The following is a 56,608-nucleotide window of genomic DNA, read 5'->3' as shown; positions in this document are numbered from 1 at the left end:
CAATGCCGATCAGGCCGAGGAAACTGCCAAGCGCAAGACCTGTGGGCAGTTCGCGGAGCGCGACACGCCACCAGTCCTTGAGTTTCACTTCCTGCAAAGCGAGCGCACGGATGATCAGCGACGTTGCCTGCGAACCGGAATTGCCGCCCGACGACATGATGAGCGGAATGAACAGCGTCAGAACGAGCGCTTTTTCCAGTTCCATTTCGAAATGCTGCATGGCGCTTGCCGTCAGCATCTCGCCCAGAAACAGAACGCCCAGCCAGCCAGCGCGTTTTTTCAGCATTTCACCAAAGCCGATGCGCATATAGGGCTTGTCCAGCGCCTCCATACCACCGAAACGATAGGCGTCTTCGCTGGCGTCTTCGGTAATAGCGTCAAGCACGTCGTCCACCGTCACAATGCCGATGATATGGCGGCTTTCATCCACGACAGGCACGGCCAGAAGGTCGTGCTTGCGGAACAGACGCGCGACATCTTCGCGGCTGGTGAGCGGCGAAATGGTGATCGGCTCTTCATCGCGGACAATCGACAGAATTGGCTCTTCCGGCTGACGGATAATCAGGCGGCGAAGGCTGACCACGCCTTCCAGAGCGCGTGTCTTCGGATCGACCACATAGATCGCATAGACGGTTTCGCGTGTGCGTTCGACCTTGCGAATGTGATCGAGTGTCTCGGCCACATTCCAGTTCGATGGAACGGCGATGAATTCGGTCGTCATGAGGGAACCTGCCGTATTCGGCGGGTAGCCCATGAGTTTTTTCAGATTGGCCTTGGTTTCCGGGGCCAGAATAGGGAACAGACGCGCACGGTCGCTCTCGTCGAGTTCCTGAAACACGTCCGTCGAGCGGTCGGCTGACATGCCGTCCAGAAGGAGGCTCGCAAGCCCCGGCGCAAGCGCCGCTACGATTTCGGCAGTACGATGCAGCTCCGGCTGGTCGAGCAGGCGGATGGCATCTTCATGGGTGAGCTGTCCGAAGACGGAGATTGCGTCATCATCTTCGAGCTCGTTCAATAGCTCAACGGCATCGCCCGTATGCATATCGGCGATACGCGCAGCAATTGCAGCCGCCGGGAGGTCGGCGACATCGAGCACTTCCGGAGAGAAGTTGGTGTCGGTCATTAAGCTTGCCTTTCCGTCGATCCGCCGTCAAAGGCAGATCGTGCAAGCTGACCTCAAGCGATCAGTACACGGCTACCTTGACGGCTGACACAATCGACTGTGACTGTCGCTGGGCATAAGAGAATAAAACTCCGGTTGAAGATTGCTGCCGCAAAGAGATTTCGGACAGCCAGCGTGATGTGCGCTTGGTCGCCCCTAAAGTCAAGCCCCACGCGGCAATCTGAAGAGGTTTTTGCGGGCAAGGTGTCCAACGCAGTCGTCTGGCATCTGAGCCGTAAAAGCCGGTCGAACACCCTTGCTCACCCGGCATTCACATCCTAAGTCTGGATGATCGAATTCATTTGATCCGGAGTTACATGATGTCCGACAAGCCCACCTATAATCACGCGCTCACAGACTGGAACGGACCGCTGGGCCTGCCGGATTTCACCGCATTCGAGGACGACGATTTCGCGCCCGCTTTCGATGTTGCGCTCGCCGCCGATCTCGCCGAAGTGGAAGCCATCGCCAACGCGACCGGCGAAGCGACCATCGAAAACACGTTGAAAGCCTTGCAGCTGACAGGAAAGGCGCTGGACCATGTGTCAGCCATTTTCTGGATGCGGGCAGGCGCCCATAGCAACGACGCGATTCAAGCGCTGGAGCGGGAAATCGCGCCGAAAATGTCGCGTCATTATTCGCGCATCATGATGGACCCTGCCCTCTTCGCCCGTATCGACGCGCTTTATGACAATCGCGATCTGCTCGATCTCGACACGGAAACCAAACGCGTGCTGGAAAAGACCTGGAAGGGTTTTGTCCGGTCCGGCGCGAAACTCGATGAAGCAGGCAAGGCTGAACTCGCTGGCATCAACGAAAAGCTTGCCGGCCTCGGCGCACGCTTCGGCCAGAACGTGCTGAAAGACGAGTCGAGCTGGGCGCTGTTCATTACCGATGAAGCTGATCTGGCCGGGCTGCCGGATTTTCTGAAAAACGCCATGCAGAGCGCCGCGAGCGAACGCGGCAAGCCAGATGCTCATGCGGTTACGCTGTCGCGTTCCATCGTCGAACCCTTCCTCACCTTTTCGGAAAATCGCGCCTTGCGCGAGCAGGCCTTCAACGCCTGGGCCAAGCGCGGCGAGAATGGCAATGAGTCTGATAATGGCGAAATCGTGCGCGAGATGGTCGAGCTGCGCGAGCGCAAGGCCCATCTGCTCGGCTATGCCAATTTTGCAGCCTACAAGCTGGACGACACCATGGCCAAGACGCCAAAGGCGGTCATGGACCTGTTGGAACCGGTGTGGGACAAGGCGCGCGCCAAGGCTGCGGAAGAACAGGCTGAACTTGAACGCCTGATTGCTGCCGATGGTGGCAATCACAAGGTCGCGCCGTGGGACTGGCGTTTCTACGCAGAGAAGCTGCGCGCTGAACGCTTTGCCTTCGATGAGGCCGAGCTGAAGCCTTACCTGCAACTGGAAAAGATCATCGAAGCGAGTTTCGATGTCGCCACCCGCCTCTTCGGCATTCGCTTTGAAGAAAAGAAGGGCATTGCCGCCTGGCATCCCGACGTGCGCGTGTTTCAGGTTTTCAATCCGGATGGCAGCGAACGCGGCCTGTTCCTCGGCGATTATTTTGCCCGAACATCGAAACGTTCAGGCGCGTGGATGAGCGCGCTGCAATCCAGCCACAAGCTCGACGGCGGCCAGAAGCCAATCATCTACAATGTGATGAATTTCGCCAAGCCCAAGGCCGGCGAGCCTGCTTTGCTATCGCTTGATGATGCCCGTACGCTGTTCCACGAGTTTGGCCATGCGCTGCACGGCCTTTTGTCGGATGTGACGTGGCCTGCCGTTTCCGGCACTGCCGTATCGCGCGACTTCGTGGAACTGCCGTCGCAGCTTTATGAACATTGGCTGACCGTGCCTGCCGTTCTGGAAAAATATGCCGTGCATTACCGCACCGGCGAAGCGATGCCCAAGGCGCTACTCGACAAGATTCTGGCGGCGCGTTCGTTCAATGCCGGGTTCAACACGGTCGAATTTACCGCGTCTGCTCTGGTCGACATGGCGTTCCATACCGGCAACGAAAAGATCGCCGATCCGCTTTCCTTCGAGGCAAAGACGCTCGAAAAGCTGTCCATGCCTGACGCGATCATCATGCGCCACCGCACGCCGCATTTCACGCATGTGTTCTCCGGCGACGGCTACTCCGCCGGTTACTATTCCTACATGTGGTCGGAAGTGCTGGATGCGGATGCGTTTTCGGCCTTTGAAGAAACCGGCGACGCTTTCAACCCGGAACTCGCTGCCAAGCTGAAGCAGCATATTTATGCTGCGGGCGGCAGCCGCGACCCGGAAGATCTGTACAAGGCATTCCGCGGCAAGATGCCGACGCCGGATGCGATGATTGAAAAGCGCGGATTGAACTAAAGAAAAGGGCCGGGAAACCGGCCTTTTTTATCACTAATGACTGAGAATATTGACCAGCCGTCCATAGGGATCGCGGACAAAGAATCGGCGAACGCCCCATTCCTCGTCAGCTGGACCATATGCGATGGCAAACCCGGCTGTAACGCAACGCTCTAGCGTGGCGTCCACATCGTCCACCTCGATGGAGAGATCTGGCACCGGGGTCCCCGATCCGCCTTCGGTCGCGAACGCGACTTGCACGCGCGCCTGCGCGTCGGCTGCATAGGTAACAATCCAGCCGTGATCCATCACCACATCGAGGCCCAGAACCTCGCCATAGAACCGCTTGGCCGCAGCCGGGTCATCCGTGGCGATATTGGCAACGATGCGGCGGACAGCCATCAGTATTCGCCGAGCTTGATATCCGGCGTGTAGTCAACGCCGTCGACTTCCTTCACGACCGGCTGGCCGCACTGCATCACGCCTGTTGCCGCGTTGAAAGCATAAGTCGGCGAGCCATAGAGCTGCCAACCCTTATTGAGCGCCGCCGTAACGCGATGACAAAATGCGGAATCATCCGGTCCGGTGATGAAACGATAGAGCTTCATGGTCAGTCTTCCTTTGTTAAATTTTTAGACCCGCTTGAGTTCTTTGGTATCACGCATTTCCAAACGCAAAACCGTTTCAGGCCTTTGCTGGAAATGCTTTCGCGAGCAGTTTTTCGGCCATTTCCAGATGCAGGCGTTCGATCATCTGGCCATCGAGCGACACAACGCCCTTATCCGCATTTTCCGGCTGCGCAAACAGTTGCACGACGGCTCGCGCATGCGCCACTTCCTCATCCGTTGGCGAGAAGGCGCGGTTGGCCGCTTCAATCTGGTGCGGATGAATCAACGTCTTGCCATCAAAGCCCATCGCTGCCCCCTGCAGACATTCAGCCTCGAAGCCGACAGAATCGCGAAAATCGTTAAAGACGCCGTCAAGAACGGTAAAACCGCCAGCACGCGCCGCGAGAATGATCTGCATCAGCCACGGCACCAGATAAGGCCGCCCGGGCTGCAGACGAACGCCGGTTTCGCGCGCAATATCGTTCGGGCCGACCACGAAACAGGCGAGCCGTACTGCCGAGCGATGGCCGAGCATGGCAATCTCGTCGGCATTCAGGATGCCGCGCGGGGTTTCGATCATAGCCCAAACGCCGACAGTTGGGTCGGCATCCTTGCGGTCAAGCCGGTTGGCTGCATCGATAATGTCCTGCGGGCGCTCCACTTTTGGCAGAAGAACGGCGTCGGCACCCATGTCGGCGGCAGCCGCAACATCATCCTCGCCCCATGGTGTCTCGCCGGAATTAACGCGAATGATCCGCTCAAAGGCCGCTTTCGGATGCGTGGCAAAATGCGCGGCCAATGCCTCGCGCGCCGATTGCTTTGCCTCTGGTGCGACGGAATCTTCCAGATCGTAAATCACGCAATCTGCGGCAAGCGTCAGCGATTTCTCCAGCGCGCGTGCATTGGCAGCGGGGACAAACAGAACGGAGCGACGGGGGCGAGCGATTGTTTTCATAGCCGATTTGTGCACGGAACCGCGCTACGGTGCAAGCCTCCGACGCCGGTTAAACACCCCTCCAAAGCAGGGGCTTGAAATCCGGGCCCTGCCCTCCTATTTTCCAGCCTTCGGTTGAATGCGCCAGCCGCCCGCAGGTTTCAAGCCACGGTAAAGCATTCGTAGTAAACGTTCCTGTCCCGTGACGGCAGAAACGGCAATGCGGGCACCCGTTCATGAAAACGCCGCTCACAATCAGGAGCGAAAACAATGACCACAGCTATGACCGCTGGGCACACCACTATTGACTTCAAGCATCAGGCTCGCCGCTTGCGGCAAGCTTTGAGCGAGGAAGGTATCACCATCAGCCACGGCAAGGCGCTCGATCTCGTGGCCCGCCAGTCGGGCACGCGCGACTGGAACACACTTGCCGCCACCGGCAGCAAGGCGGATGCCGCGCCGGTTGCCGCTCAGGACGACACTGCACCCTATCGTGTCGGCCAGCGCACCTCCGGCATGTTTCACACCACGCCCTTCGACGCGCGTATCATCGGCGTCGAGGAAACCATCAAGCCCGACCTGTGGCGGATCACATTGCAGTTCGACCCGGCGATCGATGTCGCCGTTTCCCCGAACCTGTCGATGCGACGCAGACGCTTTACGATTGTTGTCGGCGGCGACGGAAAATCCCGCCGCCTGACCGGCAGCGAGAGTGGCGGCGTGGTGTTGAACGTCCAATAATTGCGGATGCGGCATTTGCAGCGCATGATTCAGAAAGGTTGACGCGCTTTTCCGACAGGATTATGCGCATCAATCAATAGTCGAACCATCCGAACCCCCTTAAAACTGTCTGGATGGTTCGATAAATCCGCCGGAGGTTGCGACCTATTGGGCAGTTTGGGCCTGAAAACGTTGACTCTCGGCAATGCTGATGTAAACCAGTTCGCACTATAGCTAATACCCAACCGACAGGTTCAGGACATGGATAAGTTCACCAAGCTCACCGGCGTCGCCGCTCCCCTGCCGATCGTCAACATCGACACGGATATGATCATTCCGAAGGATTACCTGAAGACGATCAAGCGCACGGGCCTGAGCAAGGGTTTGTTTGCGGAAATGCGCTTCAATGAAGACGGTTCCGAAAACGCTGATTTCGTTCTGAACAAGCCCGGCTATCGCAACGCCCAGATTCTGGTGGCTGGCGATAATTTCGGCTGCGGCTCCTCGCGCGAGCATGCTCCTTGGGCTCTGCTCGATTTTGGCATCCGTTGCGTGATTTCGACCTCCTTCGCCGACATCTTCTATAATAACTGCTTCAAGAACGGCATTCTGCCGATCAAGGTCAGCCAGGAAGATCTCGACAAGCTGATGGACGACGCTTCGCGCGGCGCTAATGCAACCCTCACTGTCGATCTCGAAGCAAAGGAAATCCATGGCCCGGACGGCGGCACGATTTCCTTCGACCTCGACGACTTCAAGCGCCACTGCCTGCTCAACGGTCTGGACGATATCGGCCTGACCATGGAAAAGGCAAAGAGCATCGACACGTTCGAAGCCAAGCGCGCCGAACTGCGTCCCTGGGCCTGATGACACAGAATACATTTTACGCGGTCTCCAAGCCCGGTGGCCTGAGCCATTGAATAGGACACGATTGGCTGGAATGGCCCGAGAAGATCAAAGCGGCGACTGGGCGGGACGTTTCTCGCCCTCGCTGGACGAAGTTGAATCCATCGCGATTGAAGCTCTTGCGCATCTGCCGCAGGAGTTTCGTGCGTTGTGCGGCGATATCATCATACAGATCGCCGATTTTCCCGACGACCAGATCATCGAAGATATGGGGCTGGATACGCCGTTCGACCTGCTCGGACTTTTTGAAGGTCGCGGCATTGGCGAACGTTTCAGCCTGCAGACCGGCGATGGTCCGAACCGCATCACGCTCTATCGTCGCGCTATTTTGGATTACTGGTCTGAAAATCAGGAGACGCTGGGCGATATCATCACCCATGTGCTTATCCATGAGATTGGCCATCACTTTGGCCTGTCGGATGACGACATGGAAGCAATCGAAGCCCAGGCAGAATAGTACCCAGCGCATATCAATTGAAAAAGGCGCCCTTGTCGGGCACCTTTTTGTTTGGTGTCAAGCAACGCTCAGGCGGACGTCGATATTGCCGCGCGTGGCATGCGAATATGGGCAAACGATGTGAGCGGCCTGCACCAGCTCTTCCGCTTTTGCCTTTTCGACACCCGGAAGCGACACTTCAAGCGCAACATCGAGACCGAAACCGGTGCCGTCTTCGCGCGGGCCGATGCCAACAGTTGCTGTGACCGTGCTGTCGGCAGCAATGGCGACCTTTTCCTTTGAAGCAACAAATTTCAATGCGCCAAGAAAGCATGCAGCATAGCCGGACGCAAAAAGTTGCTCGGGATTGGTACCCTCTCCGCCCTGACCGCCAAGCTCCTTCGGCGTGTCGAGCACGACACTCAAGCGGCCGTCTGCGGTTCTGGCGTTGCCGGTACGTCCGCCGGTTGCTGTGGACTGAGTGGTATAGAGAATAGCCATTCGATTTCTCCTTCGGTGATAACTTGTCTCCGAAGACAAGCTATCGGATATTAAATTGCGCGCAATCTAATTTTGCAAAATCATTTTTCACAATTAAATGATGCGCAATGCAATTGCGTATAATTTATGGTATGAAAGCTATGCACGGGAACGGCGCTCGAAGGAATTGGTGCATGACACAGGACTCTTTTCTCAAACTATCAAACATGTTCTGCTTTGCGATCTATTCGACCGCAAATGCGCTGACGCGCGCATACCAGCCGATTCTGAGCAAACTGGACCTGACCTATCCGCAGTTTCTGGCGATGCTGGTGCTGTGGGAAAAGGACGACCAGACGGTTTCCGAAATCGGTGCAAAGCTCAATCTCGATTCAGGGACACTGACACCGCTCCTGAAACGGCTTGAAACGGCAGGCCGCATCACGCGCCGCCGCGATCCACAAGACGAACGGCAAGTGCGCATTACACTCACCGACGAAGGCCTTAAGTTACGGGAAGCGGCGGAATCTGTACCGGATCAGATTTTCTGTGCGCTCGACCGGCCAGTCGATGAACTCAATGAATTGCGCTCTCGCCTGCTCGACATTCGCGGCAATCTTGCCGAGAGCGTGGGGCGGTAGAGGTCATTGCGAAAATGTGGATTTGAACCTCACCCGAAGCAAGGATTTCTGGACCTTGCCCATAGCGTTTCTGGGCAGTTCTTCCAGCAACACCAGTTTCTTGGGCCTCTTGAAATTGGCAAGGGACGCTGAAACTGTTTGGGCAATCAGTTCCAGATCAGGAGCGACGCCCGGCTGAGCAACGATAATTCCAAGCACGGCTTCGCCGAAATCCGAATGGGGAACGCCCACAACGGCGCTTTCGACAACGCCGGGCTGCGCATCGAGAAGCAGTTCTATTTCTTTTGGGTAGACGTTTAGCCCGCCCGAGATAATCAAGTCCTTGGCTCTGCCGACAATATGTACGTAACCATTGGCATCCAGCTTTCCGATATCGCCCGTGATGAAGAAGCCATTCTTCCGCAACTCCGCTTCGGTCTTCTCAGGCATCCGCCAATAACCTGCGAAGACACCGGGACCGCGCACCTCGATCATTCCGGCCTCGCCCTTCGACAAAGGTTCGCCCGTTTCGGGGTCGGTGATTATCAGTTCCACACCCGGCAGCGGCAGACCCACGGTTCCGGCACGGCGCTCTCCATTGTATGGATTGGATGCCGTTATGTTCGTTTCGGTCATACCGTAACGTTCGAGAATTCGGTGACCTGTACGTTTTTCAAACGCATCGAACGTCTCCGAACGCAATGGCGCCGAACCCGATATGAATAGTCGCATGCCCGCAACTGCATCACGCGTCAGCCGGTCATCGTTGAGTAGACGATCATAGAACGTTGGCACGCCCATCATCGATGTGGCTTCAGGCAGCATTTCGAACACCTGGTCCAGATCGAACTTCGGCAGGAACAGCATCGCACCGCCAGCCAGCAGCATGACGTTGCAGGCGATAAACAGCCCATGTATGTGGGATAAAGGCAAAGCATGCAGCAAGACATCGTCGCTCGTAAAGTGCCACAACTGCTTCAATGCCTGCGCGTTCGACAGCAGATTGGCATGGGTGAGCATTGCCCCTTTCGAACGGCCGGTCGTGCCGGATGTATAGAGTATAGCAGCCACGTCATTGGGCATACGATCCGCAACCGAGAACTGTCTTGGTTGCCGCCTCGCCTCTTCCATGAGAGTGCCGCTCCCATCCGCATCGAGCGTAAAGATCGCCAGATTGGGCTTTCGGATCGCATCCTGCATTGAAGACGCCGTCGCGGAACTGCAAACGATCCCGCGAACGTCTCCATCGTCGATGTAATAGACCAGCTCGGTAAGCGTATAAGCCGTGTTCAGAGGGACAAGCACAATGCCCGTCATGATGCAGGCAGCATAAAGCCCCAGCGCTTCAAAGCTTTTGTCAGCCTGCACAATAAGCCGGTCTCCTGGCTTCAAACCCTTCTGGGTGAGCGCATGGGCCTGAGAACTCGCCAGTTTGAAAAACTCACGATAGGTGATGGACTTGCTGTCCAACCCTTTCAGGAAAAGGCAATCATCATTGAAGTGGGGACTCAGTAGATAGTCGTACAAATAATTGGGCATGAATACCTGCCGCGTAAATATTTAATTTAACTATATTGACATAAATAAATACAGCAGGCCATCCATATTTATTACGATCTGTTGTTTCTGAAATAATGGAAAATTACTACAAAGAATATAAATTCAATCGTTGTTCTCTGAGTGAGCACAGCGTCCAAAAAGGCAGAGTGTTCGCCCGCATTCTACCCACACAGAAAATGCGAAAGCGCCGGTTTCCCGGCGCTTTCGCATTTCTTAAAAGGACAATTTCTATCAGGCAGCCAGTGCCTTCGGCTTGATCAGGCCGCGAGCGACCAGCAGTTCGGCAATCTGGATCGTGTTGAGCGCTGCACCCTTGCGCAGATTGTCAGAAACGATCCACATGGCCAGACCGTTTTCGACCGTGATGTCTTCACGGATACGGCTGATATAGGTCGCGTCTTCGCCAGCGGATTCATATGGCGTGATGTAGCCGCCGTCTTCGCGCTTGTCGATAACCTGGCAACCCGGCGCTTCGCGCAGGATTTCGCGGGCTTCTTCCGGCGAAAGCGGGTTTTCGAATTCGATATTCACAGCTTCCGAATGACCGATGAAGACCGGAACGCGCACTGCGGTCGCCGTCAGCTTGATCTTCGGATCGAGCATCTTTTTGGTTTCGGCCACCATCTTCCATTCTTCCTTGGTGTAGCCGTCTTCCATGAAGACATCGATATGCGGGATCACGTTGAACGCGATGCGCTTGGTGAACTTCTTCGCCGTGACGGGATCAGCCACGAAAACAGCCCGCGACTGTTCGAACAGTTCATCCATGCCTTCCTTGCCCGCGCCGGAAACCGACTGGTAAGTCGCAACGACGACGCGCTTGATCTTGGCGGCGTCATGCAGCGGCTTCAAAGCCACAACGAGCTGCGCGGTCGAGCAGTTCGGGTTGGCAATGATGTTCTTCTTGGTGAAGCCCTCGATGGCATCCGGGTTTACTTCCGGTACGATCAGCGGCACATCCATGTCATAACGCCATGCCGACGAGTTATCGATGACGACGCAGCCCTGCTTGCCGATCTTCGGCGACCATTCCTTCGAAATCGTGCCGCCGGCAGACATCAGGCAAATGTCCGTATCGGAAAAATCGTAAGTGTCGAGCGCGCGAACTTTCAGCGTCTTGTCGCCGTAGGATACTTCCGTGCCCTGGCTGCGGCGCGATGCAAGCGCCACAACTTCATCGGCTGGAAAACCACGTTCTTCGAGAATATTGAGCATTTCGCGCCCGACATTTCCGGTGGCGCCGACAACTGCTACCTTGAAACCCATTTTTCGTCTCCTGTCCCTCTCCGCTTCCAGATCCGGAACCCCGCAGGCCACGCGGGTTATCCGTCCCCGGGCCAGACCCGGGGAGAGGGCGAGCAGGCCAAGGGATCAGACCGTTTTCGTGGTCGTTTTAGTGATGGCCGTGAGTTTTTTGGTAATCGAAGGCATGCGCGCTGCCCCGGCAAAAATGCCGGCAGTCCCATACGAAACTGACGCTACGTTAACGCGATCCACGCGAGTTCTCCTTCGTTCGGGATTGCTTTTACGCGCTTTATGAATGGAGTCAATTCTCCGCCGCCGCCGCCCTGAATTTTTTTGCGTCGCAAGTAACCACGTCCGGCGTCAAGCTGTCCTTTTTGTCTCATACTAAAGACTACTGCCCGAATCTCCTTTTTAGGTTCATCATAAAATCGTGAGGAGAGCGCCCTCTTGTTGGGAGACAAGTCGGCGCGTCGGACCGGCTTGCATTTGTATGGCAAATGAAGCGCGGTCTTGTATTGCCCATCAGGGGCTCTGTTTGGGAGGACAGATTTATGGCAGTCTCGTCAAGTGCCGACGTCGGCACGCAGAAAATGACGGGCGAAGAACGCAAAGTCATCTTTGCATCGTCGCTTGGTACCGTTTTTGAATGGTACGACTTTTATCTTTACGGAACGCTCGCTTCCTTTATCGGCGCGGCGTTTTTCAACGAATATCCCGAAGCAACGCGCAATATCTTCGTCTTGCTGGCCTTTGCGGCAGGCTTTCTGGTGCGTCCGTTCGGAGCGCTCGTCTTTGGTCGCCTGGGCGATCTCGTCGGACGCAAATACACCTTCCTCGTCACCATCGTCATCATGGGCGCATCGACCTTTCTGGTCGGCCTTCTGCCCGGCTCGTCCACACTCGGCATTCTGGCTCCAATTGTCCTGATCGCGCTGCGTATGCTGCAGGGTCTCGCGCTCGGCGGCGAATATGGGGGTGCAGCGACATATGTGGCAGAACACGCGCCGAACAATCGTCGCGGCTTCTTCACCTCGTGGATTCAGACCACTGCAACGCTCGGCCTGTTCCTGTCGCTGCTGGTGATCCTCGGCATCCAGACGGTCATGAGCAAGGAAGCGTTTGCGGCCTGGGGCTGGCGTATTCCTTTCCTCGTCTCGATCCTTCTGCTCGGCATTTCCGTCTGGATCCGCATGCAGATGAGCGAGTCGCCTGCGTTCAAGCGCATGAAGGAAGAAGGCAAGACCTCAAAGGCGCCGCTTTCCGAAGCTTTCGGTCAGTGGAAAAATGCCAAGATCGCGCTTATCGCGCTGTTCGGCCTCACTGCCGGTCAGGCCGTGGTGTGGTATTGCGGCCAGTTCTATGCGCTGTTCTTCCTGCAGAACGTTCTGAAGGTGGAAAACCAGTCGGCCAATATCATGGTGGCCATTGCCCTTCTGATCGGCACCGGCTTCTTCGTTTTCTGGGGCTGGCTGTCGGACAAGATCGGGCGCAAGCCAATCATCATGGCCGGCCTGCTTCTGGCTGCGGTGACCTACTTCCCGCTGTTCAAGGCCCTGACCAATGCCGCTAATCCGGCACTCGCTCAGGCCGAACAGACCATCAAGGCTACTGTTACTGCAGCGCCTGGCGACTGTAACTTCCAGTTCAACGCCACGGGCACGTCCAAGTTCACCAGCTCCTGCGATGTCGCGACCAGCTTCCTCGCAAAAAGTTCGGTGCCTTATGAAGTCGTGCAGACCGCTGCGGCTGGCACGCCTGCAACCGTTACCATCGGCGATGCAACGATCACATCCTTCGACGCTGTTCAGGCGGGAGCGGGTGCAGCGGCCAAGCAGGCTGAACTTGCCCACGGCGTGAACCTCGCTCTTCAGAAGGCAGGCTTCCCGCTGGTTCGCGATGCTGCGAAAGTGCCGGACAGCAAGCTTGATGGATTCCTTGCCGCCAATCCGGAACTTCAGCTCAATGCCGATGCTGTCCGCGCTGGCGACAAAGCGATGGTTTCTGCCGCCGATCTGGTCAAGCAGAAGCTTTTGACCCAGACGGAGGCCGAAGGTCTCGGCGTCAGCACCGATCAGGCTGTCTACACCATTCCGAATGCAGGCGCATTCAAGATGGTGGCCGACCCTGCCAAGGTGAACTGGGTCATGACGATTGCGATCCTGACCATCCTCGTCATCTATGTGACGATGGTTTACGGCCCAATCGCTGCGATCCTGGTTGAAATGTTCCCGACCCGCATTCGTTACACCGGCATGTCGCTGCCTTATCATATCGGCAACGGCTGGTTCGGCGGTCTGCTTCCGGCTGGCGTGTTCGCACTCAGCGCGGCCAAGGGCGACATCTACTATGGCCTCTGGTATCCGATCGTCATCGCCTCCATCACCTTCGTGATCGGCATGATCTTCGTGAAGGAAACCAAGGGCGTCGATCTGCACAAGCTCGACTAATCCTGTATCAACGACAATGCGAAACGCCGCCCTTTAGGGGCGGCGTTTTAGAGCATTTCCAGCAAAAGTGCGTAGCGCCTACGCGGGGATATCAGTCCACTGGACTGATTTCTAATCCCGCTTCGATGCGTCGGATAATGCGTAATAACAAATAGATAGAGCGGTTCCACGATTCCGTTTTAACCGGAACCGCTCTAGCGTCTGCACGCAGAATTTCAGCGATATTGCGCTTCGATTTCGATCAGTTTCTGCTTGCGCCAGAGACCGCCGCCGTAGCCGGTCAGCGACCCGTCGGCACCGATCACCCGATGACACGGGATGATAATGGCAATCTGGTTGGCACCATTGGCCCGCGCAACAGCCCGGACGGCGAGCGGCTTGTCGATAGCCTGCGCAAGCTCGCTATAGCTGCGCGTTTCCCCTGCCCCAATTGTCTGGAGCCCACGCCACACGGCCTGCGTAAATGCGCTGCCATGTAACACCATCGGCAAATCGAAAGTCGGCGACCGCCCCTCAAAGAAGGCGTTCAGCTGTCGCTCGACCAGATCATGCGTGCCGAAGCGACCAATGCCGATATCGCCGCGGCAGGTGGCATAAAGTTTCTTCAACTCTGTCGAAAGCGCCTTGCGGTCTGCAAATTCCAGCAGATGCAGGTTCTTCGCATCGCAAATGGCGATCATCGTTCCGAGTGGCGACTTGATCCAGTCGGCGCGCAACAGACCGTCACCGCGCAGTTTTCCGGGAGGAAGACCTAGAATACGGGCAAAGGCGCTGCGAAACGCTTCCGGCGATTCAAAGCCCGCATCAATCTGCGCGTCGATGACCCGGCCTCCGTCAGCCAATGCCTGAAAACCATGGCGCAAACGCTCCTGCCGCGCCATTTCCAGAAATGTCATGCCGAAATGTCGCCGGAAACTGCGCCGCACCGTGGAGAGATCAAGCCCCATCCGCACGACATCGTCTTCGCTCCAGCGTCGTTCGGGATCGGCTTCCAGAGCGTCGAGCAATCTCTTGATGGAAGGCTCTGCTTCTGCTGCGGGCTGCAATGGATGGCATCTTTTGCAGGCGCGAAAGCCATCCGCCATGCATTCGGCTACCGTAGCGAAAAAGCGGCAGTTTTCCCGGCGCGGTTTCCGCGCAGGGCACGTCAGGCGGCAGAAAATGCCGGTCGAGACGACACCGACATAGGCCCTGCCCTCATATGAGGCATCACGGGCCAACAGCGCGTCGTAAAGTTTGTCTTGGTTTGGGAGCGTGAACAACATGACACGCATTCTTATCCATCTATCCGGAAATTACAGCCTCAAATCGGGCATCTATTTTCCAAAAGAAAAGCCCGCTGGGACGATCCAGCGGGCTTTCCCAATTTGCAATTTTTCAGCGGGTGATCAAGCCGAGAGCGCCTTGAACTTGGCGAGGATCGCATCGCCCATTTCGGTGGTACCGACCTTGGTCGTGCCTTCCGACCAGATGTCCGCTGTGCGGATGCCATCGTCGAGAACACCAGCAATCGCAGCTTCCAGACGGTCAGCTTCGGCAACCAGATTGAACGAATAGCGCAGGCACATGGCAAGCGACGCGATCATGGCGATCGGGTTTGCAATGCCTTTGCCAGCGATATCCGGTGCAGAGCCGTGAACCGGCTCGTAAAGCGCCTTGCGCTTTCCGGTCTTGGCGTCGACCGCACCGAGCGAAGCCGATGGCAGCATGCCGAGCGAACCGGTCAGCATGGCAGCGACATCGGACAGCATGTCACCGAACAGGTTATCGGTCACGATGACGTCGAACTGCTTCGGCCAGCGGACGAGCTGCATGCCGCCAGCATCGGCCAGCATGTGTTCCAGTTCCACGTCGGAATGCTTTTCCTTGTGACGCGCGGTGACGACCTGATTCCAGAGCACGCCCGACTTCATCACATTGCGCTTTTCCATCGAGGTGACCTTGTTGCGGCGCGTGCGCGCCAGCTCGAAAGCCACGTCGGCGATGCGTTCGATTTCGTAGGTGTCGTAGACCTGCGTATCGATGCCGCGCTTCTGGCCATTGCCGAGATCGATGATTTCCTTCGGCTCGCCGAAGTAAACGCCGCCGGTCAATTCACGCAGAATCAGAATATCGAGGCCTTCGATCACTTCCGGCTTCAGCGAAGAGGAATGTGCGAGCGCCGGGTAGCAAATGGCCGGACGCAAGTTTGCATAAAGCTGCATGTCCTTGCGCAGACGCAGGAGACCGGCTTCGGGGCGCACTTCATAAGGCACGCTATCCCACTTCGGGCCGCCAACAGCGCCGAACAGCGTGGCATCGGCGGCCAGCGCCTTCTCCATATCGGCATCCGAAATCGCCTGACCATGCGCGTCATAAGCGCAGCCGCCAACCAGACCTTCCTCGGTTTCAAAGCCGAGCTTGAGGTCCGAATTGAGGAAAGCGATGATCTTGCGGACTTCCGCCATGGCCTCGGGACCGATGCCATCGCCGGGCAGGAGAAGAAGTTTTCTGGTTGCCATAATGCCAAGCCTCTGTTTTTCAATGCACAATTACGAAAAACCAGGCGTCTTCCGAAATTGTTTTTCAAAGTTCCGGGAGGGTTATAGAGCCCTGTTGCCTGGCAGGCAACAATCAGCAGGCATGAAACTTATGAAAAAGATCAAGGCTTGTGCAGAAATTAAATAACCAACGGTGGGGGTCAGTCCGTGAGCGTCCGCGCTTCGGATGGCAGCATGATCGGAATGCCGCCACGCACCGGATAGGCAAGCTTTGCCTTGCGCGAAATCAGTTCGCTATGCTCCGCGTCATATTCCAGCGGCCCCTTCGTCAGCGGGCAGACCAGCAGCTCAAGAAGGCGCACATCGATGCTGCCGGTATCGGTCGTTTCATTCACCATCTCATATCCTCCGGATCATTGCAGGCGCGATCCGTAATCATCGTCTTTCACTTTCGCCAGCACCATTTCCGTAATGGCGATCAGCGTCGCGGCGCGCGTCTTGAGGTCGGGCGCTTCCAGCAGCGCCTGTTTTTCCGCAGGGCCAAAGGGCGACATGATCGATAGCGCATTGACGAGCGTTTCGTTTCCGGCGCGCGAAATGCTTTCCCAGTCGGCTTCAAGATTATGCGCTTCCAGATAGTCGCGGAAGGCGCGAAGCAGCGCTTCGCGGTCAATGTCTGCGGTATCGCGCGCCTCTTCCAGATCGGCCAAAAACGGCATGATGCGGCATTGGCGATAGGGTTGGCGGCAATTGACCTCTTCCTTGACGCGGAAACGGCAAATGCCCTGAAGCGTGATCAGCAATCGACCATCACCGGTCTCCGCATAGGTCGTGATACGGCCAAGGCAGCCGACGCTGCTCAGCGGCGGACGCAGGCTTTCATCCAATTCGTTGATGATCTCGTCGTCGTCTTCCTCATCGATCTGTGGCTGGATCATGCCGATGATGCGCTTGCCGGCGAGAGCGCTTTCAATCATCGCCAGATAACGCGGCTCGAATATATTCAGCGGCAATTGGCCGCCGGGCAAAAGCAGTGCACCTTTCAACGGAAATACCGGAACCAGATCCGGTATGTCGGAACCCGTTCTATAGCGGGCATTACCCACTTGCATTGCAACCTCCTTTGGGATGCTCAGCGCAAGGGAGGCGCGCAGCATCCCGACACTCAGATTTCCCGCCCCTCGCTTACGAGAACAACAGCGAAGACAGTTTCCGGCGCGCCGAAAGCGTCGCCGGATCCGTGTTGCCCCATGCTTCGAAGAATTGCAGCAGCTGCATGCGTGCACCGTCTTCGTTCCAGCTGCGATCAGCCTTCATGATGGTCAGCAATTCATTGGCGGCATCCTCGCGACGGCCCTGCGCGTTGCGCACCTGCGCCAGATCGAAACGCGCCTGATAATCCTGCGGATCGGCCTGAAGTCGCTTTTCCAGTTCAACCGGATCACCAATCAGCTTGACCTGATCGGCAAGCGCCAGCTTGGCTTCAAGCGCGCGCACTGATGCGGCATTCTGCTTGTCGGCAGGAACGGTGGCAAGAATTTCGCGCGCCTGTTCCGCATCGCCTGATTCCAGAACGCAGGATGCCAGACCGACAATCGCATCGACATTGTCGGGTGCAGCCTGAAGGATGGAATTGAAAATGTCGCCAGCCTGCACGTAATCGCCGGACTCAAGCAGTTCCTGTGCGGCAGTAACCGCCTCTGCAATCGCGTTTTCCTGATCGCTCGGGCCGCCGATCTTGGCGATGAATTCCTTCACCTTCGATTCCGGCAATGCGCCCATGAAACCGTCGACCGGCTGACCGTTGACGAAAGCGATAACCGCCGGAATGGACTGAATGCCGAGCTGGCCCGGAATGGACGGATGATCGTCAATGTTCATCTTGACCAGCTTGACCGCGCCGCCTGCTTCCTTGACGGCCTTTTCGATGACCGGCGTGAGCTGCTTGCAGGGTCCGCACCAAGGGGCCCAGAAATCGACCAGAACCGGCTGCTGGCGCGATTCTGCCAGAACGTCGGTCTGGAATGCCGCTGTCGTCGTATCCTTGATCAGTTCCGAGCCGCCTGCTGGCGCTGGTGCCGAACCGAAAGAAACATTTGCCATCATCTGGCCGCCCGTATTGGCGTAAGGATTGTTCTGGCTGGTCATGGAATATTCCTCATATCTTCCGGCTCGTTCATGCACCCCGCATCACAGCCGGTGTCGATCTTTCAGTTCGTGCCAATCAATTTGTATCTGTTCGGGCGGATTTCAAGACGCGTAGTCTATACCGTTGCGTGTGCCTTCGCACCTTCTGATACTGCGAGGATACGCGGTTCGTGACCGGTCGATTTCAGGAAGGTGATTAGGTCTTCACGCTGGATCGAGGTGGTCGCCTCATTGGTCAGCGGGTGCCCATTGATGACATCATATTTCATCAGATCTGCATCGATAATGACCTGAACATTGTGATCACGGTCATTGATTGCGCCGAAGACGGTCACCGATCCCGGAATGACGCCCAGATATTCCAGCAGCTTCTCCGGTTTGCCGAACGAAACGCGGCTTGCCGCACCGATCACCTGATGGATCGACTTCAGATCCACCACGGCATCTTCTTCTACTGTCACGAGGAAGAAATTGTCCTTCTTGTCCTTCAGGAACAGGTTTTTGGTGTGGCCGCCGGGAATTTCGCCACGCAAGCCTTGAGAATCCGCAACCGTGAACATAGGCGGGTGTTCAACGGTCGTCACCTCGATACCGAGATTTTGCAGATGATCGAGAAGCTCCTTCGGCGACAAAGCCATGATTCCACCCATTTCTATTCGATATTCAAATTGTTCCGTAGAGGCTTATAGACCAAGCGCTCGATAGCTGTAACCATCCGAATGGAACTTTGGACAATCTCCGGAAAACGACATTTTATTGTAATTTCCCTGTTGCATTCCGAAAAGCCTTAGTCCATATACCGCCTGCCTGACGGAAACGACTTCCTTCGGAAGCGCTTCAGGTCGAAACTGGCGCGAGCGGGTGTAGCTCAGGGGTAGAGCACAACCTTGCCAAGGTTGGGGTCGAGGGTTCGAATCCCTTCGCCCGCTCCAGTTTCCAGCAAGGCACCATCAAAATCCCGGCTTTGTCCGGGATTTTTGCTTTTCTGGGATTTTTTCCAACAGATTCACCGCCCGCTAGCAATACTGAGCTTGCGCTCAGTTGCCGACAAATTCGAACTTGTCCACGTCCACCAGACCGCGATCCGTGATTTTCAGGTGTGGAATCACCGGCAGCGCGACAAAGGCCAGTTGCAAGAACGGTTCTTCGAGAACCGAGCCCAGCTCTTCGGCTGCATGGCGCAGCTTGCGCAATTCCTCGCGCACCACCTCATAGGGCTGGTCGCTCATCAGCCCGGCGATGGGCAAAGGCAGCTCGGCCAGCACCTTGCCATCGCGAACCACCACGAAACCGCCTTCGATCTCGCTAAGCCGGTTGGCGGCGACAGCAATATCTTCGTCCGATGTGCCAACGACACAGATATTGTGGCTGTCATGGCTGACCGTCGACGCAATGGCTCCTGCTTTCAACCCAAAACCATGCACAAAACCGGTAGCAATATTCCCATTCTTGCCATGACGCTCGACCACCGCGATTTTTACAACATCCTGTTCCAGATCGGGTTCAACGCCCTTCGGCCCGACTTTCAGTTCGAATTCGAGGCTTTCGGTGATGATCTTGCCGGGAATGATGCCGATGGCGCGCGTCTTGCCGCTGTTGGAATGCGAACGAAAATTGGCCGCACTGACGCGCTGCGCCTTAACGCTGTTGCGCCCCACTTCGGCGATTGTCTTGCGCTGGGCAAACAGGTCTTCCGAAACCACTCGCCCTGCCGAGAGGACAATCTCGGCGTGACAACCTTCCAGACTATCCACGATCACGAGATCGGCGCGCTGTCCCGGTGCCACCAGCCCGCGATCGAACAGGCCGAAAGCGCGGGCTGCAGAAACACTGGCCGCGCGATAGATGGCCAAAGGCGACACGCCACCGGCAATGGCGGTGCGGATCAGATAATCCAGATGACCCTGATCGGCGATATCGAGCGGATTGCGGTCGTCAGTGCAAAGCGCCAGAAACTGAGCATGACGCTCGGTGATGATCGGCATCAGCGCCTTGAGGTCTTTGGAGACAGAGCCTTCTCGGACCAGAACATGCATGCCCTTGCGCATCTTTTCGAGCGCTTCTTCGGCGCTTGTCGCCTCGTGTTCGGTGCGAATGCCGACGGAAATGTAGCCGTTCAGATCCTTGCCGCGCAGCAGCGGTGCATGACCGTCGATGTGTCGCCCCTGAAATGCGTTGAGCTTGGCCATGCATTCGGGGTCCTTGGCCAGAACACCGGGGAAATTCATGAACTCGGCCAGACCGATCACCTTTGGATGATCCGCGAAGGGTAGAAGATCGCCGATCAGCAGTTCCGCACCTGCCGTTTCCATATGGGTGGCGGGCACGCAGCTCGACAGCTGAACGCGAATGTCCATCACGGTTTCCAGCGCGCTGTCGAGGAAGTATTTGATACCTTCCGCGCCCAGAACATTGGCGATTTCATGCGGGTCGCAGATCACCGTCGTCACGCCTTGTGGCAACACGCAGCGATCGAATTCATGCGGTGTGATATGCGAGGATTCGATATGCAGATGCGTATCGATAAAGCCCGGAACAACAATGCGTCCCGTAATGTCGATTTCCTGCTTGCCTTGATAGGTTCCGAACGTGCCGACAATGCGATCGCCACAGATCGCAATATCGCTTTCCACGAGTTCGCCGGTTACCAGATCGAGGAAGCGGCCACCCTTCAGCACGATATCGGCAGGCGCGCGGCCCACGCCCTGATCGATCATCCGTTCCAGCATCTCGTACTCCGTTCGCACCTGAATCAATTGAAAGAGGTTATCATAATGCAAGACGCGGCGGTAAGGTCGCCCTTCCGCCGCGTCTGCGATAACAATACCGCGTTGTCAGCGGCGATATTCCATCATGCGGCTGCGGCTCAAAACCAGTTCGAGACGATTTTCGTCGAGCTGGTGCAGACAGACGCGTCGCGCCCACGGGCCGTCTTGCAGCGTGAAGAGCGCGCGCCCATTGCCCATGTCTTCCAGCGGTATGGCGCGGCGTGTGGGACCGATGCCCCATATCACATGCCCGTCCCTGATGTCGAAACTGGCACCATAGGCCGATGCCTGCCAGTGGCCATCCAGTTCTCTTCCGGCAGGCGTCACCGATGCCGGTTTCAGGCGGCAAGGAGCATAGCCGATTTCACCTTCTAGCACCTCGCCCGTCCAGCGCAGCTTGACCGGCGACGACGCGGAAAGCGACGAGAACCAGCCATCGCCAACGCTGTAGAGCGTTTCCTGAGCATCAAGGCAATTGGCGACACCGTTGCGCATTTCCAGCCATAGCGGCCCGGTCTCGGCGATGTACAATCCGTCGGGGATCGTGCAATCGGTATCGGGCAGCTGCAAGCTATAGAGGGCGACCATACAGTCGCGCGCAATCTTATAAGTGTCGGCGTCCTCGCGGTTGGACACAACAACCATGCCGCTTTTCGCAACCGGATCGAGCAGAAAATAGCTCTTGTACCCGGGATGCGAACCGCCGTGTCCGACAAATGCCTTGCCGTCGATCCCATTCCAGCGCAGGCCGAGACCATAGCCCGTCGGGCGTCCGTTCGAGAGGGTGCGTTCCGCAGACAGTTTTGCGAGCAATCCCTTGTAGGCGCCCTCGCCCTCCAGAAGCGCCTGCGCCCAGATGGTCAAGGCCATGCCACTGCCGACTAGACAGCCCGAAGCGGAAAGATGCAAGCCAGCAGCGCTCAATTGCCATCTATCGTCCGAATGCCAGTAACCCGGCGCCAGTCCCTTGATAGGATCGTTCCAGAGGTCAGGCGCGTCGATGGAAAGGCCAAGCGGCGCCGAGATTTCTGACTGTATGAAATCGCGGAAGCGCAAACCCTTGCGCTCCAGCGCGGCTTCAACAAGCCGATAGCCGGTGTTGGAATAGGAGATTTCGCTACCCGCTTCAAAATTGAGCCGCGTCAGCGAAGCGAGAAAATCGAGAAGCTGGTTCGCTTCGGTCTGGGTGTAGACGGAAAGACCAAGCAATGTCAGGCATTCGCGCGCATCGGGCAAACCGCCAGTCATGTCGAGCGCGCGGCCCACAGTCACATCGGCCAGTGGACTTTGCAGCTCCGGCAGATGATCACCGAGGCGATCATCGAGGCTTATGACATCGCTATGGCTGAGAACCATGGCGCAGAACAAATGCTTGGTGATGGATGCGTAGCGCACGACCGTATTGGCCGTAAAGGGAACTCCCGTTGCGAGACTTTCCAGGCCGCCCGCATAAGCGAATTTGACCCCGTCCAGATCAAAACCGATAATCACACCGCCGGGCTCATCCTTCGCCCAGCTTCTCGAATAGACCTTCGCAGCCTGTGAGCCAGCGTTCCAGTCCGCATGCATTGGCATAAAATCTCCGTCAGACAGCTCTTGCATTTCAACGCTCCATGCATGCGCAATTCCCCCGCCGCCGAGCTGTTCCACGATCCCGGATGCCGAATGTTCACTGTCTCAAGAAACATTGCGGCAGCATTCCATGGGATAATGGCCGACCGCAGATAAATGGGATTCTCTTGTCCACGCAAGACCGCCACACTGTACGGTGTGAGACACATGTTGCAGAAAACTCGTTTGCAATTTGCCGTCTGCGGGTCCACTACGCCCTTGAACTGAATGATCAGCGTGAAGGAAAACTCCCAACATGGCGACAGAACAATTGATTCCGGTATTCGATGGGCACAATGACGTTCTGCTGCGCCTGTGGTCTTCCAACAAGCCCGCGCCTGAAAAGCGCTTCCTCGAAGGCGAAGATGTTGGACATATCGACCTGCCCCGCGCCCGCAGGGGCGGTCTCGGCGGCGGACTATGCGCGGTCTATGTTCCGTCCCCCTCCCATGCGCTGGATAGTGACGGCAATCTGCCGACGCCGAGCCAGCCGGACGCCATGAAGGCGACGCTGGGCATGGCGGCTATCCTGCAAAATATCGCGCGCAAGTCGGAAGGACAGGTTCGCATCTGCCGGACGGCTGCGGACATTCGCGATGCTTTCGCCAAGGGCATCTTTGCTTCTGTCTTTCATATTGAAGGGGTGGAAGCTTTCGATGAAAGCCTCGACGCGCTTTATGTGCTGCATGCGGCGGGCCTCCGAACACTCGGCCCGGTCTGGAGCCGCCCCAATATTTTTGCCCATGGCATCCCGTTCCGCTTTCCTTCGTCGCCGGATATCGGACCGGGCCTGACTGATCACGGCAAAGCGCTCATCCGCACCTGCAATGAATTGAAGATCATGATCGATCTTTCCCATATGAATGAAAAAGGGTTCTGGGATATCGCAGCGCTGTCCGATGCGCCGCTGGTGGCATCGCATTCCAACGCCCATACGCTTTGCCAGCAGAGCCGCAATCTCACAGACCGGCAGCTTGACGCCATTCGCGACACTGGCGGCCTTGTCGGCCTGAATTTCGGCGTCGGCTTTCTGCGCGAAGATGGCAGGCGCGACCCAAATACCGATCTGAACGAACTGGTGCGCCATGCTGACTATATCGTCAATCGCATCGGCATCGACCATCTTGCACTGGGTTCGGACTTCGACGGCACGACGATCTCTAACAGACTGCACAGCGTCGCCGACCTTCCGCGCGTGATCGAGACCTTCCGCGCCCATGGTTATGACGATGCATCCATCGTCAAACTGGCTCATGGAAACTGGATCAATGTGCTTGAACGCACATGGGGCGCATAAGTCCCGAACAGTCCTGTAAACCCCAACACCGTATAAAGGAGGCCTTCTACGCCTCCTTTCTTTTTTCACTCAAGTCAGCCGCGGTGGTCTCCGCTACTGTTCCGCCCTCCTTCTATCATCGGCATCAAGCCTGTAGATAATCCACAGCCCTTCACAATTTTTCGCGAGGCTTTCGATTTTTTTCTTTTTTAGAGCTACTATTTTCGGGTTTACTCTGGCATTGGGAAAATCGAAGGTTGATCCTTCACGAAAAATTGCATTCATATAAGCGCTAGATAAAAACAGGGTTGCGCAAACCGGATACGCCGGGATCGGCCACGCCAGAATGCAGCCAATCAGCATGAGGAGGAAACATGCTTACCCGTCTGATCTCGACTTCCGCGCTCACAGGCGTTCTTGCTCTTTGCATCGGTTCGCAGGCATCTGCCCAGACCGAATTGTCCTGGTGGCACGGCATGACCGGCGCCAATAACGAAATGATCAACGAACTCACCAAGGAGTTCAATGAAAGCCAGAGCGATTACAAGATCGTTCCGGTCTATAAGGGCAGCTACCCTGAAACGTTGAACGCCGGCATCGCTGCGTTCCGTTCCAAGCAGCCGCCGGCAATCCTTCAGGTTTTCGACGCTGGCAGCGGCGTGATGATGGGTGCAGAAGGCGCCGTGGTTCCAGCCGCCGAAGTGCTGGAAAAGGGTGGCTTCAAGTTCGACAAGTCGCAATATCTGCCGGGTATCGTGGCTTATTACTCCAAGCCGGACGGCACCATGCTGTCCTTCCCGTATAATTCCTCATCGCCGATCCTCTATTACAACAAGGATGCCTTCAAGAAGGCAGGCCTGGATGAAAACAACCCGCCAAAAACCTGGCCGGAAGTGTTTGAAGCCGCCAAGAAGATCAAGACGAGCGGTGCTGCCCCGTGCGGCTTCACCTCGACCTGGCTGACCTGGATTCAGACCGAAAACTTCGCAGCCTGGAACAATGTGCCCTATGGCACCAACGAAAACGGTCTCGGCGGCACCGATGTGAAGCTGGAAATCAATTCACCGCTTTACATCCAGCATTTCCAGTCGATTGCCGATCTCGCCAAGGATGGCGCATTCCGCTACGGCGGACGCACGTCGGAAGCAAAGCAGCTCTTCACCTCGGGCGAATGCGCCATGCTGACGGAATCATCCGGCGGTCTCGGCGATGTGGTCAAATCCGGCATCAATTACGGCATCGGCCAGTTGCCTTATTATGAAGGTCATGGGCCACAGAACACCATCCCCGGCGGTGCGGCGCTATGGGTTTTCGCTGGTCTCAGCGACGACCAGTACAAGGGCATTGCGCAGTTCTTCAACTTCCTGTCGCAGACCAAAATTCAGGTCAAGCTGCACGAGAAGTCCGGCTATCTGCCGGTAACGCTGGCTGCTTATGAAGAAACCAAGAAGTCGGATTTCTATGAAAAGAATCCGGGCCGCGAAACGCCGATCCTTCAGATGATGGGCAAGGCTCCGACCGAGAACTCCAAGGGCGTACGCCTCGTCAACCTGCCGCAGGTGCGTGACATCCTGAACGAGGAGTTCGAAGCCATGCTTGGCGGCAAGCAGGACGCGAAGACCGCGCTTGAAAACGCCGTCAAACGCGGCAACGAAGCGATTGCAGCCGCGCAATAAGTTTTAAATCAAGCAATGCCGCCTGCTCATGATTGAGCGGGCGGCTTTGTTTCCTGCAAGGAAATCGCCCGTGCAGAAAGTCACGTTCCCCAACAAGATCTTACCCTATTTGCTGCTGGCGCCGCAGATCGCGCTGACGCTGGTGTTCTTCTTCTGGCCGGCCAGTCAGGCCATCTATCAGTCCTTCATGCGTGAAGACGCGTTCGGCCTGAAATCCACCTTCGTGGGACTGGCAAATTTCAGCGCGGTTCTCTCGGACCCGAACTATCTGCATTCCTTTAGGGTCACGATTGTCTTCAACGTCCTGACCGCACTTCTTGCCATGGGTGCCGCCTTGTTGCTGGCGACTGCGGCTGACCGCGTCATACGCGGCAAGACCCTTTATCGTACATTGCTGATCTGGCCCTATGCGGTGGCGCCTGCCGTCGCCGGTATGCTGTGGCTGTTCATGTTCAACCCGGCTATGGGCACGCTTGCCTATATATTGCGTCGCAATGGCGTTGCTTGGGATCCGCTTCTCGACGGCAATCAGGCCATGGGCCTCGTTGTTTTCGCCGCTGCATGGAAACAGATTTCCTACAATTTCCTGTTTTTTGTCGCAGGCTTGCAGGCAATTCCTAAGTCGTTGATCGAAGCGGCAGCCATCGACGGCGCGCGCGGAGCGCGGCGCTTCTGGACCATCGTGTTTCCGCTGCTGGCCCCAACCTCTTTCTTCCTGCTGGTGGTCAACACGACTTATGCCTTTTTCGACACGTTCGGCATCATCCACGCCGTCACAGGGGGCGGTCCTGCCAAGGCCACGGAAACGCTGGTCTACAAGGTTTATAATGACGGCTTCGTCAATCTGAACCTCGGCTCGTCGTCCGCCCAGTCGGTCATCCTGATGGCCATCGTCATCGCCCTGACTGCTTTCCAGTTCCGCTTCGTCGAGAAGCGCGTACATTATTCGTAAGCGAGGCGGTCATGATCGAAAAACGCCCCATCTCCAATCTGATTGGCCATCTGATCCTGATCATCGGGATCATCATCGTCGCCTTTCCGATTTATTACACCTTCGTCGCCTCGACGATGAGTTCTTCGGAAATCATCCGTCCGCCGATCTCTCTCCTGCCCGGCAATCACCTTGTCGAGAACTATAACGACGCCATATTCGGCGGCGTGGAGCGCGTTGTCGGCGTCAGCCTTGAAAGGCTGCTGTGGAACTCGTTCGTCGTCGCGATGGCGATTGCCATCGGCAAGATCATCATCTCGTTCATGTCGGCTTTTGCGATTGTCTTCTTCCGCTTTCCGCTGCGCATGTTCTTCTTCTGGATGATTTTTGTGACGCTGATGCTGCCGGTCGAAGTGCGCATCCTGCCGACCTACAAGGTCATCGTCGATCTCGGCATGATCGATACATATGCAGGGCTGACACTGCCTCTGATGGCATCGGCGACCGCGACATTCCTGTTCCGGCAGTTCTTTCTCACCATTCCAGGAGAACTGGTCGAAGCCGCTCGTATCGACAATGCAGGGCCGTTCCGGTTCATGCGCGATATTCTCCTGCCGCTGTCGAAAACGAATATCGCGGCGCTTTTCGTCATTCTCTTCATTTACGGATGGACCCAGTATCTCTGGCCGCTGCTCGTGACCAATGACGCGAAAATGAACACCATCATCATCGGCCTGCGCCGCATGGTCGATTGGGCCGACGCTTCCACCCCGTGGAACTATGTCATGGTAACGGCAATTCTGGCCATCATCCCGCCGATCCTCGTTGTCGTGCTGATGCAGCGCTGGTTCGTCAAAGGTCTCGTGGAAACGGAAAAATAATGAGCAAGATCGTTCTTGATAATGTCCGCAAGAGCTATGGCGGCAATATTGAAGTCATCAAAGGCGTTTCACTGGATATTCAGGATGGCGAATTTGTCGTTCTCGTCGGCCCGTCCGGCTGCGGCAAGTCCACGCTTCTGCGCATGATTGCAGGACTGGAAGGCATCACCGGCGGCACGATTGCCATTGGCGACCGAGTGGTCAACGATGTCGAACCAGCTGAGCGCGACATCGCCATGGTGTTCCAGAACTATGCGCTCTACCCGCATATGACTGTGCGCGACAACCTCGCCTATGGCTTGAGAAACCGCAAAACGCCGAAAGACGAGATCGAACACCGGATCGCCAAGGCTGCCAAGGCGCTGGAGATCGAGCAGTTTCTGGACCGCAAGCCGCGCCAGCTTTCGGGCGGGCAGCGCCAGCGTGTCGCCATGGGCCGCGCCATTGTGCGCGAACCGGCGGCATTCCTGTTCGATGAACCGCTGTCTAATCTCGATGCCAAGTTGCGGGTGCAGATGCGCGTCGAGATCAAGCGTCTGCAGCGCTCGCTCGGCACGACTAGTGTCTATGTGACCCATGACCAGATGGAAGCCATGACCATGGCTGACCGTCTCGTGGTGCTGAATGCCGGGAATATCGAGCAGGTTGGCACGCCCATTGAGCTTTACGAGAAGCCTGCCTCGACCTTCGTTGCGACCTTCATCGGTTCGCCGTCGATGAACTTGCTGGAAAGCGGCGTAAGCACGCTCTGGCAGCCGGGCAGCGCCATTAGCGTCCCGTCGAGCAGTTTCACGCTCGGGGTACGTCCGGAAGACATGCGCATCATCGAAGCGGGGGAACCGGCAGCAGACGGTTTCAACGCCGATGTGCGCATCGACGCGATTGAGCTGGTCGGCGCGGAAAGCTTTATCCATGGTTCGCTTTCCGATGGAAAACCGCTGGTCTTCCGCGTAGCCGGACGCTCGGGTCACGCAATCGATGAAGTCGTGAAGGTCGGCGCTTCGGCCCAGAACGTGCATCTTTTCGATGCGAATGGCCGCCGTATCGGTGACTGATTGGAACAGTCTTGCGCTCTGCAACCAGAGCGCAAGACGACCTGTTTTCTGCAGCGCGCAATATTTGCACTGCCTGAATAATCAATTTCCGTTTGAAATTTTATGCGTTACACAGAACAGGAATAATTTTCTCATTTCTGGAATGCGTGCTGAATGACTCATCAACAGATACTGTCCTTCACTGTGATCATACTCATGATGGGGGCATTTATCTGGGGCAAGTTTCGATATGACGTTGTAGCGCTTTGCGCGCTTCTGCTCGCCGTCGCGGTCGGTGTCGTCCCCTATGATCAGGCGTTCAGTGGTTTCAGTGACGACATCGTCATCATTGTGGGCAGCGCACTTGTCGTTAGCGCGGGCGTTGCGCGTTCCGGTCTGATGCAGCTCGCCGTCCAGCGGTTTTTGCCGGAAATGAACAGCGTTCGATTGCAGCTTGCCGTGTTGGTCGCCATCGTGACGGTCCTTTCGGCTTTCGTGAAAAATGTCGGCGCGCTGGCGATCATGATTCCTGTCGCGTTTCAGTTTGCCCGCCGCTCCAATGTCTCGCCCTCGACATTTCTGATGCCGATGGCCTTCGGCGCGCTGCTCGGCGGGCTGATGACGCAAGTGGGCACCTCGCCCAACATCGTCGTTTCGCGCATTCGTGGCGAGATGGTCGGCGAGCCTTTTACCATGTTCGATTTCACGCCGGTCGGCGCTGTGCTTGCGGCTGTCGGTCTTGTCTATCTCGTGTGCTTCTACTGGCTGGTGCCGCAACGCACCCGTGAAAATGTTTCGCTTAACGAAGCCATCAAGATCAAGAACTACGCTTCGGAAGCCCGCGTTTCTAAATCCTCTCCGCTGGTCGGCAAGCAGATATCAGAACTTATTCGCCCCGCCGAAGGCGAAGCCATGGTCACAGCCATTATCCGCAAGGAAGGGCGCATTACGCCCCTGCCCGACACGGTCCTTGCCGAAGACGATATCGTCATGCTGGAAGGCGACCCGAAAGCGCTGGATACGGTCGTCAGCGCCGGAAAGCTCACGCTCTCGGAAAATCGCGATCCGAACGACACGAGCGGATCCACTGATATCGAGGTGGTAGAGGCGGTTTTTGGCAAGAAATCGCATCTTGTCGATCTATCGGCGCAGCGGCTGGAGGTTTATGCGCGCTATGACGTCAATCTTCTCGCCGTCAGCCGTCCGGGCGAACGCATCACGGAACGATTGAGCGAAGTGCGCCTACGCTTTGGTGACGTGCTGGTACTGCAAGGCAGACAGGCCAGCCTATCCACCTTCCTGCCCGAATTCGAACTTTTGCCCTTGGCGCGGCGCAAGCTGATGCTTGGAAATGTCCGCAAGAGCATGATACCGCTGGCAATTCTGATTGTCGCCATCGGCGCAACCGCTTTCAGCCTCGTGCCGGTTGCCGTGGCGTTTTTCGCAGCTGCGGTTGCGATGCTGCTGTTCAAGGTGATCCCACTCAACGAAGTCTATGACGAGATCGACGGCCCAATTCTGGTGATGCTGGCCGCACTGATACCGGTTTCGGACGCGCTGAGAACCACAGGCGGCACGGATCTAATTGCGGAAGCGCTTGCCACCCTAGGCCACCAGCTACCACCCGCTGGTGCGCTGGCGCTGATACTGGTGGCCGCGATGATGGTAACGCCGTTTCTCAACAATGCAGCCACGGTTCTGGTCATGGCGCCCATTGCGACCAGCTTTGCCGCTGGCCTTGGTTTCAAGCCGGAAGCTTTTTTGATGGCGGTCGCCATCGGCGCGGGGTGCGATTTCCTCACGCCCATCGGCCATCAGTGCAACACACTGGTTATGGGACCGGGCGGTTACAAATTCAGCGATTACCCGCGTCTTGGACTGCCGCTTTCTATCATCATCGCCATCGTGACTGTGCCGACACTGATGTTCTTCTGGCCGCTCAGCTAAAGCTTCTGCGCGCGAATATCCAGGCGAGGCTTTCCGCCACGATCTTCTCGACGGTATCGGCCACATCGGCCCGAAAAACAAGCGGCTCACCCAACGGGCTTTCCAGCGTTGCGATCTGGCTTTCGAGCATGGCGACCGGCATGAAATGGCCTGTCCGATGCCCCATATGCTCATGAAGAACTTCGAACGTTCCATCGAGGAAGATAATCAGAACCGGCGCGCCGGCAGCGGCGCGCAAACGATCCCGATAGACTGCTTTCAGCGCCGAACAGGAAACGACTATGCCATCATTTGCTGCGGCCAGCTGTTCGCCGATCTTGTCCAGCCACGGCCAGCGATCTTCATCCTGAAGCGGAATGCCCGCCGACATTTTATCGACATTAGCCTTGGGGTGTAGCGAATCCCCTTCCAGAAAGGGCAACTGCAATTCGGCAGCAATCTTCTCGCCGACAGTGGACTTTCCGGACCCCGAAACGCCCATTACAATTATACGCAGCATCAATATCCTCACAGGCTCGCCGACACGCTGGCATCGGCATGCGAAGTCAAAAGATCTTCGCAAAAACAAAACGGATCACGCAACGCGAGCGATGTGCCGCGTAACCCGTCGACCTGTCAAGCTTCAGTTAAAATAATGTGGCTCAATTGAGCGGGATCGCGTTACCATCCTTCTGGGACTGATATGCGCCGGACATCGCGTCGTATTTGGCGCGAATGGCATCAAGACGCTTTTCAAGCCGCGAACGATCAGGCTCCGGCAGAGCTGCGACCAGCTTGGGCAGGGAATGGCTATGCCAGAAGGCATTGTCGCGATTATAACCGCCCGGCTCCAACGTGAAGACTTCCTTGAGAATTTTCAGATCGTGCGGGATGGAAAACGCATCGCGCGAATCTTCATGGCTGAACAGATAATAGAAATTGTCGAAGCCGCTCCAGGTGATGGCCGAAAGGCACATCGAGCATGGCTCATGGGTTGAAAAGAACACCATATCCCTGGTGTTCGGTCTGCCCTTTTCCGGCATTTCATAAAAGCGCTTCAGCGTGTGTACTTCACCATGCCAAAGCGGGTTTTCCGTCTCATTGTTGGTTTCCGCCAGAACGAGTGAAAGATCGGACTTTTGCAGCAGCGCTGCACCGAAAATCTTGTTGCCAGCGGCAACGCCTTTTTCCGTCAGCGGGATGATATTGTTCTCAAGGACTTCGATCAGTCGTTCCAGAAGTTTCAGATCGTTCGACTGCAAAGGCTCTCTCCTCATCTCTTATCGGAAATACGCCGGGCGCGAACGCCCGGCGTTCCACGACTATTCCGCGAAGAACGCGAAGCGGATCACGAACAGGGCCGCGACCAGCCAGGTTGCAAGGTGAACCTCACGCGCCTTGCCCGTAAAGGCCTTGAGCACGACATAGCTGATGAAGCCGAAGGCAAGACCATTGGCAATCGAATAGGTCAGCGGAATAGCCAGTGCGGTAAGCGCAGCAGGCGTTGCTTCCGTAATGTCGTGCCATTCGATTTCGGTCAGTTCGCGCATCATGAGGCAGGCAACATAGATCAGCGCTGGTGCGGTTGCGTAAGCAGGGACCGAACCGGCAAGCGGCGAAATAAACAGGGCAGCCAGAAACAGCAGCGCGACGACCAGAGCCGTAAGACCGGTGCGACCGCCTGCCTGCACGCCGGAGGCGCTTTCGACATAAGCCGTTGTAGATGAGGTGCCCAAAAGCGAGCCGCCGAGAATGGCCGTGCTGTCGGCAAAGAGCGCGCGACCGAGACGGTTCGGCTTGCCCGGTTCGATCAGGCCGCCACGCTTGGCGACGCCGATCAGCGTTCCCGTGGCGTCGAAAACTTCCACCAGCACGAAGACCAGGATCACGTGCAGAATGCCGGTATGGAGCGCGCCCATAACGTCGAGCTGCAGGAAGGTCGGCGCAAGGCTTGGCGGGGCGGAGAACACGCCGTTGAACTGGCTGATGCCAAGCGCTATCGACGCAATCGTAATCACCAGAATGCCGATCAGGATCGAACCGCGAACCTTGAGCGCATCCAGAACCGCGATAATGAAGAAACCCGCGATAGCAAGCAGCGTACCGGCTTTGGTCAAATCGCCAAGGCCGACGAGCGTTGCTTCATTACCGACCACAACGCCTGCGGTTTTAAGGCCGATGAGCGCCAGGAACATACCGATACCGGCTGCAATAGCGCTTCGAAGCGAATGCGGAATGCCTTCCACCAGCCAGCGGCGGATACCCGTTACCGTCAGAAGGAGGAAGATGACGCCGGAAATGAAAACAGCTCCGAGCGCCTGCTGCCAGCTGAAGCCCATGGCTCCAACCACTGTGAACGCGAAGAATGCGTTGAGGCCCATGCCGGGCGCCATGCCGATCGGCCAGTTGGCGACAAGCGCCATGATGATCGAGCCGAGCGCAGCGGCGAGACAGGTCGCCACAAAAACAGCGCTTTTATCCATGCCCGTGGTGGACAGGATATCCGGGTTGACGAAGATGATGTAAGACATCGTCAGGAAGGTCGTCACGCCGGCGATGATTTCCGTCCGCGCGTTGGTGCCGTGTTCCTGTAACTTGAACAGCTTTTCGAGCATCGTTCCTCCGAGGCAAGTAGGCCCGTTTCTCGGGTGCCCACGCCAATTCCGCCACGGACAGATCTGCTGCGCCGCCACGAAATACAGAATGGAGCAACCCATCGGGATTGCCGAAATGTTAGACGCCGCCGCATTGTGCACGGACGGACTGGTTCCCCATACACCTCATTGCAGGCAATGCACAGTTCTCTACACGATCTGCACACAATTCTGCCTTGAGAATGCCTATTTATTGACTTGATGAAGTGTGGACTGACTTGTCCCCGAACGCCAGTTCCCCATTTGCGGGGAAATATTTGAAAGTGCTTCAAAAAAAGCGCCCACCTCGGCGGGCGGGCGCAGTTTTCAACCTGTTGATTAGAAAACGCTTTTCAGCAAAAGCGCAGTCGCATACATGCCGAGCGCAAAAAACGTATGTGCGACGAGGTTCATAATACGGACATGACGCGCATTCGGCAAACGGGATGCTGCCCAACCGATTCCAAGCCCCGGCTGCAACAGAAACCAACCAGCGGCGACCGTTAATATGCCGAAGATCCAGACGGGGAGAAAGACAGGGTCTGCGAACCATTCAGCCCCGCCATAAAAAGCGAAAATCACGCCATAAAGAATGCCGACACCATAATGGCCGATCCAACCAAGCGCGACTTCGTGCTTATAGGGCGTAGCCTTGCCGATGTCGTCATGAAAAATCTGGCCTTCGCGTAAGTGCCAGAACCAGCGACCAACCCGCCCCCAGTTTGGAGCCGACTGTCCCGGTATGGCAGCCAGCACGATCGCCCAGATATCCATCACGACCGTCGCACCAATCCCAATCAGGATACCGCGCCATAAGAGATCTATCATCTTGCGAGCCCCATCCTCTTGCGAACGTTTGTGTCATCGGGCGATCAGTTAGCAATCTGATCGCCCGATGCGCAAGGATGCCAGTCTCAGTATAGATGTTTGCACACAATATTACGGCTAAGCCGCTGTAATAATCGTTTGAATAGTCATTGCTCTGAAAAGAGAGCGACGATGAAGAAGCACCCAAAGCCTGAACATCTCAACCTTGAAATGCTCTTCATCATCTGCCCCCACGAGATTGAGTATATGAGGGGCAGCGTAAGAAACAATTCGAACTTGTCTCAAAACGGGATCAGAATTGTCCCAAATGCAAAAGAATCTCGAAAAAACCGGCAAAAATAGAACTAATCCCACAAGGAAGCGACAGACATGTGACAGCCATCTCGCGCGCTGGCAAGTTCAAATCTTCAATGAATCGGAGAAAAAGGTTGTCAGCTGGAATGCGCTGATCAAGAAAGAAATCGCTAAAATACTTAATAGAAATGCAGAAAAAGCAAAAGCGCCGGGACTGGAGACCGACGCTTTATCACTTTATTTCAGTTATACTCGATGGGTGGTCCTTCGAAAGACTCTCCATAAGCACTTAACGACCGAAGACGGCGCTCTGGATCTGCGAACGCGAAACGCCGATGTCGGCAAGAAGATGGTCGTCCATTGCACCGAGTTCACGAACTGCACGGCGACGGGATACATATTGCTGGAATTTCTGACGAATGTTCATTTGCTCTCTCCTCGTTTGGATGAGCATGAAATAGGCGTTTGTCTAAATTTCCACCACGGATATGATTGCAAATGAGGCATGCGTTTTCGCGGGAGCTCTGAGCCTTGAAAAAGTCGAAATCGCGCCTGTCGATTTATACTGGCCCAGCCATGGTTTTACTAAAATGTCTTTTGCCAATGTGTCTCCAATCGATTAGAGGATCGGAAAAGAGCCTCCTCCCCTCTCTCTTTCGGCCTCGGCGGTTTCGGACCCGTCTTTACGGACATAGTCATGCTTTACGGAATTTTCCTCGCGTTTGCTTCCTATGCTGCATTCGCTATCAGCGACGCCTGCGTCAAGTTTATTGACGGCTCGCTATCTGCCTACGAAACCGCATTCTTCGGTGCTGTGCTTGGTTTGCTTGCCGTTCCCTTCACCAAGAAAGCCGGTGAGAGCTGGATCGACATGTTTCGAACCACCAATGTGAAGATGTGGCTTCTGCGCATGGTCACGACAACGATGGGAACCGTAGGCAGCGTTACCGCCTTTACACATCTTTCCATGGCGGAAGCCTTCGCACTGATTTTCCTGTTGCCCGTATTCGTCACCATATTGTCCGTCGTGTTCCTCAAGGAGCAGGTCGGCTGGCGGCGCTGGCTGGCGGTCGCCATCGGCTTTGCGGGTGTTATGGTGGTCCTGCGCCCCGGTTTCCGTGAATTGTCCATCGGCCATCTCGGTGCCCTCGCCGCCGGTATGGGTGGTGCGGTCGGCATCATCATTTTCCGTGTGATGGGCAAAAAGGAAAAGCGCATTTCGCTCTATACAAGCGGGCTTATCGGCCCCATCGTGATTTGCGGAGCGCTGATGCTCCCAACCTATCAGGCCCCGGATACGATGCAATGGGTCTATCTTGCAGGATATGGCCTACTGGCAGCGCTCGCCAATATTCTGCTGATGCTGGCGGCACATCACGCGCCCGCCAGTGCGATTGCCTCACCGCAATATAGCCAGATGATTTGGGCGATCCTGTTTGGCTATTTCGTCTTCCACGACCATATCGATGTGGCGATGCTGATCGGTATCGTTTTGATCGTCATCTCGGGGATGTTCACATTCATCCGCGAACGCCAGCGCGGCGTCGAAGGACCACCCGCGGTCGCCACGTCCGACCCAACCCCGGCTCTGGTTGAAGAAAACCCGCCGCAATAGCGTCTCATAGCTATTGTCATCAGCGCAAACGTGGCAGGCTTTGATTATTCAGTTGCCACGATGCTGAAACATGATAAATATACTCATATTAAATTGGGGTGTGCTGGCTTTTTCCTGACGGCAGGATATCCCGAAAGCATTTCTGCCCCTTTGGAAAAGCACCTTTATCGCGGTTAAGAGGAACGATTCCGACATTGAGCTTCTGGCATTCCATGACCTGGCACGCAGAAGGCATTCGGGTGGTCGCTCCGGTCAAATGGCGTGTGTTCGACGGTCTGGTCAGCGCGTTTTGGGAAGCAGAAAGCCAGACCGGCGCCACAGGCTATTTCCTGTCCGACGACCCGCGCATCATGATCTTCTTCAACGATGTGTCGTCGAACATCAGCATATCCAATATGCAAAGCACGCTCAAACAGCATTACCGTCCGATGATGCGTGCCATCTATCTACCGGCAGGTCTGCCGCTTTGGACGAAAACGGTCTCGATGCACCGTTTCTCCCATCTGAACCTGCACTTTCATAAAGATCGGCTGCTCAAATTCCTGACACCGGCGGTAGGCACTTCCGCTGCAATGACGGCCTTGCGAAGTCCGGCGGAAATTCAGGACATCGGAGCGGTCGAAACGCTGGCCAGACTACTGGTGGATGAAACGGCTAACCCCACCAAACATGCCCTGTTCGCGGAAAGCCTTGTCGGCAGCATTCTGGCCAGTCTGCTCGATATCTCTGCGGACGATAGCGGTCATAGTTATGGCCGTCTCACCCAGGCCCAGATGAACAAACTTCATGCCCGTTTCAATGCATGCGGCGACGGACGGCTCAGCGTTGCTGAAATGGCCGCGACTGTAGGGCTCTCCGAAAGCTGGTTTTCCAACGTCTTCAAGCAGACGACCGGAAAGACCCCTTTGCAATGGCAGCTCGGCAAACGCATTGATCTCGCGCAGGACCTGCTGATCGGCGGCAATGTGACGGTCGCAGCTGTGGCTGCTCAACTTGGCTTTACCGATCAGGCACATCTCACCAAAGCTTTCCGACAGATTGTCGGCGAGACCCCGGCTGCTTGGCGCCGTTTGCAGCAGCGCCGATAAGGCCGGGTCTCACCAGGTCTGACGAAGCGTTGCCGTGATCTCACGGCCCGGATTGTAGAAATACGCACCGGAACCGCCGTTGGCGACATGCTTCTCATCGAACAGATTGCTCGCATTTACCTGAAGCGTGGTGTTTTCTTTGATGTTGTAGCTGAACGAGGCATCGACCACGACGCTGGACTCGCCCATGCCTATTTTTGGTGTCGGGTTATTCGCATTGCCCAGATAATATGAGCCGATGTAGCGCGCGCCGAGGCCGAAGGTCATGTCGCCACGCGCACCTTCGCCTTCCAGCGTATAGGTGCCCCAGATGGACGCCATGTGTTTTGGAACCATTGCAAGGCGATTGCCGTCGTAAATGCCGCCCGGTTCTTCGATCTTGGAGTCGATATAGCTATAGGCGGCGATTACATTGATGTTACGCGCAACTTCCGCCTTGGCCTCAAGATCGACACCGCGATGCCGCACTTTCTCGACGCTGGAAGGCAGATAAGTCACGCTGTCATAGACGGTGAAGTTTTCCTTCGTCAGGTCGTAGATCGCAGCGCTGAACAGCGCCGGAAATGCATCCGGCTGATATTTGACGCCAATTTCGTACTGCTTGCCGGTTGTGGGCTCGACGCCGACTTCAGTCGGTGCGACGGATTCCGCGTAGCTTACATAGGTCGCGACTTCGTCCGTAATGCGATAGGTCAGACCGAAGCGCTTGCTAAAATCGCTATGATCGCCTTTATCAGTCACGCTTGTCAGCCGGTTTTCCTCGGTGAGGTCCAGCCAGTCATTGCGCAGCCCCATGGAGAAGATCAGCTTATCGTAGAAGACCAGATCCTGCTGTAGATAAAGCCCCGTCGTCTTCTGCTTGTCTCGCGTGCTCGTATAAGGCGCGGTTGATAGCGGCCCGCCTGTGTAAACGGGGTTTGTCCAGTCAATGCCGGGAGCCGCTCCCCACGATGTGGCATCGCTCGACTTATAATTATTATACTCTAGCCCCACCAATGTGCGGCTTTCGACATTATCGAAATTCGCTTCATATAGAAAATGCGAGTCGATGATGAATTGTTCGCTGGAGCTTTCATTGCCGAAGAAATAGCGATCCGCAATGGTCGAACCATCAGTGGGTGTACCGCCAATATAGGCATAACCGAAATCGCTGTCCGTTTTGCTGTAACGCGCATTGGAGCTGAAGCTCAAACCATTGCCGAAGTCATGATCGAACATGGCACTCAGCGCGTTTCGCTTCGTACCGCGGAAATTATAGTCCGGCTCGCCGAAAAAGCGGCTACGGCTGAAATCCGTGCCGATGGGATGGCCGCCGCCGCCGGGTGTACCGTTCCTGTACAGGTGATCGTAAACCACGGTCAGACTGGTGGCCGCGTCGGGGCGCCAGGTCAGGCCGCCCATGACGAATTTATCGTCATTGCGCGAATAGTCATATTCGGCGTTGGCATCCTGAAATTTGCCGGTGAAACGGTAGGAAAGCGTGTCGTCCTGGGTGATATTGTCGCCAAAATCAACGCCGACTTCCTTATGTTCGAAAGAGCCGCCAGTGATATATGCTTCCCCGAAGCGCTCGCTTCTCGGGCGCTTGGTGACATAATTCACGGCACCGCCCGGTTGGGAAACGCCGAAGCCAGACGAGTTCGATCCTTTCAGAACTTCCACACGCTCATAAGCGAATGGTTCCTCGCGAATGCCGCCAAAAGGCCGTCCAATGACCAGTCCGTCACGATAGGTATAAGCGTCGAAACCACGAATCTTGAAATAGTCGAAGCGGTCGTCTGAGCCGTAGAAGTCGGTGTTGACGCCTGAGGTATATTGCAGCACCTGCTCAACAGTTTGAGCATTGCGGTCCTGAATCTCCTTCGCCGTGATTACGGAGACCGATGCGGGCGTATCGAGGATTTCGGCTGGAATTTTGCCGCCGATTGTCGTCTTGCGCGCAACGATGGACTTGGAATCGTCATCGCTTCCGCCCGCGCCGTCGACGGTAATGGTCTGAAGAACAGTCGTAGAACCAGACGTCTTCGCCGCATCCTGAGCGGAAGCCACGCCCGGCATGATGAGCGCCAGCGCCGTACAGCCCAACAAAGCGGCGTTGCGGTAACGGATTCTGGTTTGCCTGTTGTTATCCAATGTCTTTGCGATGTTCATGCTCACGTTCCAGAATCCGGTTATGCGAAAAAAGGCGGCCAACTTGACCGACAGCGTCAAAAGGGCATTAACTTGATAAACATTGTCCAGTATTGTAAAAACCGGTTTTTTTGTAAAAAGCCACGGATATTTCATATCGCTTCGGTCAAGCCTCCCGGGTCGCACTTGACGGCGTATATTTAACCTGAGAGTAAAAGGCCACTTTTAAAGAACCTGAAAGCAAGGAGAATGCGCCCATGTTGCGGTTCATTCGCTCACCGCTGATGTTCGTCGCATCGCTTCTCGTTATATTTTGCATGATAATGGTGGCGGGCGGTTCTGCTTCAGCCGACGAAAGCCAGACCTATCCCATTGTGATCAAACATGCTTTCGGCACGACCACCATCCCCGAGAAGCCGAAGCGAATAGCGACCGTCGCATGGGCGAACCATGAAGTACCCCTGGCTTTAGGCGTGGTGCCGGTTGGCTTTGCGGCGGCGAATTTCGGCGATGACAATGGCGATGGCATGTTGCCATGGGTTGAAAAACGACTGAAAGAACTGGGCGCGGAAAAGCCTGTCCTGTTCGATGAGGGCGATGGTATCGATTTCGAAGCCGTGGCGGAAACCAAGCCTGATGTCATCCTCGCTTCCTATTCGGGCCTGAGCCAGTCGGATTACGATACGCTGAGCCAGATCGCGCCCGTCGTGGCCTATCCGGAAGCGCCATGGTCCACGGACTGGCGCGACATGATCCGCCTGAACAGCGCGGGCATGGGCATGGCTGCCGAGGGTGAAGCGCTCATCAGGAAAATCGACAGTGAAATTGCCGATGCTGTGACTGCCTATCCGCATCTCAAAGGCAAAGCGGCGATGTTCGTCACCCATCTCGACGCGACAGACCTCAGCACGATCAATTTCTACACGACGAACGATACACGGGTGCGGTTCTTCAACGATCTCGGACTGGTATCTCCCAAGAGCGTTGTCGATGCATCCAAGCCCGGCCAGTTTTCCGGCTCCGTCAGCGCCGAACAGATCGATGCATTCGATGATGTCGACATCGTCGTTACCTATGGCAGTGAAGAATTATACAATGCCATGAAAAACAATCCGCTGATGGCCAAAATGCCGGTGGTCGCCAACAACGCTATCGTCATGCTCGGCAGGAACCCGCTCGGCACGGCGGCAAATCCCACGCCGCTCTCGATCTCCTGGGTACTGAAGGATTATGTCGGCTTGCTTGCGCAGGCGGCTGACAAGACGAAATGACAGCCCACAGCAGCCAGATCGCCCCTTACAAACCGCAATTCGGCAAAACGCATCGCACAAGAGCAATGTGGCTGGTGGTCGTCATCGCCTGCCTTGCCCTTCTTTGCTTCCTGTCGGTTTCGCTAGGCACCCGCAACGTGAGTTGGGCAGACATAGTTGCGGCGCTCGGCGGTCAGGTTGATACAATCGGTCAGGCGGCGGTGTCACTTCGAATTCCGCGTACCTTTCTTGCCCTTCTGGCTGGCGCAGCGCTTGGACTGTCCGGAGCGGTTATGCAAGGTGTGACACGCAATCCGCTCGCGGATCCGGGCATACTGGGCGTCAATATGGGTGCTTCCCTTGCCGTGGTCATTGGTGTTGCATGGTTTAACATAGCATCATCGCAAGCCTTCATCTGGGCCGCCATTCTCGGTGCGGGATGTGCAGCCACGTTCGTGTATACGATCGGCTCGCTCGGTCGCGGTGGTGCGACACCGCTCAAACTCGCGCTCGCCGGGGCTGCCACATCCGTCGCGTTCTCGTCGATGGTAATTGCCGTCGTGCTCCCCCGTAACGACATAGCAGGTGGTATACGGTCCTGGCAGATCGGCGGGGTCGGCGGAGCAACATTCGACCGAATTTCCCATGTCCTGCCTTTTCTCGCTGTCGGCTTTCTCGTCAGCCTTTTGTCGGCGCGTAAACTCAATTCACTGGCGCTCGGCGACGAGCTTGCCGCTGGCCTTGGCGAAAATGTTGCTGTCGCGCGCGCCATGGCGGCGCTCGGTGCAATCCTTCTGTGCGGCGCGACAACCGCCATCTGCGGTCCCATCGGCTTTGTCGGCCTCATTGTTCCGCATCTCTGCCGCCTGCTTGTCGGTGTCGATCACCGCTGGCTCCTGCCCTTTTCTGCCCTGATCGGCGCGTGCCTGCTGGTTGGCGCAGATGTGGCTGGTCGCCTTGTCGCACGCCCGGCGGAACTTGATGTCGGCATTGTCACGGCTTTTGTCGGTGCGCCGTTCTTCATCTGGATCGTGCGACGTCAACGGGTGCGGGAGCTGTGACCATGGTATCGCCGACCGTAGCCATCATTGCGCAAAACCGTCGCTTGCGCGCCCGAAAGCGCGCCGCCATTCTCGCCTTATTGCTGGTGCTGCTCGCCGCGTTTTTCGCGCTGGCGCTGATGCTCGGTCAGTCCTTTACGCCGCCATCCGACGTGGTGCGCGTATTGCTCGGCGAACATGTGCAGGGTGCAAACTTTACGGTCGGCCAGCTGCGCCTGCCACGTGCAGTCCTTGCGGTTCTGGCCGGATTGAGCTTCGGACTGGGAGGCGTTGCCTTTCAGATCATGCTGCGCAATCCGCTGGCGAGCCCCGACATTATCGGGATCAGTTCCGGTGCAAGTGCAGCTGCCGTTTTTGCCATCGTTGTGCTTTCCATGAGCGGCCCGGCGGTTTCCATCTTCGCTGTGATCGCAGGCTTGGGTGTTGCCTTGCTGGTCTATGGCCTGTCGTTTCGAAACGGTGTTGCCGGTACTCGGCTGATCCTTGTCGGCATCGGCGTTTCGGCGATGCTGGAGAGCTTCATCGCCTACATCCTCTCCAGCGCTCCAGCGTGGAACCTTCAGGAAGCGATGCGCTGGCTGACGGGCAGCGTCAACGGTGCCCGTCTGGACCAGACACTGCCGCTGCTTCTGGCTCTTTGCGTTTTCGGTGGCCTGTTGTTGAGCCGCAGCCGCGATCTGGAGGCGCTACGATTGGGCGACGATACTGCCGCAGCACTTGGCACACGCGTCGCCACAACCCGCATCATCGTCATCATCGCAGCCGTTGGTATGATTTCTTTCGCGACGGCTGTTACAGGACCCATTGCTTTCGTAGCCTTTTTGTCCGGGCCAATTGCTGCGCGCATCATCGGCAATAACGGCTCGCTACTAATCCCGTCAGCACTCATCGGAGCCGCGCTTGTGTTGGTCGGCGACTATAGCGGACAATACCTGCTACCAAGCCGATATCCCGTAGGCGTCGTCACCGGCGCACTCGGCGCGCCTTACCTGATCTTCCTCATCATACGCGTCAACCGGACTGGAGGTTCGCTATGACCACGCATAGTCTCGCCATAAACCAGCTTTCGTCGGGATATGACGACACGCTCATTCTGAACGATCTCGATCTGGATGTGCCGTCCGGCAAGATCACGGTGATCGTCGGCGCGAATGCTTGCGGCAAGTCCACCCTGCTGCGTACCATGTCGAGACTGCTTGCACCGCGCAAGGGACAGGTGCTTCTCGACGGAAAATCCATTCACAAAATCCCCTCCCGTGAGTTGGCGCGAACCCTGGGGCTGCTCCCGCAATCGCCGATCGCGCCAGAGGGCATTACTGTTGCCGACCTTGTCAGCCGCGGTCGCAACCCGCATCAGAAGATGTTTGCGCGCTGGACACGTGAAGATGATGAGGCTGTCGCCGCAGCCCTGAACGCGACCCAAACCGCAACGCTTGCCGAACGGTCCGTCGATGAACTGTCCGGTGGCCAGCGTCAGCGCGTCTGGATCGCCATGGCCTTGGCGCAGCAGACCGAAGTTCTGCTCCTAGACGAACCGACGACCTTTCTCGACATCGCCCATCAGGTCGAGGTTCTCGATCTTCTGACAGACCTAAATCGGGAACGAGGCACAACCATCGTCATGGTGCTGCACGATCTCAACCTTGCTGCACGCTATGCCGATTTTCTCGTAGCGATGAACGGCGGTCGTCTGCATATGGCCGGCGCGCCGCAAGACGTGCTAACCGAAAAGATGGTTACAGAGGTCTTTGGCCTCGAAAGCCGTATCATCAATGATCCCACTTCCGGTCGGCCGATGATGCTGCCGATTGGCCGCAATCGCATGAAAGCCGATATCGGGCAGGAAAAAGCCATCGCCTGATCGCGATGGCTGCCACATGCGCTTGCTGCATGGCAGACATGCAAGGAATTCTATTCAAAACCGGCCTTTCCATCGCCATCTAACAATCACGGACGAAGAAACTGTCCGTAATGGAGATGAAAATGTTTGCCCGTTTTAACAATCGTTTCGGTCGTGCATTCGCGCAATTTGGCAGCGCTGTCCGCGCTTCTGCTGCAATGCGGGTTGGTCATCAACCTGCTGCGAAAGACCTTGAGACGCTCGGCATCGATGCAAAGCAGTTCCGCGAAATCCACGGATAATATTCGTGTAAAGAGTAATCAGTATCCGCGTTATGGACAGCCCCGGCAAAACCGGGGCTGTTTTGTTTTCATCAGTCTTCGTCGGTTGCCATCTGCGCCAACAGAGCACCTTTGCCGCGCTGTCGCATGATCATCGGCACCACGACAGCCGCGATTGCAAGCGCGATCAGCACGACCGACACCCACGAATGGACAAGCGCCATCGGGTTGCCCTGGCTGATCTGCAATGCCTGACGAAGGCTCTTCTCCGCCATCGGCCCGAGGATCAGGCCAACGACCACAGGCGCAATCGGATAGGAAAAGCGTCGCAGCACGTATCCGAGAAGACCGAATGCCAAAAGCAGGCCTAGTTCGAAGGAAACCGGCAGCCCGAACAACATCGATGTTGAGGCATTGGCGCCAATCGTGCCGAGCGTCGCGAAGACCAGAATGCCCGCATAAAGCCAATGGCGCGGGATGGTGAGCATCTTCACCCACAGGCCGATCAGCGGCAGGTTCAAGATGAGCAGCATCAGATTGGCAACGAGCAAGCTTGCTACCAGTCCCCAGACCAGTGAGGCATTGGTCACGAAGAGAAGCGGCCCCGGCTGCAAGCCGAACTGCTGGAAACCGGCCAGCATGATCGCCGCTGTCGCCGTGGTCGGCAGACCGAGCGTCAGAAGCGGTACAAGCGTACCGGCGGCGGAGGCATTGTTGGCGGCCTCCGGCCCGGCCACGCCTTCGATTGCGCCCTTGCCGAATTCTTCCGGGTGTTTGGAGAACTGGCGTTCCGCCGAATAGGACAGGAAGCTCGACACATCCGCGCCGCCCGCGGGCATCGCGCCAATCGGGAAGCCGATGGCCGTGCCGCGCAACCACGGCATCCACGAGCGTTTCCAGTCGTTCTTGGTCATCCAGACCGAACCCTTGACCGCGATGACTTCATCGTCGGGGCCAAGCTTCTTCGACACGACCGCCAGTGTTTCACCGATGGCGAACAGGGCCACCGCCAGCGTCGTGACATTGATGCCGTCGAGCAGGTTCGGCGTGCCCATGACAAGCCGCGCCTGTCCTGACAACTGATCGATACCGATCAGGCCGAGCGCAAGCCCGATGAACAAAGATGTGAGACCGCGAAGGGTTGAATCGCCGAAAGCCGCCGAGACGGTCATGAAGGCAAGCAGCATCAGCGCGAAATATTCGGATGGGCCGAAGGACAGTGCAAATTTCACCACCCATGGCGCGACGAAGGCAAGCGCCAGCGTGGCGATGAGACCCGCAACGAAGGAGCCAATGGCAGCCGTGGCCAAAGCTGGACCGCCGCGCCCGGCCCTTGCCATTTTGTTGCCTTCCAGCGCCGTGACAATGGAGGCGCTTTCACCCGGCGTATTGAGAAGAATGGACGTGGTCGATCCGCCATACATGCCGCCGTAATAAATACCGGCAAACATGATGAGGGAGCCGGACGGGTCCAGCTTATAGGTGACGGGCAGCAGAAGCGCGACCGTCAGCGCCGGGCCGATGCCCGGTAGAACGCCGACCGCCGTGCCAAGCGTCACGCCAATCAGCGCGTAGAGAAGGTTCGATGGCTCCAGCGCTACCAGCAGTCCATTGGCGAGAAGTACTACAGTATCCATAATATGCTCTTCCCGTTAGACGAAACGTTCAAGCCAGCCGGACGGCAGCGACAGCTGAAGACCACGCGCGAAAATGAACCAGATCACGAAGGCAAAGACGATGCCTGCCGGAACGCTGATCCAGAACTTGCGATAGCCAAAGCCGCGCGCCGTTGCCGCGAACAGCAAGCCGGTGGCGAGCGAAAACCCGGCAGTCTTCATCGTCAGCATCTGGATAGCCAGACCGCCGATGATCCACGCCATGGGGGCAATTTCCTGATGCTCTCTTTCGGGAAAATCACCGCGAAGCGCTTCGATAACCGTCCAGATCGCAAGGCCGAACAATCCGGCTGCAACGACATAAGGAACGGTCTTCGGGCCAACTGGCGAATAGCTCGTCACATCATTGCCGTAAGCCGTAGACCACGCAATGGCGACGGCGACGGCACCAAGAATGAAAGCGATGACAAGAGCGGCAAAATCCGGCGTCGCCCCTTCAGGGCGACGCTCTTCCTGCTGTTGAGATCCTGTCATTTGACGAGGCCGATTTCCTTGAGGATCGTTTCGGTCGCAGCCACATCCTTGGCGAGCTGCTCCTTGAAGGCCGGACCAGCGAGATAGGTATCCGCCCAGCCCTTATCCTTCAGCGCCTTCTGCCAGGATTCAGATTTCACCAGCTTCTCGACATCCGCGTTGATGGCGGCTTCCTGTTCAGCAGTGATGCCCGGAGCGGCTGCGACCATACGCCAGTTCTGGATGGACACATCTACGCCGCCTTCCTTGAAGGTTGGCGCATCGATGCCATCCACGCGATGATCGCTGGAAATGCCGATGATACGCAGTGTGCCAGCCTTGATCTGCGAGTCGAACTCGCCGTAACCGGAAATGCCGACCGTCACCTGATTGCCGAGAATTGCCGCGAGAGCTTCACCGCCGCCCGAAAACGCAATGTAGTTGACCTTGGTCGGATCGACACCCGCTGCCTTGGCGAAAAGGCCAGCCGTGATGTGATCGGTGCCGCCGGCCGACCCGCCCCCCCAGGAAACAGAACCCGGATCAGCCTTCAGCTTGGCGACGAGATCGCCGAGATTCTGAATATCGGATGCAGCCGGAACCACGATCGCTTCATATTCGCCCGTCAGGCGCGCAATCGGCGTCACCTGATCGAGCGTCACCGGCGACTTGTTGGTCAGGATCGCGCCGACCATCACATAACCGCCGACGATCAGCTGGCTGGCATCGCCCTTGTTCTGATTGACGAACTGCGCCAGACCGATGGTGCCGCCTGCACCCGGCACGTTAATGACCTGTACGCTGCTGGAAATCTTCTCGTCTTGCAGCACGCTCTGCATGGTGCGTGCCGTCTGGTCCCAACCGCCGCCCGGCGCAGCAGGCGCAAGCAGTTTGTAATCTTCCGCCGAAGCCGAACCAGCGAGCGCCAATGCAGCGACCGACGTAACGGCCAGAATAAACCTACGCATATGTCCTCCCAAAATAGACGCAAAGCCGCCTTGCGACGGACTTCCCCATTGCCCGCTTCCTCTAGCGTGCTCAAACTACATGGATATCATAAAAAACAATTTCAATAGACCCTGGAGAAGCAATATTTGCTTTTGCGCGTAACAGGGCGAGACTCGCTCATCTCCATGGCAACCTGTACATTTGCTTCGAAACATCCGATTCTTCTTGTAATCTTTGCTCTTCCCCACATTTTCGCCACGCTTGATGCTGGCAACTGGCAAGGAAATAGCCAATGGCCGTCGCTGAAACTGCAACCCATGCCGCGGAGGCTGCGCATCACGGCGGCTTCGATCTTGTTCCCATCGTCGTGCTTTTGGGCGCAGCCGTCATCGCAGTGCCTTTGTTCAAACGGCTCGGCCTCGGCTCGGTGCTCGGCTATCTCGCAGCCGGACTGGTCATCGGACCGTTCGGCATTGGACTGTTTTCTGATCCGCAGGCGATCCTGCATGTTGCAGAACTCGGTGTCGTCATGTTCCTGTTCATCATCGGACTGGAAATGCAGCCTTCGCGTCTGTGGTCGATGCGCGGCGAAATCTTCGGCCTTGGTTTGGCGCAGGTTGCGCTTTGCATTGGCCTTCTCACCGTCGTCGGCCTTGCGCTTGGTTATCCTATCGCGCAAAGCTTTGTCGCGGGCACCGGTTTTGTGCTCACCTCCACCGCAATTGTCATGCAAATGCTGGAGGAACGCCGCGCCCTGGGCCTACCGAAAGGACGCCGCATCGTCGCAATCCTGCTGCTTGAAGACCTCGCCATCGTGCCGCTTCTGGCGCTGGTTGTATTTCTGGCGCCGGGCGGCGAAGAAACCACAATCGCTGACCGCCTGACCGGCGTCGCCATCGGGCTTGCGTCCATCGCCGGTCTGGTACTGGCAGGTCGCTATCTGCTTGATCCCCTGTTCCGCATTCTCGGCAAGGCCAAAGCACGCGAAGTCATGACGGCGGCGGCACTTTTCGTCGTATTGGGTGCGGCACTTGCCATGCAGCTTGGCGGACTATCCATGGCGATGGGCGCATTTCTTGCTGGCGTGCTGCTGTCGGAATCCTCATTCCGTCATCAGCTTGAAGCGGATGTGGAGCCGTTTCGCGGCGTGCTTCTCGGTCTGTTCTTCCTCGGCGTCGGCATGTCGCTCGACCTTGCGGTGATCGCTGCAAGCTGGCAACTCATCATTGTGGCCGTCATTGCCTATATGCTCTTGAAAATGATCGGAATTTACGCCGTCGCCCGCCTGTTTCGCGCCAGTAACCGCGAAGCTGTCGAGCGTGCCGTGCTGATGGCGCAGGGGGGCGAATTTGCCTTTGTCCTTTATGCCGCCGCCACTGCGGTCAACATCATCGATGCCGAGGCCAATGCCATCCTGACGGCGACGATCATCGTCTCCATGGCGCTCACCCCAATCATGATCATTCTGCATGACCGGCTGATGCCAAAACCCGCGCCTTCTATGGAAGATGTGGAGACGGCGGACAATCTGTCGGCCAGCGTCCTCTTGATCGGCTTTGGACGTTTCGGACAGATTGTCAGCCAGCCGCTTCTTGGAAACAGCTGTTCGATTTCCATCATAGAAACCAGCACCGACGCCATCCGCAATGCGCGCGACTTCGGCTTCAAGGTCTATTTCGGCGACGGCTCCCGCCTAGACATTCTGCATGCGGCAGGTGCGCATGATGCGCGACTGATCGTCATCGGCGTCGATGACCGCGAGGCGAGCCTCAAGATCGCCGAACTCGTGAAGGCGGAGTTTCCGCTCGTTCCGGTATTGGCGCGCTCGTTCGATCGCGAACATGCCATCGAACTGATCCATGCCGGTGTGGAATATCAAATCCGGGAAACCTTTGAATCGGCGCTCGCACTTGGCGAAAAAGCGCTGGAACTGCTCGACGTGGATGACGAGGAACGCCAGCGTGTCATGGAAGATGTGCGCCGTCGTGACGGCGACCGCCTTACAATCGAAGTGACCGGCGGCCTTTATGCCGGGCGTGAACTCATTCACGGCAATGCGCCCATCAAGCACAAGAAGGGCGAGCCGGGCAGCCTCGCATGATTTCGCAAAAATTGCGGCGGGGCTGGCCCACCCAACGACGCGGCTCTTCCTAGTTTATAGTTGGTACAATGTTATCATTCGTCCAACCAAGGAGAAGCCTCATGACAAATTCTCTGTCCTGGCATGCACCGAAGTTCATCGAAGTTAGCTGCGGCATGGAAATCAATCGCTATGCACCGGCAGACGGTGACCAACCGATCCTGTTCTGAAACGCCGCCCGAGACGCGTCAACAGTTTTATGACGGAGTTCCGCGCAATCGTGATCGGGGCCGCCGCCGGCGGCGGTCTCCCGCAATGGAATTGCGGCTGCGAAAACTGCCGTCTGGCGCGATTGGGTCTTCCGGGTGGAATTGCGCAGCAGACCCAATCATCGCTGGCTGTCTCATCGGACGGTGACAGCTGGGCGCTGCTCAATGCATCACCCGATATACGCCAGCAGCTCATCAACACAGCCGCACTGCATCCGCGAGCGTTGCGTGACAGTCCTATCAAGACTGTTCTCCTGACAAATGGCGATATCGATCACATGGCCGGTCTTTTAACGCTGCGGGAGAAGCAGTCATTCCGGCTGGTGATGACTGCCGCTATTCGCGATATCCTCGCCGGGAACCCGATTTTCAACGCGCTTGATCCAGCTTTTGTAACACAGGAAATCGTGACGCTGAATGAACCCTTCATGCTGGTTCCCGGCATCGAGGCGCGGTTGTTTTCCGTGCCCGGAAAAGTACCGCTCTTCATGGAAGGCGAAAACCCGGACACGGCGCTTGAGGGCGAGCAGACAGTGGGCGTCGAACTCATCACGGTCAGGCACCGGATCTATTACATTCCGGGTTGCGCTGTGGTGCGCGACGACCTCAAGGCGCGGATCAGCGGCGCCGATATTCTCTATTTCGACGGCACGCTTTTCAGCGATGACGAGATGATCCAATCGGGCACCGGCATCAAGACCGGCCAACGCATGGGACATATTTCAATGTCCGGCGACGATGGCAGCCTGAAAGCGCTCGCCGATGTTGCTGTGGATCGCAAAATATATGTCCATATCAATAATACAAACCCGGTCTGGCGTAACGGTCCCGAACGGAGGCTGGTCGAAGACAGCGGATTTGAAATCGCCTTTGACGGCAAGGAGATCGCTCTATGAAAGACACTGCCGATAAGGAGGCATTCCACGCCCGCCTTCTGGCCATCGGTCACGAGCGCTATCACGACAAGCATCCGTTCCATATCCGGCTGCATGGCGGCGAATGCACCATTACGGAAGTGCGCGCCTGGGTTATCAATCGCTATTGCTATCAAAGCAGCATTCCCATGAAGGATGCAGCATTTCTTTCGCGCTGCGAGGATGTGGACATGCGTCGCGCCTGGCGTTCGCGGATCGAAGACCACGACGGCGGCACCCATGAAGGCGGCGGCATCCGGCGCTGGCTCAAGCTGGCCGAAGCCGTCGGCCTTGATCCCGACTATGTGGCGTCCGGCAAGGGCATTCTGGCGGGAACACGCTTTGCGGTCGGTGCTTATGTGCACTATGTCCGTGACAAGCCGCTTCTGGACGCAGTTGCGTCCTCCCTGACTGAACTCTTCGCACCCAAAATCCACAAGGACCGCATTGCGGGCCTCCTGAAGCATTATGCCTTCGCCGACGAGGAGGCGCTGTCCTATTTCCGCCAAAGGCTCAATGAAGCGCCGGTTGATGTCGAATATGGTCTTGCCTATGTGCTGGAACACGCCGACACTCTGGAAAAGCAGGATGCCGTCGCCGCTGCCCTGACCTTCAAAACCGATGTGCTGTGGGCGCAGCTTGATGCGCTTTATGCGGCCTATGTGGCCCCCGGCATGATCCCACCCGGCGCATGGGACGGCAGACAAGGCGTGAATGCCGATTGGGACAAGGCTCTGGCAGAAAAGAAGGTTTCCGCATGAGCGAGCCAGGCAGCGTCACCATCAAACCGGCCGATATCGTTACGCTTGCGCGTGGCGTGAGACTGCGCGTCGATGACGTGCGCGGACAAACCGTGCTTCTAGCGCCCGAGCGCGCCATGGCGCTTGATGACATGGCGATCCTGATCGTGAAGGCGCTTGACGGTGTACGCAGCATCGATGCGATTTGCGATGCTTTCGCGTTGGAATTCAATGCGCCACGCGAACAGGTCGGCAGCGATGTGCTGGTCTTCGTTCAGGAACTCGCCAACCGCCGCATGATCGAGGTCCAGACATGAATCTGGCAATTCAGGAAGCAAAGCTGAAGCGGCTGACACCGCCGCCAATGGCTCTGCTTGCCGAGTTGACGCATCGCTGCCCCCTTGCCTGTCCTTATTGCTCCAACCCGCTGGAACTGATTGGCGCAAAACAGGAACTTTCCACGGAAGAGTGGATAGAGGTCTTTCGGCAGGCCGCGAAAATGGGAGTATTACACCTGCATCTGTCGGGTGGAGAACCGGCGGCACGGCGGGACCTTCTCGATCTGACCGAGGCTGCCGTCGAGCTTGGGCTCTACACCAATCTGATCACCTCGGGCGTCGGCCTCACGCAAACGCGTATAGAGGCGCTTGGACAGGCAGGCCTCGACCATGTGCAACTTTCCATACAAGGAACCGATGCAGCATCGGCAGACCGTATCGGCGGATATAAAGGTGGGTTCGAACGCAAGATGGCCGTGGCCAATTGGGTCACGACGGCGGGCATCCCGCTTACCGTCAATGCCGTCTGCCACAAGCAGAACATGGACCAGCTTGATGCGATGCTCGAGTTCGCCCTGAAACTCGGCGCGCGCCGCATCGAAATTGCAACCGTGCAGTTTCACGGCTGGGCGGAGAAGAACAAGGCAGCGCTTTTGCCGACCCGCGAACAAGTCGTCAAAGCCAACCAGACTGTCGCTGAAGCGCGCAAGCGTCTCGAAGGCTGGCTGGTGATCGACTATGTTCCGGCTGATTATTATTCGTCCTATCCGAAAGCCTGCATGGGCGGTTGGGGCCGGGTTGGCCTGAATGTCACGCCCGATGGGCGCGTGCTGCCCTGCCATGCGGCAGAAACAATTCCTTCGCTGCGCTTCGACAATATTCGCGACAAGGGGCTGGCCGATATCTGGTATGACGGCGAGGCATTCAATGCCTATCGTGGGGATGACTGGATGCCCGACCTCTGCCGGAGTTGTGAGCGCAAGACGATAGATTTTGGCGGCTGTCGCTGTCAGGCGATGGCGCTGGCCGGTAATGCGAGCGCGACCGATCCGGTCTGTGTACGCTCACCGCTCCGCGATATGGTAACAGCAATAGCGCAGGAAAACGCCGCGGCTCCCATCCCGGATAGCTTTATCTATCGCAAGTTCTAACGCCTCACGGGCAAAAGTGCCGAAAAACCCGTCGAGCAGGCGAGCCCGCGACAACGAAAGGCAGACTGCCCTACACTTACATTTGCGGGAAATTCTGTCCGGAGTAGAGCAAAGATGCAGACGAATGGGCGGCGGCCAATTGGAAGGCGCTCAAATCGTCAAACGTATTCGCTATTATCTGCATACCGATCGGCATATTCTGGGGGCCCAGCCCTACGGGCACCGAAACAACCGGATATCGATTCAGCAAATTCCAGGGCCAAGTAAACACAAAGCCCAAGCCCTGGACCTGTTTATCGCCAATTGTTACCGTGTCTTTTTCGGGATTCAAGCCGTGTTCGGCTGGAATGAATGGGGTCGCTAACGTGGGCATAAGCAGCGCCTTGTAACCCTTACCAAAAACATTTTCCTGTACCCGCTTATGGTACTTATTCAAATCTTCCTCAGCGGTCGCCAAAGCATCTGGACCGAGTTTACCCTCTACGCGCTTGAGGACTGCCTTGACGTATGGGGTCAACTTATCGGGCTGGGCGAGCGCAGGTGTGAGCATTGCACCCATAGCAGTCGAGAACAGGCCCGAAAAAAAAGCATCAACGTCACTCGGCTGAAAGCCGATGTCTATCGTTTGGACTTCAGCGCCGAGCTCTCTAAAATGCTTCACTGCATTGTCCATGGCAGCCCTTACTGCAGGATCGATAGGTGCCAGACTTGTTCCATAGTCGATCGCTATTTTCCAGCCAGCGACTGCGTCATAGGTTGCAGGGAATTCGAGGCGGGGGTTCAGCGACGAATGCACATCGGGATGAGGCCCAACCATCGTCTGGGCAAAAAGATTGAGATCGCCAAATGTTCGAGCCATTGGCCCGTCGGTTTCATAGGCAATCTCGCTGGTCGGTATCCGCCCAAAGGGCGGTTTGAACCCATAAAGGCCGCACTGCGAAGATGGAATTCGGATCGAACCTCCCATATCGGAACCAAGAGCCAATGTCGTAAAGCCAGCAGCTAAAGCAGCACCTGATCCTCCGGACGAGCCTCCAGGCGTGTATTTCAAGTTCCACGGATTACGCGTCACGCCCCAAAGGCGTGTTGCAGTTGTCCCCCAACTGTAAAATTCTGGAACTGTTGTCTGAATGTGAAAGATAGCACCAGCCGCGCGCAGTCGTTCGGCAATCGGACCATCAGCAACTTCCGGCGGAGCGTCTTTCAACAGGAGAGATCCCATCGTGGTTACCCAGCCCTTCACCGCGTATTCGTCTTTGACAGCAACGGTTAGCCCGTCCAGAAAACGAGGATTGCCAGCTCGATAACGCTGTTCCGACTCCCGCGCGGCGGCGCGCGCCTCATCAAAATGCCTATACGTAACGCAATTTATTTCTTCGTTTAAACTCTCGATCCGCCTGATTTGAGCCTCGAGCACATCAACTGGGGATAGTATGCCTTGTCGAAATTTCGTCAATAATTCGGTTGCAGGCAGATAGGACGGATCATTTTGATCCGTTGCTCCCATCGCAACCCTCGGAAGTACTGTGGTAAAAGCCAACTGTCCGCATAGTTTCAAAACATCACGGCGATTCATTACTTCGCACCCCTGTGTTCAATTATGAAACAATTGATATGCGTTACAAAATTTCCGTTTATTTTTACTGAAATTAAAGCATAACATATATATTAATTCAACCGCTATAGTAAGACAGCTTTCCATAACGTTGACGCCCTGTTGAAAAATTTGAATGGTTTTTTCCGGATTGCGATTCAAGCTTCTGAGAGAGAGCCGCCGAACCAAAATTTTACATCATCGCGCTGGTGTAAATCCATATTCTACATTTGGTCCCGACAGCGGATATTATCCTTTAATCTTCGATCGAAGCGAATATCCATTTAATAAAATAATGGTTTTTACAGAAACCTCCCACAAAATCCGAAGTCTATCAAACAACGCCACGAAATTGTCGGATTACCGAAATTCTTTCAATTGCAAATAGTCACAATATCGCACGTAAAGTATTTCCAGCAAGAAAGTGCAATGGCCTTGTGTGGCGTAATACGTAACAACTTATCTATGAAGCAATCGCAGCAACCATCAATTCAAATGGAGAACCGCTCCGCAAGCTGCTTTGACATGACTACGCAATGACGAGAGGATGACAGCCATGGTCAGCAATGCGAAGACCAATCGCGTTCAAGCGCAGAAGGCTCAGCCTCGCACGGGAACCAAAGCCCCCAGAACGCGTGGCCCCAGCCCGGAGAAGACGGCGCGCACCCGTAAACAGATCATCCGGTCCGCAATGCGGGAGTTTCTCGACAAGGGCTACGCGAATGCGACCATGGCGGGCATCGCCGAGCGTGCGAGCCTCGCCAAGGGGACGGCCTATCGCTATTTCGACACCAAGGAAGATCTCTTCGCGGGCATCGTCCGTGATATCGTGACCAACCCCCTCGGTGAGATTGAAAATTTTCCAATCAGAGCGGATGAGCGCGTGTCCGACTATTGCAAACGAACGATGATCCCGGTGATGCGGACCATTGAGGACAAGGGGCGTGCGACCGTCGCGCGGCTTGTGCTCGCCGAAGGCCATGCCTTTCCTTATCTCACGGAAGTTTATCGCACCGAAGTCTACGAGCCTTTTCTGGATCGGATACGATGGTTGATCGACGTCGCCGCCGAACGCGGGGAGCTAAAAGACACGATCCTGAAAACCTATCCGCATCTGCTTACGGCGCCCGTATGGATGGGCATCGTCCATAACGGCCTTCTCGGGCAGGACAACCAGATCGACACGGCCACCATGTTCGAGGCGCAGGTCGATCTCCTGTTCATGTGACGGACGGGAAGCGGGTCCGCCCGCTTTCAAACATCAACCGGGTCCAGTCCCGGCAAATCAGGGCCAAGCGGCACGATACCTGTGGGATTCAGCGCCTTGATGGAATAATAGCCGCGCTTGATATGATCGATATTGACCGTTTCGCGAATGCCGGGAATATCCAGAATGCGCGTCAGCCAGGCATTGAGTGCCGCGTAATCAATCAGCCGACGCAGATTGCACTTGAACAGGCCATGATAGGCTGCATCGAAGCGAACCAGAGTAACGAAGAGCCGAATATCGGTTTCTGTGAACTGTTCGCCGAACAGGAACGGCCCATTGCCCGAAAGCCTCGCCTCAAGCTCATCAAGCGTCTGGAAAACATCACGGAAAGCTTCGTCATAGGCAATCTGGGTGGTGGCGAAACCTGCGCGATAAACGCCATTGTTCAGGCTTGGATAGATATGCTCGTTCAGCGCATCGATGTCGACGCGCAATGGCTCTGGATAAAGGTCGATATCGTTATTGGCGAGATCGCCAAAACCGGTGTTGAACATCCGCACGATGTCGGCGGATTCATTGTTGACGATGGTTTTCGTCTGCTTGTCCCAAAGCACCGGCACGGTGGCGCGTCCCGTATAGTGCGGATCGGCCTTCGTATAAAGTTCGTGCATGTAGGTTGCACCATTGAGACTATCGCGGTTGGACCCGGGATAGTCACCAAAGCGCCAGCCTTGATCGGTCAGAGCAGGCTCGACGACTGAGATCGAAATGAGCTTGTCCAGCCCTTTCAGCTTGCGCGCGATCAGCGTGCGCGAGGCCCAGGGGCAGATATAGGCGACATAGAGATGGTAGCGGTCGGCTTCCGCCTTGAAACCCGCCGCGCCGGTCGGTCCCGCGCTACCGTCCGGGGTGACCCAGCTGCGGAAGCCGGAAATCTGGCGCACGAAGCCGCCTTTTTCATCCTTGGCCTGGACTGGCTGCCAGTCTTCAGTCCATTTTCCATCTACCAGCATGCCGTCTATCCTTGATGATCTCATGAAGCGTGGGGAGCACAATCAGGCCACGATCTGCAATTCCGTACAGATACGGTTGCGCCCCAAATCCTTGGCGCGATAAAGCGCCGCGTCGGCGCGACGGAACACCGTCTCAAACCCGGCATCTGCCGCCGTGAGAAAGGCGATACCCGCGCTGGTGGTGGTGCTGAATGGAGCTTGCATCGTGTCGAACGAGGCAGAAGCAAAAGCCTTGCGTATTTTGTCGGCGAGCGCGAGAACATTCACATTGGAAATCTGTCGCAGAATAAGCACGAATTCCTCGCCGCCTATGCGGGCAGTCAGCGCCCCTTGCCCGGCATGGGACCGAATGATGGCCGCAAATTCGAGCAATACACGATCTCCCACTGTATGACCGTGGTTATCATTGATCGACTTAAAGGCATCCAAATCGAACACAACGACGGAATCGCCGATGCGCATCACGTCGACCGCCAGACTGTCGTAAAGCGCCCGGCGATTGAGCAATCCTGTCAAGCTGTCCGTGCGCGCTTCGTTGGCATGGCGGCGGGCCACCCGCGACTGCGTAAAGGTCAGCGACAGTGCCCCAATCCCCGTAATGCCGATGATCGCCATGATGGCGTTGAAATCTTCAGCCAGATTGCTCGGCAGGCTGATCATCGTCCATTGCCGCCCAAAAACGATGACGGAACCGCATAGTAAAAACGATATGGCCGTCAGCAGATAGAGCGTCATCATCCCGACCACAGGAACAGGCGCTTCCTCATAGACCGATACGTATTCCCTTGCTGTAATGAGCAGCAAGAAGGCCGAAACAAAGTTAAACAGCGCGATGCCAACACCGGCAGAGCCAGAGACAATCGGCACCAGAACTGCAGTAATCGCTATGACCGAAAACGCGACGAGATGCTTCTTGTTCACCGGTCGGCCAGATATCTGCCTTGCCCCGAAAAACAGCAGAACGAAGCCCACAGTCATGACGCTGAAAGCGATCACCAGTGACGGAACCAGAGCCAGAAGACCCGAATAATTGAGCACGGCACCCGCGCCGAGCAAAATCATGCC

At 56.5% G+C, this 56,608-nt stretch carries 54 protein-coding genes and 1 tRNA gene (2 of these 55 cut by a window edge); 27 read left to right on the top strand and 28 right to left on the bottom strand.

What is annotated here, in order from left to right; all coding sequences use genetic code 11:
* A protein-coding gene (mgtE, locus tag JAU75_RS11010) for a magnesium transporter (protein ID WP_199056564.1) crosses the window boundary here: on the bottom strand, positions 1-1,123 show its 5' portion. Its footprint begins 263 nt before the window's first position; only the first 1,123 of its 1,386 coding nucleotides appear in the window; its start codon is at positions 1,121-1,123; its stop codon lies off the left edge, out of view.
* A gap of 359 nt (positions 1,124-1,482) precedes the next feature.
* Between mgtE and JAU75_RS11005 the strand changes: the two genes are divergently transcribed.
* On the top strand, positions 1,483-3,531 hold the full coding sequence (locus JAU75_RS11005; RefSeq protein ID WP_199056563.1) for a M3 family metallopeptidase: 2,049 nt from the start codon (positions 1,483-1,485) through the stop codon (positions 3,529-3,531).
* A 33-nt stretch (positions 3,532-3,564) separates the two neighbouring features.
* On the opposite strand, the gene JAU75_RS11000 is transcribed toward JAU75_RS11005, so the two are convergent.
* From JAU75_RS11000 to JAU75_RS10990, 3 genes are all read right to left on the bottom strand, one after another.
* A complete protein-coding gene (locus tag JAU75_RS11000; protein ID WP_199056562.1) occupies positions 3,565-3,912 on the bottom strand; it encodes a VOC family protein in 348 nt (115 codons plus the stop codon).
* On the bottom strand, positions 3,912-4,118 hold the full coding sequence (locus tag JAU75_RS10995) for a DUF1737 domain-containing protein (RefSeq protein WP_078336905.1): 207 nt from the start codon (positions 4,116-4,118) through the stop codon (positions 3,912-3,914). Before JAU75_RS10995 ends, JAU75_RS11000 begins: the two co-directional genes overlap by 1 nt.
* Before the next feature lie 76 nt (positions 4,119-4,194).
* The gene (locus tag JAU75_RS10990; protein ID WP_199056561.1) at positions 4,195-5,073 is read right to left on the bottom strand and encodes a CoA ester lyase; all 879 of its coding nucleotides are present in this window, start codon (positions 5,071-5,073) and stop codon (positions 4,195-4,197) included.
* Between the two features lie 249 nt (positions 5,074-5,322).
* Here JAU75_RS10990 and JAU75_RS10985 point away from each other — a divergent pair, with 249 nt between their 5' ends.
* The 3 genes from JAU75_RS10985 to JAU75_RS10975 all read left to right on the top strand — a co-directional run bounded on the left by JAU75_RS10985 (position 5,323) and on the right by JAU75_RS10975 (position 7,135).
* Positions 5,323-5,793 carry a glyoxalase superfamily protein gene (locus tag JAU75_RS10985; protein ID WP_199056560.1) on the top strand — a complete coding sequence of 157 codons (471 nt, stop codon included), beginning with the start codon at positions 5,323-5,325 and terminating at the stop codon, positions 5,791-5,793.
* A gap of 240 nt (positions 5,794-6,033) precedes the next feature.
* Positions 6,034-6,639: a 3-isopropylmalate dehydratase small subunit gene (gene leuD, locus JAU75_RS10980; protein WP_199056559.1), complete on the top strand. Its 606-nt coding sequence runs from the start codon at positions 6,034-6,036 to the stop codon at positions 6,637-6,639.
* 73 nt (positions 6,640-6,712) lie between these two features.
* A complete protein-coding gene (locus JAU75_RS10975; RefSeq protein ID WP_199056558.1) occupies positions 6,713-7,135 on the top strand; it encodes a metallopeptidase family protein in 423 nt (140 codons plus the stop codon).
* Positions 7,136-7,192: 57 nt separating this feature from the next.
* On the opposite strand, the gene JAU75_RS10970 is transcribed toward JAU75_RS10975, so the two are convergent.
* Positions 7,193-7,615: an organic hydroperoxide resistance protein gene (locus JAU75_RS10970; RefSeq protein WP_199056557.1), complete on the bottom strand. Its 423-nt coding sequence runs from the start codon at positions 7,613-7,615 to the stop codon at positions 7,193-7,195.
* 173 nt (positions 7,616-7,788) lie between these two features.
* Here JAU75_RS10970 and JAU75_RS10965 point away from each other — a divergent pair, with 173 nt between their 5' ends.
* The gene (locus JAU75_RS10965; protein ID WP_199056556.1) at positions 7,789-8,235 is read left to right on the top strand and encodes a MarR family transcriptional regulator; all 447 of its coding nucleotides are present in this window, start codon (positions 7,789-7,791) and stop codon (positions 8,233-8,235) included.
* 3 nt (positions 8,236-8,238) lie between these two features.
* On the opposite strand, the gene JAU75_RS10960 is transcribed toward JAU75_RS10965, so the two are convergent.
* Positions 8,239-9,753, bottom strand: a complete 1,515-nt coding sequence (locus JAU75_RS10960; protein ID WP_199056555.1) for a malonyl-CoA synthase — start codon at positions 9,751-9,753, stop codon at positions 8,239-8,241.
* Between the two features lie 252 nt (positions 9,754-10,005).
* On the bottom strand, positions 10,006-11,040 hold the full coding sequence (locus JAU75_RS10955) for an aspartate-semialdehyde dehydrogenase (protein ID WP_199056554.1): 1,035 nt from the start codon (positions 11,038-11,040) through the stop codon (positions 10,006-10,008).
* 530 nt (positions 11,041-11,570) lie between these two features.
* On the opposite strand from JAU75_RS10955, the gene JAU75_RS10950 reads away from it, so the two are divergent.
* The gene (locus tag JAU75_RS10950; RefSeq protein ID WP_199056553.1) at positions 11,571-13,466 is read left to right on the top strand and encodes an MFS transporter; all 1,896 of its coding nucleotides are present in this window, start codon (positions 11,571-11,573) and stop codon (positions 13,464-13,466) included.
* 215 nt (positions 13,467-13,681) lie between these two features.
* Here the strand turns inward: JAU75_RS10950 and JAU75_RS10945 are convergent, their stop codons facing one another.
* The 6 genes from JAU75_RS10945 to JAU75_RS10920 form a co-directional block, all read right to left on the bottom strand.
* Positions 13,682-14,731, bottom strand: a complete 1,050-nt coding sequence (locus tag JAU75_RS10945) for a trifunctional transcriptional activator/DNA repair protein Ada/methylated-DNA--[protein]-cysteine S-methyltransferase (RefSeq protein WP_199056552.1) — start codon at positions 14,729-14,731, stop codon at positions 13,682-13,684.
* 123 nt (positions 14,732-14,854) lie between these two features.
* Positions 14,855-15,967, bottom strand: coding sequence for a 3-isopropylmalate dehydrogenase (leuB, locus tag JAU75_RS10940; RefSeq protein ID WP_199056551.1), 1,113 nt, complete (start codon positions 15,965-15,967; stop codon positions 14,855-14,857).
* Between the two features lie 179 nt (positions 15,968-16,146).
* Positions 16,147-16,344, bottom strand: a complete 198-nt coding sequence (locus JAU75_RS10935; protein WP_210339264.1) for a Trm112 family protein — start codon at positions 16,342-16,344, stop codon at positions 16,147-16,149.
* A gap of 15 nt (positions 16,345-16,359) precedes the next feature.
* Positions 16,360-17,058: an LON peptidase substrate-binding domain-containing protein gene (locus tag JAU75_RS10930; RefSeq protein ID WP_199056550.1), complete on the bottom strand. Its 699-nt coding sequence runs from the start codon at positions 17,056-17,058 to the stop codon at positions 16,360-16,362.
* A 73-nt stretch (positions 17,059-17,131) separates the two neighbouring features.
* Complete coding sequence (gene trxA, locus JAU75_RS10925) at positions 17,132-18,094, bottom strand: thioredoxin (protein WP_199056549.1); 963 nt, start codon at positions 18,092-18,094, stop codon at positions 17,132-17,134.
* A 116-nt stretch (positions 18,095-18,210) separates the two neighbouring features.
* Positions 18,211-18,732: a prolyl-tRNA synthetase associated domain-containing protein gene (locus JAU75_RS10920; RefSeq protein ID WP_199056548.1), complete on the bottom strand. Its 522-nt coding sequence runs from the start codon at positions 18,730-18,732 to the stop codon at positions 18,211-18,213.
* Between the two features lie 219 nt (positions 18,733-18,951).
* On the opposite strand from JAU75_RS10920, the gene JAU75_RS10915 reads away from it, so the two are divergent.
* Positions 18,952-19,026, top strand: a tRNA-Gly gene (locus tag JAU75_RS10915).
* 105 nt (positions 19,027-19,131) lie between these two features.
* Here JAU75_RS10915 and ade read toward each other — a convergent pair.
* A complete protein-coding gene (gene ade, locus JAU75_RS10910) occupies positions 19,132-20,823 on the bottom strand; it encodes an adenine deaminase (RefSeq protein ID WP_247880451.1) in 1,692 nt (563 codons plus the stop codon).
* Positions 20,824-20,928: 105 nt separating this feature from the next.
* Complete coding sequence (locus JAU75_RS10905; RefSeq protein ID WP_199056547.1) at positions 20,929-22,437, bottom strand: serine hydrolase domain-containing protein; 1,509 nt, start codon at positions 22,435-22,437, stop codon at positions 20,929-20,931.
* A 292-nt stretch (positions 22,438-22,729) separates the two neighbouring features.
* Here JAU75_RS10905 and JAU75_RS10900 point away from each other — a divergent pair, with 292 nt between their 5' ends.
* On the top strand, positions 22,730-23,770 hold the full coding sequence (locus tag JAU75_RS10900) for a dipeptidase (protein ID WP_199056546.1): 1,041 nt from the start codon (positions 22,730-22,732) through the stop codon (positions 23,768-23,770).
* A 93-nt stretch (positions 23,771-23,863) separates the two neighbouring features.
* Here JAU75_RS10900 and JAU75_RS10895 read toward each other — a convergent pair whose 3' ends face one another.
* Positions 23,864-24,112 (bottom strand): hypothetical protein, encoded by a 249-nt coding sequence (locus JAU75_RS10895; protein ID WP_199056545.1) that lies wholly within the window; start codon positions 24,110-24,112, stop codon positions 23,864-23,866.
* 11 nt (positions 24,113-24,123) lie between these two features.
* Between JAU75_RS10895 and ugpB the strand changes: the two genes are divergently transcribed.
* From ugpB to JAU75_RS10870, 5 genes are all read left to right on the top strand, one after another.
* The gene (gene ugpB / locus JAU75_RS10890) at positions 24,124-25,425 is read left to right on the top strand and encodes a sn-glycerol-3-phosphate ABC transporter substrate-binding protein UgpB (protein WP_199056544.1); all 1,302 of its coding nucleotides are present in this window, start codon (positions 24,124-24,126) and stop codon (positions 25,423-25,425) included.
* Between the two features lie 70 nt (positions 25,426-25,495).
* Positions 25,496-26,377, top strand: a complete 882-nt coding sequence (gene ugpA, locus JAU75_RS10885; RefSeq protein ID WP_199056543.1) for a sn-glycerol-3-phosphate ABC transporter permease UgpA — start codon at positions 25,496-25,498, stop codon at positions 26,375-26,377.
* Positions 26,378-26,388: 11 nt separating this feature from the next.
* Entirely contained in the window at positions 26,389-27,237 is an 849-nt protein-coding gene (gene ugpE / locus JAU75_RS10880) for a sn-glycerol-3-phosphate ABC transporter permease UgpE (protein WP_199056542.1), read from the top strand.
* On the top strand, positions 27,237-28,292 hold the full coding sequence (locus tag JAU75_RS10875) for a sn-glycerol-3-phosphate import ATP-binding protein UgpC (RefSeq protein ID WP_199056541.1): 1,056 nt from the start codon (positions 27,237-27,239) through the stop codon (positions 28,290-28,292). The genes ugpE and JAU75_RS10875 overlap by 1 nt, the downstream gene beginning before the upstream one ends.
* Before the next feature lie 153 nt (positions 28,293-28,445).
* Complete coding sequence (locus JAU75_RS10870; protein ID WP_199056540.1) at positions 28,446-30,218, top strand: SLC13 family permease; 1,773 nt, start codon at positions 28,446-28,448, stop codon at positions 30,216-30,218.
* Here JAU75_RS10870 and JAU75_RS10865 read toward each other — a convergent pair.
* The 5 genes from JAU75_RS10865 to JAU75_RS10845 form a co-directional block, all read right to left on the bottom strand.
* The gene (locus JAU75_RS10865) at positions 30,211-30,717 is read right to left on the bottom strand and encodes a gluconokinase (protein ID WP_199056539.1); all 507 of its coding nucleotides are present in this window, start codon (positions 30,715-30,717) and stop codon (positions 30,211-30,213) included. The genes JAU75_RS10870 and JAU75_RS10865 overlap by 8 nt on opposite strands.
* A gap of 142 nt (positions 30,718-30,859) precedes the next feature.
* Positions 30,860-31,474 carry a deaminase gene (locus JAU75_RS10860; RefSeq protein ID WP_371836151.1) on the bottom strand — a complete coding sequence of 205 codons (615 nt, stop codon included), beginning with the start codon at positions 31,472-31,474 and terminating at the stop codon, positions 30,860-30,862.
* A 45-nt stretch (positions 31,475-31,519) separates the two neighbouring features.
* Positions 31,520-32,812: an NCS2 family permease gene (locus tag JAU75_RS10855; RefSeq protein WP_199056538.1), complete on the bottom strand. Its 1,293-nt coding sequence runs from the start codon at positions 32,810-32,812 to the stop codon at positions 31,520-31,522.
* A gap of 357 nt (positions 32,813-33,169) precedes the next feature.
* Positions 33,170-33,658: a DUF2938 domain-containing protein gene (locus tag JAU75_RS10850; RefSeq protein ID WP_199056537.1), complete on the bottom strand. Its 489-nt coding sequence runs from the start codon at positions 33,656-33,658 to the stop codon at positions 33,170-33,172.
* Between the two features lie 583 nt (positions 33,659-34,241).
* Positions 34,242-34,379 (bottom strand): DUF1127 domain-containing protein, encoded by a 138-nt coding sequence (locus tag JAU75_RS10845; RefSeq protein ID WP_078336882.1) that lies wholly within the window; start codon positions 34,377-34,379, stop codon positions 34,242-34,244.
* 270 nt (positions 34,380-34,649) lie between these two features.
* Between JAU75_RS10845 and JAU75_RS10840 the strand changes: the two genes are divergently transcribed.
* Positions 34,650-35,567 carry a DMT family transporter gene (locus JAU75_RS10840; protein WP_199056536.1) on the top strand — a complete coding sequence of 306 codons (918 nt, stop codon included), beginning with the start codon at positions 34,650-34,652 and terminating at the stop codon, positions 35,565-35,567.
* Between the two features lie 194 nt (positions 35,568-35,761).
* Positions 35,762-36,655, top strand: a complete 894-nt coding sequence (locus tag JAU75_RS10835) for an AraC family transcriptional regulator (protein ID WP_199056535.1) — start codon at positions 35,762-35,764, stop codon at positions 36,653-36,655.
* Between the two features lie 9 nt (positions 36,656-36,664).
* Here the strand turns inward: JAU75_RS10835 and JAU75_RS10830 are convergent, their stop codons facing one another.
* Positions 36,665-38,806: a TonB-dependent siderophore receptor gene (locus JAU75_RS10830; RefSeq protein ID WP_199056534.1), complete on the bottom strand. Its 2,142-nt coding sequence runs from the start codon at positions 38,804-38,806 to the stop codon at positions 36,665-36,667.
* A 296-nt stretch (positions 38,807-39,102) separates the two neighbouring features.
* Here JAU75_RS10830 and JAU75_RS10825 point away from each other — a divergent pair, with 296 nt between their 5' ends.
* From JAU75_RS10825 to JAU75_RS10805, 5 genes are all read left to right on the top strand, one after another.
* Positions 39,103-40,056, top strand: coding sequence for an iron-siderophore ABC transporter substrate-binding protein (locus JAU75_RS10825; protein ID WP_371836156.1), 954 nt, complete (start codon positions 39,103-39,105; stop codon positions 40,054-40,056).
* Positions 40,053-41,096 (top strand): iron ABC transporter permease, encoded by a 1,044-nt coding sequence (locus JAU75_RS10820; RefSeq protein ID WP_199056532.1) that lies wholly within the window; start codon positions 40,053-40,055, stop codon positions 41,094-41,096. Before JAU75_RS10825 ends, JAU75_RS10820 begins: the two co-directional genes overlap by 4 nt.
* Before the next feature lie 2 nt (positions 41,097-41,098).
* Positions 41,099-42,133 carry an iron ABC transporter permease gene (locus JAU75_RS10815; RefSeq protein ID WP_199056531.1) on the top strand — a complete coding sequence of 345 codons (1,035 nt, stop codon included), beginning with the start codon at positions 41,099-41,101 and terminating at the stop codon, positions 42,131-42,133.
* The gene (locus tag JAU75_RS10810; RefSeq protein ID WP_199056530.1) at positions 42,130-42,957 is read left to right on the top strand and encodes an ABC transporter ATP-binding protein; all 828 of its coding nucleotides are present in this window, start codon (positions 42,130-42,132) and stop codon (positions 42,955-42,957) included. The genes JAU75_RS10815 and JAU75_RS10810 overlap by 4 nt, the downstream gene beginning before the upstream one ends.
* 122 nt (positions 42,958-43,079) lie before the next feature.
* Positions 43,080-43,238, top strand: a complete 159-nt coding sequence (locus JAU75_RS10805; protein WP_162762585.1) for a hypothetical protein — start codon at positions 43,080-43,082, stop codon at positions 43,236-43,238.
* 71 nt (positions 43,239-43,309) lie between these two features.
* On the opposite strand, the gene JAU75_RS10800 is transcribed toward JAU75_RS10805, so the two are convergent.
* The 3 genes from JAU75_RS10800 to JAU75_RS10790 are packed head-to-tail and all read right to left on the bottom strand — an operon-like array spanning position 43,310 to position 46,314.
* Positions 43,310-44,854 carry a tripartite tricarboxylate transporter permease gene (locus JAU75_RS10800; RefSeq protein WP_199056529.1) on the bottom strand — a complete coding sequence of 515 codons (1,545 nt, stop codon included), beginning with the start codon at positions 44,852-44,854 and terminating at the stop codon, positions 43,310-43,312.
* A gap of 15 nt (positions 44,855-44,869) precedes the next feature.
* Entirely contained in the window at positions 44,870-45,367 is a 498-nt protein-coding gene (locus tag JAU75_RS10795; RefSeq protein WP_199056528.1) for a tripartite tricarboxylate transporter TctB family protein, read from the bottom strand.
* On the bottom strand, positions 45,364-46,314 hold the full coding sequence (locus tag JAU75_RS10790; protein WP_199056527.1) for a tripartite tricarboxylate transporter substrate binding protein: 951 nt from the start codon (positions 46,312-46,314) through the stop codon (positions 45,364-45,366). Before JAU75_RS10790 ends, JAU75_RS10795 begins: the two co-directional genes overlap by 4 nt.
* 272 nt (positions 46,315-46,586) lie before the next feature.
* Between JAU75_RS10790 and JAU75_RS10785 the strand changes: the two genes are divergently transcribed.
* The 6 genes from JAU75_RS10785 to pqqE all read left to right on the top strand — a co-directional run bounded on the left by JAU75_RS10785 (position 46,587) and on the right by pqqE (position 51,726).
* Complete coding sequence (locus JAU75_RS10785; RefSeq protein WP_199056526.1) at positions 46,587-48,395, top strand: monovalent cation:proton antiporter-2 (CPA2) family protein; 1,809 nt, start codon at positions 46,587-46,589, stop codon at positions 48,393-48,395.
* Between the two features lie 113 nt (positions 48,396-48,508).
* Positions 48,509-48,604 carry a pyrroloquinoline quinone precursor peptide PqqA gene (gene pqqA, locus JAU75_RS10780; protein WP_199056581.1) on the top strand — a complete coding sequence of 32 codons (96 nt, stop codon included), beginning with the start codon at positions 48,509-48,511 and terminating at the stop codon, positions 48,602-48,604.
* A 29-nt stretch (positions 48,605-48,633) separates the two neighbouring features.
* Positions 48,634-49,539 carry a pyrroloquinoline quinone biosynthesis protein PqqB gene (gene pqqB, locus JAU75_RS10775; RefSeq protein ID WP_199056525.1) on the top strand — a complete coding sequence of 302 codons (906 nt, stop codon included), beginning with the start codon at positions 48,634-48,636 and terminating at the stop codon, positions 49,537-49,539.
* The gene (gene pqqC / locus JAU75_RS10770; protein ID WP_199056524.1) at positions 49,536-50,318 is read left to right on the top strand and encodes a pyrroloquinoline-quinone synthase PqqC; all 783 of its coding nucleotides are present in this window, start codon (positions 49,536-49,538) and stop codon (positions 50,316-50,318) included. The genes pqqB and pqqC overlap by 4 nt, the downstream gene beginning before the upstream one ends.
* Positions 50,315-50,614, top strand: coding sequence for a pyrroloquinoline quinone biosynthesis peptide chaperone PqqD (gene pqqD / locus JAU75_RS10765; protein WP_199056523.1), 300 nt, complete (start codon positions 50,315-50,317; stop codon positions 50,612-50,614). Before pqqC ends, pqqD begins: the two co-directional genes overlap by 4 nt.
* The gene (pqqE, locus tag JAU75_RS10760; RefSeq protein WP_199056522.1) at positions 50,611-51,726 is read left to right on the top strand and encodes a pyrroloquinoline quinone biosynthesis protein PqqE; all 1,116 of its coding nucleotides are present in this window, start codon (positions 50,611-50,613) and stop codon (positions 51,724-51,726) included. The genes pqqD and pqqE overlap by 4 nt, the downstream gene beginning before the upstream one ends.
* 76 nt (positions 51,727-51,802) lie before the next feature.
* On the opposite strand, the gene JAU75_RS10755 is transcribed toward pqqE, so the two are convergent.
* A complete protein-coding gene (locus tag JAU75_RS10755) occupies positions 51,803-53,302 on the bottom strand; it encodes an amidase (RefSeq protein ID WP_199056521.1) in 1,500 nt (499 codons plus the stop codon).
* A gap of 574 nt (positions 53,303-53,876) precedes the next feature.
* On the opposite strand from JAU75_RS10755, the gene JAU75_RS10750 reads away from it, so the two are divergent.
* The gene (locus JAU75_RS10750) at positions 53,877-54,548 is read left to right on the top strand and encodes a TetR/AcrR family transcriptional regulator (protein ID WP_199056520.1); all 672 of its coding nucleotides are present in this window, start codon (positions 53,877-53,879) and stop codon (positions 54,546-54,548) included.
* A gap of 26 nt (positions 54,549-54,574) precedes the next feature.
* Here the strand turns inward: JAU75_RS10750 and JAU75_RS10745 are convergent, their stop codons facing one another.
* Together JAU75_RS10745 and JAU75_RS10740 are read right to left on the bottom strand one after the other, a co-directional pair.
* Complete coding sequence (locus JAU75_RS10745; protein ID WP_199056519.1) at positions 54,575-55,543, bottom strand: glutathione S-transferase family protein; 969 nt, start codon at positions 55,541-55,543, stop codon at positions 54,575-54,577.
* 42 nt (positions 55,544-55,585) lie between these two features.
* Positions 55,586-56,608 carry the 3' portion of a GGDEF domain-containing protein gene (locus tag JAU75_RS10740; RefSeq protein ID WP_199056518.1) on the bottom strand. It continues 123 nt past the right edge of the window, so 1,023 of the gene's 1,146 nt are visible here — the last part of the coding sequence; the start codon falls outside the window, past its right edge; the stop codon is at positions 55,586-55,588.

Origin of the sequence: Ochrobactrum sp. Q0168 (genome assembly GCF_016427605.1) — a bacterium.
Taxonomy (GTDB): Bacteria; Pseudomonadota; Alphaproteobacteria; order Rhizobiales; family Rhizobiaceae; genus Brucella.
Note: the sequence above shows the minus strand (reverse complement) of the source record. Positions and strands in the feature narration are given on the sequence as shown.

Coding starts and splice junctions, on each gene's coding strand:
- JAU75_RS10755 (WP_199056521.1), bottom strand. CDS start 53,302: ATGAATCGCCGTGATGTTTTGAAACTATGCGGACAGTTGGCTTTTACC.
- JAU75_RS10900 (WP_199056546.1), top strand. CDS start 22,730: ATGGCGACAGAACAATTGATTCCGGTATTCGATGGGCACAATGACGTT.
- JAU75_RS10965 (WP_199056556.1), top strand. CDS start 7,789: ATGACACAGGACTCTTTTCTCAAACTATCAAACATGTTCTGCTTTGCG.
- ugpB (WP_199056544.1), top strand. CDS start 24,124: ATGCTTACCCGTCTGATCTCGACTTCCGCGCTCACAGGCGTTCTTGCT.
- trxA (WP_199056549.1), bottom strand. CDS start 18,094: ATGACCAGCCAGAACAATCCTTACGCCAATACGGGCGGCCAGATGATG.
- JAU75_RS10850 (WP_199056537.1), bottom strand. CDS start 33,658: ATGATAGATCTCTTATGGCGCGGTATCCTGATTGGGATTGGTGCGACG.
- ade (WP_247880451.1), bottom strand. CDS start 20,823: ATGCTGGAACGGATGATCGATCAGGGCGTGGGCCGCGCGCCTGCCGAT.
- JAU75_RS10840 (WP_199056536.1), top strand. CDS start 34,650: ATGCTTTACGGAATTTTCCTCGCGTTTGCTTCCTATGCTGCATTCGCT.
- JAU75_RS10865 (WP_199056539.1), bottom strand. CDS start 30,717: ATGCTGCGTATAATTGTAATGGGCGTTTCGGGGTCCGGAAAGTCCACT.
- JAU75_RS10750 (WP_199056520.1), top strand. CDS start 53,877: ATGGTCAGCAATGCGAAGACCAATCGCGTTCAAGCGCAGAAGGCTCAG.
- pqqC (WP_199056524.1), top strand. CDS start 49,536: ATGAAAGACACTGCCGATAAGGAGGCATTCCACGCCCGCCTTCTGGCC.
- JAU75_RS10845 (WP_078336882.1), bottom strand. CDS start 34,379: ATGAACATTCGTCAGAAATTCCAGCAATATGTATCCCGTCGCCGTGCA.
- JAU75_RS10960 (WP_199056555.1), bottom strand. CDS start 9,753: ATGCCCAATTATTTGTACGACTATCTACTGAGTCCCCACTTCAATGAT.
- JAU75_RS10855 (WP_199056538.1), bottom strand. CDS start 32,812: ATGCTCGAAAAGCTGTTCAAGTTACAGGAACACGGCACCAACGCGCGG.
- JAU75_RS10895 (WP_199056545.1), bottom strand. CDS start 24,112: ATGCTGATTGGCTGCATTCTGGCGTGGCCGATCCCGGCGTATCCGGTT.
- JAU75_RS10905 (WP_199056547.1), bottom strand. CDS start 22,437: ATGCCAATGCATGCGGACTGGAACGCTGGCTCACAGGCTGCGAAGGTC.
- JAU75_RS10955 (WP_199056554.1), bottom strand. CDS start 11,040: ATGGGTTTCAAGGTAGCAGTTGTCGGCGCCACCGGAAATGTCGGGCGC.
- JAU75_RS10825 (WP_371836156.1), top strand. CDS start 39,103: ATGATAATGGTGGCGGGCGGTTCTGCTTCAGCCGACGAAAGCCAGACC.
- JAU75_RS10800 (WP_199056529.1), bottom strand. CDS start 44,854: ATGGATACTGTAGTACTTCTCGCCAATGGACTGCTGGTAGCGCTGGAG.
- JAU75_RS10815 (WP_199056531.1), top strand. CDS start 41,099: ATGGTATCGCCGACCGTAGCCATCATTGCGCAAAACCGTCGCTTGCGC.
- JAU75_RS10810 (WP_199056530.1), top strand. CDS start 42,130: ATGACCACGCATAGTCTCGCCATAAACCAGCTTTCGTCGGGATATGAC.
- leuB (WP_199056551.1), bottom strand. CDS start 15,967: ATGGCAACCAGAAAACTTCTTCTCCTGCCCGGCGATGGCATCGGTCCC.
- JAU75_RS10970 (WP_199056557.1), bottom strand. CDS start 7,615: ATGGCTATTCTCTATACCACTCAGTCCACAGCAACCGGCGGACGTACC.
- JAU75_RS10870 (WP_199056540.1), top strand. CDS start 28,446: ATGACTCATCAACAGATACTGTCCTTCACTGTGATCATACTCATGATG.
- leuD (WP_199056559.1), top strand. CDS start 6,034: ATGGATAAGTTCACCAAGCTCACCGGCGTCGCCGCTCCCCTGCCGATC.
- JAU75_RS10795 (WP_199056528.1), bottom strand. CDS start 45,367: ATGACAGGATCTCAACAGCAGGAAGAGCGTCGCCCTGAAGGGGCGACG.
- pqqB (WP_199056525.1), top strand. CDS start 48,634: ATGACGGAGTTCCGCGCAATCGTGATCGGGGCCGCCGCCGGCGGCGGT.
- JAU75_RS10745 (WP_199056519.1), bottom strand. CDS start 55,543: ATGCTGGTAGATGGAAAATGGACTGAAGACTGGCAGCCAGTCCAGGCC.
- JAU75_RS10875 (WP_199056541.1), top strand. CDS start 27,237: ATGAGCAAGATCGTTCTTGATAATGTCCGCAAGAGCTATGGCGGCAAT.
- JAU75_RS10985 (WP_199056560.1), top strand. CDS start 5,323: ATGACCACAGCTATGACCGCTGGGCACACCACTATTGACTTCAAGCAT.
- JAU75_RS10830 (WP_199056534.1), bottom strand. CDS start 38,806: ATGAACATCGCAAAGACATTGGATAACAACAGGCAAACCAGAATCCGT.
- JAU75_RS10920 (WP_199056548.1), bottom strand. CDS start 18,732: ATGGCTTTGTCGCCGAAGGAGCTTCTCGATCATCTGCAAAATCTCGGT.
- JAU75_RS10785 (WP_199056526.1), top strand. CDS start 46,587: ATGGCCGTCGCTGAAACTGCAACCCATGCCGCGGAGGCTGCGCATCAC.
- JAU75_RS10975 (WP_199056558.1), top strand. CDS start 6,713: ATGGCCCGAGAAGATCAAAGCGGCGACTGGGCGGGACGTTTCTCGCCC.
- JAU75_RS10930 (WP_199056550.1), bottom strand. CDS start 17,058: ATGCAAGTGGGTAATGCCCGCTATAGAACGGGTTCCGACATACCGGAT.
- JAU75_RS10820 (WP_199056532.1), top strand. CDS start 40,053: ATGACAGCCCACAGCAGCCAGATCGCCCCTTACAAACCGCAATTCGGC.
- JAU75_RS10805 (WP_162762585.1), top strand. CDS start 43,080: ATGTTTGCCCGTTTTAACAATCGTTTCGGTCGTGCATTCGCGCAATTT.
- JAU75_RS10945 (WP_199056552.1), bottom strand. CDS start 14,731: ATGTTGTTCACGCTCCCAAACCAAGACAAACTTTACGACGCGCTGTTG.
- JAU75_RS10950 (WP_199056553.1), top strand. CDS start 11,571: ATGGCAGTCTCGTCAAGTGCCGACGTCGGCACGCAGAAAATGACGGGC.
- ugpE (WP_199056542.1), top strand. CDS start 26,389: ATGATCGAAAAACGCCCCATCTCCAATCTGATTGGCCATCTGATCCTG.
- JAU75_RS11000 (WP_199056562.1), bottom strand. CDS start 3,912: ATGGCTGTCCGCCGCATCGTTGCCAATATCGCCACGGATGACCCGGCT.
- JAU75_RS11005 (WP_199056563.1), top strand. CDS start 1,483: ATGTCCGACAAGCCCACCTATAATCACGCGCTCACAGACTGGAACGGA.
- pqqD (WP_199056523.1), top strand. CDS start 50,315: ATGAGCGAGCCAGGCAGCGTCACCATCAAACCGGCCGATATCGTTACG.
- JAU75_RS10790 (WP_199056527.1), bottom strand. CDS start 46,314: ATGCGTAGGTTTATTCTGGCCGTTACGTCGGTCGCTGCATTGGCGCTC.
- JAU75_RS10935 (WP_210339264.1), bottom strand. CDS start 16,344: ATGGTGAATGAAACGACCGATACCGGCAGCATCGATGTGCGCCTTCTT.
- pqqE (WP_199056522.1), top strand. CDS start 50,611: ATGAATCTGGCAATTCAGGAAGCAAAGCTGAAGCGGCTGACACCGCCG.
- JAU75_RS10860 (WP_371836151.1), bottom strand. CDS start 31,474: ATGAGGAGAGAGCCTTTGCAGTCGAACGATCTGAAACTTCTGGAACGA.
- JAU75_RS10990 (WP_199056561.1), bottom strand. CDS start 5,073: ATGAAAACAATCGCTCGCCCCCGTCGCTCCGTTCTGTTTGTCCCCGCT.
- JAU75_RS10995 (WP_078336905.1), bottom strand. CDS start 4,118: ATGAAGCTCTATCGTTTCATCACCGGACCGGATGATTCCGCATTTTGT.